At 74.3% G+C, this 56775-nt stretch carries 52 protein-coding genes and 4 tRNA genes; 38 read left to right on the top strand and 18 right to left on the bottom strand.

The window, feature by feature from the left end:
* The first annotated feature begins 612 nt into the window (after positions 1-612).
* Both C229_RS32385 and C229_RS0124620 read left to right on the top strand, forming a co-directional pair.
* The gene (locus tag C229_RS32385) at positions 613-909 is read left to right on the top strand and encodes a CD225/dispanin family protein (RefSeq protein ID WP_018657782.1); all 297 of its coding nucleotides are present in this window, start codon (positions 613-615) and stop codon (positions 907-909) included.
* A gap of 19 nt (positions 910-928) precedes the next feature.
* Positions 929-1393, top strand: a complete 465-nt coding sequence (locus C229_RS0124620) for a DUF2752 domain-containing protein (protein WP_081640024.1) — start codon at positions 929-931, stop codon at positions 1391-1393.
* A 42-nt stretch (positions 1394-1435) separates the two neighbouring features.
* Here the strand turns inward: C229_RS0124620 and C229_RS0124625 are convergent, their stop codons facing one another.
* Positions 1436-1930: a metallophosphoesterase family protein gene (locus C229_RS0124625; RefSeq protein WP_018657784.1), complete on the bottom strand. Its 495-nt coding sequence runs from the start codon at positions 1928-1930 to the stop codon at positions 1436-1438.
* A 102-nt stretch (positions 1931-2032) separates the two neighbouring features.
* Between C229_RS0124625 and C229_RS35900 the strand changes: the two genes are divergently transcribed.
* Both C229_RS35900 and C229_RS0124635 read left to right on the top strand, forming a co-directional pair.
* Positions 2033-2152, top strand: coding sequence for an LPFR motif small protein (locus C229_RS35900; protein WP_018657785.1), 120 nt, complete (start codon positions 2033-2035; stop codon positions 2150-2152).
* Between the two features lie 135 nt (positions 2153-2287).
* Positions 2288-3145, top strand: coding sequence for an alpha/beta hydrolase (locus tag C229_RS0124635; RefSeq protein ID WP_018657786.1), 858 nt, complete (start codon positions 2288-2290; stop codon positions 3143-3145).
* Positions 3146-3200: 55 nt separating this feature from the next.
* Here the strand turns inward: C229_RS0124635 and C229_RS0124640 are convergent.
* Both C229_RS0124640 and C229_RS0124645 read right to left on the bottom strand, forming a co-directional pair.
* Positions 3201-3275, bottom strand: a tRNA-Val gene (locus tag C229_RS0124640).
* Positions 3276-3411: 136 nt separating this feature from the next.
* On the bottom strand, positions 3412-3870 hold the full coding sequence (locus tag C229_RS0124645; RefSeq protein ID WP_018657787.1) for a PGPGW domain-containing protein: 459 nt from the start codon (positions 3868-3870) through the stop codon (positions 3412-3414).
* A gap of 320 nt (positions 3871-4190) precedes the next feature.
* Here C229_RS0124645 and C229_RS0124650 point away from each other — a divergent pair, with 320 nt between their 5' ends.
* Positions 4191-4610 (top strand): SsgA family sporulation/cell division regulator, encoded by a 420-nt coding sequence (locus tag C229_RS0124650; protein WP_018657788.1) that lies wholly within the window; start codon positions 4191-4193, stop codon positions 4608-4610.
* A 12-nt stretch (positions 4611-4622) separates the two neighbouring features.
* Here C229_RS0124650 and sthA read toward each other — a convergent pair whose 3' ends face one another.
* Entirely contained in the window at positions 4623-6032 is a 1410-nt protein-coding gene (gene sthA, locus C229_RS0124655; protein WP_018657789.1) for a Si-specific NAD(P)(+) transhydrogenase, read from the bottom strand.
* A 111-nt stretch (positions 6033-6143) separates the two neighbouring features.
* On the opposite strand from sthA, the gene ppgK reads away from it, so the two are divergent.
* Positions 6144-6881, top strand: a complete 738-nt coding sequence (gene ppgK, locus C229_RS0124660) for a polyphosphate--glucose phosphotransferase (RefSeq protein ID WP_018657790.1) — start codon at positions 6144-6146, stop codon at positions 6879-6881.
* On the opposite strand, the gene C229_RS0124665 is transcribed toward ppgK, so the two are convergent.
* Entirely contained in the window at positions 6882-7718 is an 837-nt protein-coding gene (locus C229_RS0124665) for an aminotransferase class IV (RefSeq protein WP_018657791.1), read from the bottom strand.
* On the bottom strand, positions 7669-8691 hold the full coding sequence (locus tag C229_RS0124670; protein ID WP_018657792.1) for a chorismate-binding protein: 1023 nt from the start codon (positions 8689-8691) through the stop codon (positions 7669-7671). Before C229_RS0124670 ends, C229_RS0124665 begins: the two co-directional genes overlap by 50 nt.
* Positions 8692-8883: 192 nt before the next feature.
* Between C229_RS0124670 and C229_RS0124675 the strand changes: the two genes are divergently transcribed.
* The 3 genes from C229_RS0124675 (at position 8884) to C229_RS0124685 (ending at position 9169) form a co-directional block, all read left to right on the top strand.
* Positions 8884-8955, top strand: a tRNA-Gly gene (locus C229_RS0124675).
* A 40-nt stretch (positions 8956-8995) separates the two neighbouring features.
* Positions 8996-9066: transfer RNA gene (locus tag C229_RS0124680), tRNA-Cys, on the top strand.
* A 28-nt stretch (positions 9067-9094) separates the two neighbouring features.
* Positions 9095-9169, top strand: a tRNA-Val gene (locus tag C229_RS0124685).
* A gap of 93 nt (positions 9170-9262) precedes the next feature.
* Here C229_RS0124685 and C229_RS0124690 read toward each other — a convergent pair.
* Positions 9263-10894, bottom strand: a complete 1632-nt coding sequence (locus C229_RS0124690; protein WP_240487385.1) for an MFS transporter — start codon at positions 10892-10894, stop codon at positions 9263-9265.
* Positions 10895-10973: 79 nt separating this feature from the next.
* Between C229_RS0124690 and C229_RS0124695 the strand changes: the two genes are divergently transcribed.
* Both C229_RS0124695 and C229_RS0124700 read left to right on the top strand, forming a co-directional pair.
* A complete protein-coding gene (locus C229_RS0124695; RefSeq protein ID WP_018657794.1) occupies positions 10974-11447 on the top strand; it encodes a MarR family winged helix-turn-helix transcriptional regulator in 474 nt (157 codons plus the stop codon).
* A gap of 133 nt (positions 11448-11580) precedes the next feature.
* Entirely contained in the window at positions 11581-13857 is a 2277-nt protein-coding gene (locus tag C229_RS0124700) for an ATP-binding cassette domain-containing protein (protein ID WP_018657795.1), read from the top strand.
* A gap of 239 nt (positions 13858-14096) precedes the next feature.
* Here the strand turns inward: C229_RS0124700 and C229_RS0124705 are convergent, their stop codons facing one another.
* Positions 14097-15467 carry an FAD-dependent oxidoreductase gene (locus tag C229_RS0124705; protein ID WP_018657796.1) on the bottom strand — a complete coding sequence of 457 codons (1371 nt, stop codon included), beginning with the start codon at positions 15465-15467 and terminating at the stop codon, positions 14097-14099.
* 105 nt (positions 15468-15572) lie between these two features.
* Here C229_RS0124705 and C229_RS31740 point away from each other — a divergent pair, with 105 nt between their 5' ends.
* The 7 genes from C229_RS31740 (at position 15573) to C229_RS0124740 (ending at position 26487) form a co-directional block, all read left to right on the top strand.
* Positions 15573-16118: a CGNR zinc finger domain-containing protein gene (locus C229_RS31740; RefSeq protein WP_018657797.1), complete on the top strand. Its 546-nt coding sequence runs from the start codon at positions 15573-15575 to the stop codon at positions 16116-16118.
* 120 nt (positions 16119-16238) lie between these two features.
* Positions 16239-17579 (top strand): FUSC family protein, encoded by a 1341-nt coding sequence (locus C229_RS0124715; protein WP_018657798.1) that lies wholly within the window; start codon positions 16239-16241, stop codon positions 17577-17579.
* Positions 17580-17609: 30 nt separating this feature from the next.
* Complete coding sequence (locus tag C229_RS0124720) at positions 17610-18611, top strand: aldose epimerase family protein (RefSeq protein WP_018657799.1); 1002 nt, start codon at positions 17610-17612, stop codon at positions 18609-18611.
* A gap of 230 nt (positions 18612-18841) precedes the next feature.
* On the top strand, positions 18842-19510 hold the full coding sequence (locus C229_RS0124725) for a hypothetical protein (protein ID WP_240487386.1): 669 nt from the start codon (positions 18842-18844) through the stop codon (positions 19508-19510).
* Positions 19507-21018, top strand: a complete 1512-nt coding sequence (locus tag C229_RS0124730; protein ID WP_018657801.1) for a DNA polymerase Y family protein — start codon at positions 19507-19509, stop codon at positions 21016-21018. Before C229_RS0124725 ends, C229_RS0124730 begins: the two co-directional genes overlap by 4 nt.
* A gap of 11 nt (positions 21019-21029) precedes the next feature.
* On the top strand, positions 21030-24296 hold the full coding sequence (locus tag C229_RS0124735) for an error-prone DNA polymerase (protein WP_018657802.1): 3267 nt from the start codon (positions 21030-21032) through the stop codon (positions 24294-24296).
* 136 nt (positions 24297-24432) lie between these two features.
* Positions 24433-26487 (top strand): protein kinase domain-containing protein, encoded by a 2055-nt coding sequence (locus tag C229_RS0124740; RefSeq protein WP_155885033.1) that lies wholly within the window; start codon positions 24433-24435, stop codon positions 26485-26487.
* Here the strand turns inward: C229_RS0124740 and C229_RS0124745 are convergent, their stop codons facing one another.
* Positions 26488-27417: a Ppx/GppA family phosphatase gene (locus C229_RS0124745; RefSeq protein ID WP_018657804.1), complete on the bottom strand. Its 930-nt coding sequence runs from the start codon at positions 27415-27417 to the stop codon at positions 26488-26490.
* A 306-nt stretch (positions 27418-27723) separates the two neighbouring features.
* On the opposite strand from C229_RS0124745, the gene C229_RS0124750 reads away from it, so the two are divergent.
* The 4 genes from C229_RS0124750 to C229_RS0124765 are packed head-to-tail and all read left to right on the top strand — an operon-like array spanning position 27724 to position 31181.
* Positions 27724-28776 carry an ABC transporter substrate-binding protein gene (locus tag C229_RS0124750; protein WP_018657805.1) on the top strand — a complete coding sequence of 351 codons (1053 nt, stop codon included), beginning with the start codon at positions 27724-27726 and terminating at the stop codon, positions 28774-28776.
* On the top strand, positions 28769-29590 hold the full coding sequence (locus C229_RS0124755; protein ID WP_018657806.1) for an ABC transporter ATP-binding protein: 822 nt from the start codon (positions 28769-28771) through the stop codon (positions 29588-29590). The genes C229_RS0124750 and C229_RS0124755 overlap by 8 nt, the downstream gene beginning before the upstream one ends.
* Complete coding sequence (locus C229_RS0124760; RefSeq protein WP_018657807.1) at positions 29587-30360, top strand: ABC transporter permease; 774 nt, start codon at positions 29587-29589, stop codon at positions 30358-30360. Before C229_RS0124755 ends, C229_RS0124760 begins: the two co-directional genes overlap by 4 nt.
* Positions 30357-31181, top strand: a complete 825-nt coding sequence (locus tag C229_RS0124765; protein WP_051109123.1) for an ABC transporter permease — start codon at positions 30357-30359, stop codon at positions 31179-31181. The genes C229_RS0124760 and C229_RS0124765 overlap by 4 nt, the downstream gene beginning before the upstream one ends.
* A gap of 28 nt (positions 31182-31209) precedes the next feature.
* On the opposite strand, the gene C229_RS0124770 is transcribed toward C229_RS0124765, so the two are convergent.
* Positions 31210-31659, bottom strand: coding sequence for a winged helix-turn-helix transcriptional regulator (locus C229_RS0124770; RefSeq protein WP_018657809.1), 450 nt, complete (start codon positions 31657-31659; stop codon positions 31210-31212).
* Positions 31660-31678: 19 nt separating this feature from the next.
* Entirely contained in the window at positions 31679-32842 is a 1164-nt protein-coding gene (locus C229_RS0124775; RefSeq protein WP_018657810.1) for a thiolase family protein, read from the bottom strand.
* 127 nt (positions 32843-32969) lie between these two features.
* On the opposite strand from C229_RS0124775, the gene C229_RS31745 reads away from it, so the two are divergent.
* Together C229_RS31745 and C229_RS0124785 are read left to right on the top strand one after the other, a co-directional pair.
* A complete protein-coding gene (locus C229_RS31745) occupies positions 32970-33392 on the top strand; it encodes a PH domain-containing protein (protein WP_018657811.1) in 423 nt (140 codons plus the stop codon).
* Between the two features lie 47 nt (positions 33393-33439).
* Entirely contained in the window at positions 33440-33946 is a 507-nt protein-coding gene (locus tag C229_RS0124785; RefSeq protein WP_018657812.1) for a DedA family protein, read from the top strand.
* On the opposite strand, the gene C229_RS0124790 is transcribed toward C229_RS0124785, so the two are convergent.
* Positions 33913-34779 (bottom strand): ribokinase, encoded by an 867-nt coding sequence (locus C229_RS0124790; RefSeq protein ID WP_018657813.1) that lies wholly within the window; start codon positions 34777-34779, stop codon positions 33913-33915. The genes C229_RS0124785 and C229_RS0124790 overlap by 34 nt on opposite strands.
* A gap of 77 nt (positions 34780-34856) precedes the next feature.
* Here C229_RS0124790 and C229_RS31750 point away from each other — a divergent pair, with 77 nt between their 5' ends.
* From C229_RS31750 to C229_RS0124820, 6 genes are all read left to right on the top strand, one after another.
* The gene (locus tag C229_RS31750) at positions 34857-35282 is read left to right on the top strand and encodes a hypothetical protein (protein ID WP_155885034.1); all 426 of its coding nucleotides are present in this window, start codon (positions 34857-34859) and stop codon (positions 35280-35282) included.
* Between the two features lie 71 nt (positions 35283-35353).
* On the top strand, positions 35354-35971 hold the full coding sequence (locus tag C229_RS0124800; protein WP_018657815.1) for a histidine phosphatase family protein: 618 nt from the start codon (positions 35354-35356) through the stop codon (positions 35969-35971).
* 47 nt (positions 35972-36018) lie between these two features.
* A complete protein-coding gene (locus tag C229_RS33195; RefSeq protein ID WP_018657816.1) occupies positions 36019-36690 on the top strand; it encodes a fused DSP-PTPase phosphatase/NAD kinase-like protein in 672 nt (223 codons plus the stop codon).
* Positions 36691-36866: 176 nt separating this feature from the next.
* Positions 36867-39776 (top strand): helix-turn-helix transcriptional regulator, encoded by a 2910-nt coding sequence (locus tag C229_RS0124810; protein WP_018657817.1) that lies wholly within the window; start codon positions 36867-36869, stop codon positions 39774-39776.
* A 163-nt stretch (positions 39777-39939) separates the two neighbouring features.
* Positions 39940-41049 (top strand): alpha/beta fold hydrolase, encoded by a 1110-nt coding sequence (locus C229_RS31760; RefSeq protein ID WP_018657818.1) that lies wholly within the window; start codon positions 39940-39942, stop codon positions 41047-41049.
* A complete protein-coding gene (locus C229_RS0124820) occupies positions 41049-43433 on the top strand; it encodes a GMC oxidoreductase (protein WP_018657819.1) in 2385 nt (794 codons plus the stop codon). The genes C229_RS31760 and C229_RS0124820 overlap by 1 nt, the downstream gene beginning before the upstream one ends.
* Positions 43434-43514: 81 nt before the next feature.
* Here the strand turns inward: C229_RS0124820 and C229_RS0124825 are convergent, their stop codons facing one another.
* On the bottom strand, positions 43515-44399 hold the full coding sequence (locus C229_RS0124825; protein ID WP_018657820.1) for a DUF4429 domain-containing protein: 885 nt from the start codon (positions 44397-44399) through the stop codon (positions 43515-43517).
* A 29-nt stretch (positions 44400-44428) separates the two neighbouring features.
* Complete coding sequence (locus tag C229_RS31765; protein WP_018657821.1) at positions 44429-45055, bottom strand: nucleotidyl cyclase domain-containing protein; 627 nt, start codon at positions 45053-45055, stop codon at positions 44429-44431.
* 249 nt (positions 45056-45304) lie between these two features.
* Here C229_RS31765 and C229_RS0124835 point away from each other — a divergent pair, with 249 nt between their 5' ends.
* Genes C229_RS0124835 through C229_RS0124850 form a run of 4 tightly spaced genes read left to right on the top strand, consistent with a single transcriptional unit; the run spans position 45305 to position 47991 of the window.
* The gene (locus C229_RS0124835; RefSeq protein WP_018657822.1) at positions 45305-45841 is read left to right on the top strand and encodes a sigma-70 family RNA polymerase sigma factor; all 537 of its coding nucleotides are present in this window, start codon (positions 45305-45307) and stop codon (positions 45839-45841) included.
* Positions 45838-46488: an anti-sigma factor family protein gene (locus tag C229_RS0124840; RefSeq protein WP_018657823.1), complete on the top strand. Its 651-nt coding sequence runs from the start codon at positions 45838-45840 to the stop codon at positions 46486-46488. Before C229_RS0124835 ends, C229_RS0124840 begins: the two co-directional genes overlap by 4 nt.
* Before the next feature lie 35 nt (positions 46489-46523).
* Positions 46524-47210 (top strand): hypothetical protein, encoded by a 687-nt coding sequence (locus C229_RS0124845; protein WP_018657824.1) that lies wholly within the window; start codon positions 46524-46526, stop codon positions 47208-47210.
* A 25-nt stretch (positions 47211-47235) separates the two neighbouring features.
* Entirely contained in the window at positions 47236-47991 is a 756-nt protein-coding gene (locus C229_RS0124850) for a TetR/AcrR family transcriptional regulator (protein ID WP_018657825.1), read from the top strand.
* Here C229_RS0124850 and C229_RS0124855 read toward each other — a convergent pair.
* Positions 47978-50602: an ATP-dependent RNA helicase gene (locus C229_RS0124855; RefSeq protein WP_018657826.1), complete on the bottom strand. Its 2625-nt coding sequence runs from the start codon at positions 50600-50602 to the stop codon at positions 47978-47980. The genes C229_RS0124850 and C229_RS0124855 overlap by 14 nt on opposite strands.
* 302 nt (positions 50603-50904) lie before the next feature.
* On the opposite strand from C229_RS0124855, the gene C229_RS0124860 reads away from it, so the two are divergent.
* Positions 50905-51666, top strand: a complete 762-nt coding sequence (locus C229_RS0124860; RefSeq protein WP_169513870.1) for an NERD domain-containing protein — start codon at positions 50905-50907, stop codon at positions 51664-51666.
* Positions 51667-51712: 46 nt separating this feature from the next.
* Here the strand turns inward: C229_RS0124860 and C229_RS0124865 are convergent, their stop codons facing one another.
* Together C229_RS0124865 and C229_RS0124870 are read right to left on the bottom strand one after the other, a co-directional pair.
* A complete protein-coding gene (locus C229_RS0124865) occupies positions 51713-52129 on the bottom strand; it encodes a hypothetical protein (protein ID WP_018657828.1) in 417 nt (138 codons plus the stop codon).
* Positions 52122-52487, bottom strand: coding sequence for a hypothetical protein (locus tag C229_RS0124870; protein WP_018657829.1), 366 nt, complete (start codon positions 52485-52487; stop codon positions 52122-52124). Before C229_RS0124870 ends, C229_RS0124865 begins: the two co-directional genes overlap by 8 nt.
* A 64-nt stretch (positions 52488-52551) precedes the next feature.
* Between C229_RS0124870 and C229_RS0124875 the strand changes: the two genes are divergently transcribed.
* Positions 52552-53250: a histidine phosphatase family protein gene (locus C229_RS0124875; protein ID WP_018657830.1), complete on the top strand. Its 699-nt coding sequence runs from the start codon at positions 52552-52554 to the stop codon at positions 53248-53250.
* Positions 53251-53289: 39 nt separating this feature from the next.
* Here the strand turns inward: C229_RS0124875 and C229_RS0124880 are convergent, their stop codons facing one another.
* On the bottom strand, positions 53290-54762 hold the full coding sequence (locus tag C229_RS0124880; protein WP_018657831.1) for a GAF domain-containing protein: 1473 nt from the start codon (positions 54760-54762) through the stop codon (positions 53290-53292).
* Positions 54763-55190: 428 nt separating this feature from the next.
* Between C229_RS0124880 and C229_RS34510 the strand changes: the two genes are divergently transcribed.
* Together C229_RS34510 and C229_RS34755 are read left to right on the top strand one after the other, a co-directional pair.
* Complete coding sequence (locus tag C229_RS34510; protein ID WP_018657833.1) at positions 55191-55742, top strand: hypothetical protein; 552 nt, start codon at positions 55191-55193, stop codon at positions 55740-55742.
* A 294-nt stretch (positions 55743-56036) separates the two neighbouring features.
* Positions 56037-56723, top strand: coding sequence for a hypothetical protein (locus tag C229_RS34755; protein WP_169513869.1), 687 nt, complete (start codon positions 56037-56039; stop codon positions 56721-56723).
* Positions 56724-56775: the final 52 nt, after the last annotated feature.

Consider the following 56775-nt stretch of genomic DNA (forward strand, 5'->3'; position numbering starts at 1 on the left):
CACCAGATCCCGCCCGATTGTCAAACCGAACGAATTCCCGCACCACAGCAGACAGCCCACAACCATCCAGACGCGACAAAGCCACGCCAACGAATTGATCATGGAGGGTTCCCCCGGGCCGGCCACCGCACACGCGCAGCGTCCTGCATCCCATTGGGGACGAAGAGACAACATACGCCACCGCGCGCGCCGCGTCAAGTCGTGCCCGGCCTCCCGTCGCCGAGCACGGCGCCACAGGCAGCCCGCACGCCACGGCCGTCACCGTGCTCACCGCGCGGATGAACGAGCGGGTGAACGAACGGTGCAGCTCGAAGGGCCATCACGGGACCATCTTCGGCGGCGCGCACACCGGCCCGGCACGACGGCCGCACCGGTTTCGACGTGTCGATGACCACGGTCACAGGTGTTTCGCAGGCCGTGCGACCGTCCAGCGCCGCTACCAAAGAGTGTTCGTACTGTTTCTTCCTCGCGTGGAAGCTGAATCCGTCCCATGGGAAGGTGTTCCCCACGATGTCCGGAACTCCCGGCCATCCGTCCGTTAGACGCGGGACGCGGCTTCCGACGGCAACCGCCCGAGCCACCACGTCCCCGCACCGTTCCCGGAGGTTCTCCTTGAGCAACTACCCCCCGCCGCCCCCGCCGCAGGGCGGCGCCGGTGTGCCGCAGTCGGCTCCCCCGCCGAACTACCTCGTGTGGGCGATCGTCACCACGGTGCTGTGCTGCCTCCCCGCCGGTATCGCCTCGATCGTCTTCGCGACGCAGGTGAACTCCAAGTGGCAGGCCGGCGACCAGGCGGGCGCCCTGAAGGCGTCCAAGAACGCCAAGACGTGGGCCATCGTCTCCGGCGTGCTCGGCATCATCGCGATCATCTTCGCGATCATCGTGAACGTCGCCGCGGCCAGCGCCTGATCGGGCCGGTGATCGTTCCATGAGGACCGGGCCCTCGGCGTCCGTACACGACGCGCCCCCGACGAACGGCTCCCCGCGCAGCGGGAACCGGCTGGTCCGGGTGCTGCCGCCGCTCGGCGTGGCCGCGCTGGCCATGGCGGGGGTCGTGTTCGTGGGCGTCGTCGACCCGAACGAGGCCGGGCACTATCCGACGTGCCCGTTCCTCTCCCTCACCGGGTATCAGTGCCCCGGCTGCGGGGCGCTGCGCACCTTCCACGCGCTGGCGCACGGCGATCTCGGGACGGCGTTCACGCTGAACGTGTTCGTGCTCGCGATGCTGCCGGTGCTGGCGTTCTTCTGGGTGCGGTGGACGGTCGCGCGCGCCCGCGACCGCCCCACCCGGACGAAGGCGGGCGATCCCCGCCTCATCTGGCTGCTGTTCGTACTGGTCATGCTGTTCTGGCTGGTGCGCAACCTGCCGTTCGGCGCCTTCCTGGCGGCCTGAACTCCGGACGCCCGGCCTCGCGGCCGGGCGTCCGGGAGCCGTTCAGTCGGTGACCGGGACGATCCGGACGTCGCGCAGGTGACCGTCCTCGATGTCGAGCAGGCCGAGGGTGCCGTGGGGCTGGCGACGGCGGTCGGTCGGTGAGCCCGGGTTGAAGATGCGGACGTGCTCGCCGGTGACGTCCATGGGAATGTGCGAGTGGCCGTAGACGACGAGCGCCGCGCGCGGAAACCAGCGGTGCAGGCGTTCGGGACGGCCGTCGGCGCGTCCGGCGTCGTGGATCATCGCGACGGGCAGTCCGGCGAGGTCGAGTTCGAGCCGTTCGGGGGCGCCCCAGGCGGCGACGTCCGGGCCGTCGTTGTTGCCGCGGACGGCGTGCACGGGCGCGAAGGCGGCGAGGTCGTCCAGGACGCCAGCGGTGCAGACGTCGCCCGCGTGCAGGATCACGTCGGCGTCGCGCAGGTGGCCGGCGACGCGCGGCGGCGTGGCCTTCCAGAAGCGCGGCGCGTGCGTGTCGGACAGGACGACGACTCTCATCATGCTTCCCTGCTGCCCGTTGGACCGGGCGACGAACCGGCGACGTTTGACCTGATACCAGCGGGAAGACCGGTGTTGTCCCTATCAGTGAGGAGCAAGACCATGGGTCGCATCTCCGCGGCGGTGAACTCGATCGTCTCCACCATCGTCAACGTCATCACGCTGCCCTTCCGCGTACTCGGCAAGCTGCTGGGCGGCCGTCGCCGCCGCCGCAACCCCTGACGCGCCCACCCGCGACCCGCTCCACGCGCGGCCCCCCCTGACGCGGGGCCGCGCGGTCGCGTCTCCGGGGTGGGCCGCGGGCGTCCGGCTCGTCTACGCTCGCCAGCACTGGCCAGGCGTTCCCGAGGAGTCGCGATGTTCACGTTCACCAGCACCGACGGCGTCGAGGTGCACGTCCATGTGTGGGAGCCCTCGGGCGAACCGCGCGGAATCGTGCAGATCGCGCACGGGATGGGCGAGCACGCCGCCCGGTACGCGCACCTCGCCGGGACGCTGAACGACCACGGCTACGTGGTGTACGCGTCGGACCATCGCGGGCACGGCCGGACGATGAAGGGCGATCCCGGCACGCTGGGCGTGGGCGGGTGGGACCTGCTCGTCGCCGACATGGTCGCGCTGTCGGAGCTGGCCCGCGAGCGGCATCCCGGGCTCCCGCTCGTCCTGGTGGCGCACAGCCTGGGCTCGTTCGCCGCCCAGCAGTACGTCCTCGACCACGCGGATCTGCTCGCGGGCCTGGTCCTCTCCGGGACGACGGCCGTGGACGGCCTGTTGGCGCAGTTCGTCGCCTCCCTCACCGAGAACCCCGACGCCGACGTGCTCGCGCTGTTCAACGAGCCGTTCGTCCCGGCGCGCACCGAGGCCGACTGGCTCAGCCGCGACGAGGCCCAGGTGGACGCCTACGTCGCCGACCCGTGGTGCGGCTTCAGCCTCGATGACCAGGCGATGGGCGAACTGTTCACCGCGGCCCCGCGCCTGGCCGACCCCTCGCCGGTTCCGGCGGACCTGCCCGTCTACGTGGTCGTCGGCACCGCCGACCCGCTGAACGCGAACCTCACGCTGAGCGACCTGCTCGTCCAGCGCTACCGCGACGCGGGCCTGACCGACGTCACCTACACGACGTACAAGGAAGCCCGCCACGAGGTCTTCAACGAGACCAACCGCGACGAGGTCGAGTCCGACCTGCTGACCTGGATCACCCGAGTGACCACCTGACGGGCGGAACGCGAAGAGGGCCCCGGACGAATCCGGGGCCCTCTTCGCTGTGTCGTGGTGGGCGATACTGGGTTCGAACCAGTGACCTCTTCGGTGTGAACGAAGCGCTCTCCCACTGAGCTAATCGCCCGAGGTGGTGCTCGGGTCGGCGTGGTGCTTGCCGACGGGAAGACTCTAGCGCATCGGCGCGGGGGTTCGCGCCAGGGTTTCGGGTGCGGGGGCGCGCGGCGGTGGGCCGTCCGGGCGCGCCCCCGGCCGAGGGGGCGTCAGGCCCAGGGGGTCCAGTCGGCGACGTTCCACGGGAGGCGGAAGTCGTAGACGACCAGGTAGGCGATGACGAGGGCGCCGACGAGGATGCCGCCGATCACCGCCAGGATGGTGTTGCGACGCTTCTTGCGGGGGTCGAGCGCCTTCTCCTTCGCTCGGTCGGCCGCCGCCTTGGCGCGGTGCAGGGCGCGGCGCGCCCAGGCGAACTCCGTGCCGAGGATGGCCAGGCCGACGACGATGCCGAGCAGGCCGGGGCCTGGCGTCACCATCATGATCAGGCCCCCGGTGAGGACCGTGATGCCGACCGTGAAGACGCCGATGCGCCATGTCGTGTTCAGCAGGGCGTTGCGCCGGATCACTTCGCGGATGCGACTGAGGCGGCTGAAGCGGCCTGCTCGGATGTCGACCTTCGCCGGGGGCCCCGCCGGCGGAAGGTCGTCGTGTTGGTTGATCGCCACGTTTTTACCTTATGCGAGAGAAAGCGCTGTGCCTGGGTTCCGCCGCCCACTCCTCGCGAACGAACGAGGACCCTCGATCGTCACACAGGGAGGAGGGCTCCGTACCGGGAAGCCGACGACGCACCGGGCTGGATGTCCGCTTTTGTGCAGGTCAGGGGGCACTTTTGAACCTGTGAGATAGATCACACAGAGCCAGGGAGACGGAATGTTCCCACAAGTTGGCTCCGTTACGCGTCACAGAACGAGGGGACATCCGTGAGAGGAGAGGTTCCCACCGGAACACCCGCGCGACTGCCGGGCCCGACGTCTGAAGGATGGCCATGAACAGCAGTACCACCGTGTCGGCCGAGCTGGGCCTGCGTCTCGTCGTACCCGACCGCTCCTCCGTCCCGCTGCTCGCGGGGCTGGAGTACGCCGCCGACGACCCCTACGCCATCCGCATGGCGTTCTACGTGGGCGACGACGAGCCGGTGGAGTGGATCTTCGCCCGTGAGCTGCTGACCGTCGGCATCGTCCGCCGCGTCGGCGACGGCGACGTGGAGGTCTGGCCCGCCGGCCCCGAGGACGACGACACGCTGAACCTCGCCCTCTCCTCGCCGTTCGGCGACGCCCTGTTCGAGGTGCCGCTGTCGGCGCTCGCCGAGTTCCTGCACCGCACCTACCGGGCCGTCCCGGCCGGGCAGGAGTCGGAGTTCATCGACATCGACAACGAGCTGGAGAACCTGCTCTGGTCGTCGTGATCCCCGTCCGCGTCAGTCGGTGAGCCGCGCGATGTGGCGCATCTTGTTCATCGCGTCCAGCGCCGCCACCTTGTAGGACTCCGCCAGCGTCGGATAGTTGAACACCGCGTTCACCAGGTAGTCGACGGTGCCGCCGAGCCCCATCACGGTCTGCCCGATGTGCACCAGTTCGGTCGCACCCGTGCCGAAGACGTGGACGCCCAGCAGGGAACGGTCCTCCGGTGAGACCAGCAGTTTGAGCATGCCGTAGGAGTCCCCGATGATCTGCCCGCGAGCCAGCTCGCGGTAGCGGGACACGCCCACCTCGAAGGGCACCTTGGCCTCGGTGAGGTCGTCCTCGGTGCGTCCCACGAAGCTGATCTCGGGGATCGTGTAGATGCCGATCGGCTGGAGTTCCAGGATGCCGGGCACGGGTTCGCCGCACGCGTGGTGGGCGGCGAGCCGCCCCTGTTCCATGGACGTCGCCGCCAGCGACGGGAAGCCGATGACGTCGCCGACGGCGTAGATGTGCTCGACGTCGGTGCGGAAGTGGTCGTCCACCTTGATGCGGCCGCGCCGGTCGGCGGCGAGGCCGGCGGCGTCGAGCCCGAGGTCGTCGGTCTGGCCCTGCCGCCCGGCGGAGTACATGACGGTGTCGGCGGGGATGCGCTTGCCGCTCTCCAGAACGGTGACGGCGCCGCGCGGGTGCTGCTCGACGGCGGCGACCGCCTCCCGGAACCGGAAGGTGACGGCGAGGTCGCGCAGATGGTACTTGAGCGCCTCGACGATCTCCAGGTCGGCGAACTCGAGCATCCGTTCGCGGCGCTCGACGACGGTGACCTTGGTGCCGAGGGCGGCGAACATCGACGCGTACTCGATGCCGATCACCCCGGCGCCGACGACGACCATCGTCTCGGGGATGCGTTCGAGGTTGATGATGCCGTCGGAGTCGATGACGGTGCGGTCGTCGAACTGGACGGTGCCGGGCCGGGCGGGCCGGGTGCCGGTCGCGATGACGATCTTGTCGGCGGTGTACTTCTGCTCGCGTTCGCCGTCCTCGCCGCCGCTGACGCCGACGGTGTGCGGGTCGAGGAACCGGCCGGTGCCGGTCAGGACGGTGACGTGGTTGCGGGCGAGCTGGCTGCGGATCACGTCGATCTCGCGGCCGATGACGTGCTGGGTGCGCATGCCGAGGTCGGCGACCGTGATGTCGTCCTTGACCCGGTAGCTCTGCCCGTACAGTTCCCGCTGGTTGAGGCCCGTCAGGTAGAGGACGGCCTCGCGCAGCGTCTTGGACGGGATCGTTCCCGTGTTGATGCAGACGCCGCCGAGCATGGTGCGGCTGTCGACGATGGCGGCACGGCGGCCGAGTTTGGCCGCGGCGATGGCGGCGCGGCGGCCGCCCGGACCCGATCCGAGTACGAGCACGTCGAAATCGTTCACGCGTCCCAGTCTCGCAATCCCGCGCGCCCGTTGTAAGGCTTCGCGGCGGTATTCCCCGAGCCGTTACACGGGGCGCTGTTGAAGACGTCTTGGACGGGAAGGAACCCCCGCATGAGCGTGCTGGGCATCGACATCGGCGGATCGGGCGTCAAGGGCGCCCCGGTCGACCTGTCCACCGGAGAGTTCGCCACGGAGCGGCTGCGCATCGAGACGCCCGATCCGGCCGAGCCGGAGGCGGTCGCGGCGGTGCTCGCCGAGATCACCGGGAGTTTCGGCGGCGCGGGGCCGGTCGGCGTGACGTTCCCCGGCGTCGTCGTGGACGGCGTCACGCGGACGGCCGTCAACCTGCACGAGCACTGGATCGGGCTGGACGCGGCGGCGCTGTTCAGCGACGCCGCCGGGCGTCCGGTCACGGTCATCAACGACGCCGACGCGGCGGGCCTGGCCGAGGTGCGCTTCGGCGCGGCCCGCGACGTGCGGGGAACGGTGATCGTGCTGACGCTCGGCACGGGCATCGGCAGCGCGCTGTTCACCGACGGCAACCTGCTGCCCAACACCGAGCTGGGCCATCTGGAGCTGCACGGCCACGACGCCGAGACGCGGGCGGCGTCCCGGGTCCGCGAGGAGCACGACCTGTCGTGGGAGAAGTGGGCGCACCGGCTCAGCACCTATCTCCGGCACGTGGAGATGCTCTTCTCCCCCGCCCTGTTCGTGCTGGGCGGGGGCGTCAGCAAGAAGTCCGAGAAGTTCGTCCCGCTGCTGAGCGGCGTGCGGGCGCCGGTCGTGCCCGCCGCGCTGCACAACAACGCGGGCATCGTCGGCGCGGCGATGACGGCCGAACGGCTCTGATCAGGGGTCGAGCCGCTCGGCGGCGCGGGCCGCGAACGTCTGCATCGCCTTGGCGGTGACCGGGCCCGGCGCGGCGGGCAGGGCGACGCCGTCGACGAGCGCGATCGGCATGACGTCGCGGGTGGTGGACGTCAGGAACGCCTCCTCGGCGTCGCGCAGCGCCTCCAGCGGGACGCTCTCCTCCTCGCCGCCGCACCACTCCAGCGTCAGCTCGCGGGTGACGCCCGCCAGGCAGCCCGAGGTCAGCGGCGGCGTCACGAGCCGGCCGCCGCGCACCAGGAACACGTTGGTGCCGGTGCCCTCGCACAGTTCCCCGACGGTGTTGCCGAAGATCGCCTCGCCGCCGCCGTGCCTCTTGGCGTGGGCGAGGGCGAGCGCGTTGTCGGCGTAGGACGTGGTCTTCAGGCCGCTCAGCGCGCCGCGCTCGTTGCGCGGCCACGGCACGATGACGACGGACGACGTCGGCGGGAACGGCGGCTGCTCGGCGACGATCACCGACACGGTCGGCCCGGCGTCGCCGCGGTCGGAGCCGAGCGGGCCGGGGCCGCTGGTGTAGGTGATGCGGATGCGGGCCAGCGCGTACGGGGGCGAGGCCGCCAGGGTCTCCTGGACGCCGCGTGCGATGGCGTCCTGGTCGGGTTCGGGCAGGCCGAGTCCGGCGGCGGACCGCGCCAGCCGGCGCAGGTGCCGGGTCAGCGCGAACGGCTCCCCCGCGATCGCCTTGACCGTCTCGAAGACGCCGTCGCCGACGAGGACGCCGTGGTCGAAGACCGAGACGCGCGCGTTCTCAGGGGCGAGCAGTTCGCCGTTGAGCCAGACCTTGCCCTGCTCCGTCACCGGATGCCACCTCCAACAGCCGAGCCGCCTTCAGCTCGGTCTCCCGCCATTCCCGGTGTGGATCGGACCCCCAGGTGATGCCCGCGCCGGTACCGAAGCGCAGCAGGCCGTCCTGGGCCCAGAAGGTGCGGATGCCGACCGCGAGGGCTCCGCGCCCGGAGTCCGCGTCCACCCAGCCGATGGCCCCACAGTACGGCCCCCGGGGCACCGGTTCGAGTTCCGCGAGCAGTGTCAGCGCGCTGGACTTGGGCGCCCCGGTGACCGAGCCGGGCGGGAACGTCGCGGCGAGCAGGGCGGGCCAGCCCTGTCCCGCATCGAGGCGGGCGCGGACGGTCGAGACGAGGTGGACGAGGCCGGGGTGCTCCTCGACCCCGCACAGCTCGGGGACGGTGACCGAGCCGGGGGCGGCGACGCGGCCGAGGTCGTTGCGGACCAGATCGACGATCATCACGTTCTCGGCGCGGTCCTTGGGGAGCAGGTCGGCGGCGGTGCGTCCGGTGCCCTTGATCGGGCGGGACTCCACGACGTCGCCGTCGCGGCTCAGGTACAGCTCCGGGGAGGCGGACGCGATCGCGAGGCCGGGCAGCCGCAGCGTCGCCGCGTAGGGGGCGGGGTTGCCGCGCCGCAGCCGGGCGCCGAGGCCGGCGATGTCGGCGCCGGACGGCAGGGCGGTGGTGAGGACGCGGCACAGGTTGGCCTGGTAGACGACGCCGTCGGCGATGGCGGCGCGGATGCGGTGGACGCCTTGCACGTAGGCGTCCTCGTCGAGCGAGGTCGTCCAGGCGCCCGGGGCGCGCCACGGGCCGTCCGGGTGCGGGGCGGGGCGCACGTCGGTGAAGCGGGCGCAGGTGACCCGGCCCTCGTAGGTGACGACGACGGCCCACCAGCCGTGCGTCTCCAGGGCGGCCGGGTCGTCGGTGACCTCGGCCAGCCCGGTCGCCAGCATGCCCCCGGCGTAGGCGAACTCCCGCATGGTGCCCAGTCTGCCGCGCGTCCGGCCGGGCCACGCCGGACGGGCACCGATCGGTGCCGTGACCTGCGTGAACGCCGGACGGTGCCGTCCGTGCGCGAATCCGGTTTGGGGAACGCGCGAGAACGCGCTAGTGTTTTCCATGTCGCCGCGAGGGACCGCCCCGGAAGGGGAGAACGGAACCGGGCAGCGCACGCGGAAGTGGCTCAGGGGTAGAGCATCACCTTGCCAAGGTGAGGGTCGCGGGTTCGAATCCCGTCTTCCGCTCTGAGGGGCCTTTTGGTTGTTGCCGCATGAGGTCTCACTCGGTGGAGTGGCCGAGAGGCGAGGCAACGGCCTGCAAAGCCGTGTACACGGGTTCAAATCCCGTCTCCACCTCAACGCCGTCTTCCCCGGAAGTACGCGCGGGCGATTAGCTCAGTGGGAGAGCGCTACCTTGACACGGTAGAGGTCACTGGTTCAATCCCAGTATCGCCCACCATCTTCGATGGCAGACCCTGTTCCTCGGCCGAGGAACAGGGTCTTTTCGTTGTGCCGCTCCCCTGGGGCCCGGCGGCGCCGGGCCCCAGGGCCGTCAGACGGTGGCGGGAGTGGCCGGTGCGTCCTCGGTAGTCGGGGACGCCGGGCGGGACGGGATGAGCAGGGTGGCGACGAGGCCGAGGACGATCAGTCCCGCGGCGAGGTAGCCGCCGTAGGCGATGCCCTCGGTCATCGCCGAGCGGGCCGCCTCGGCGGCGGACGCCGTCCGCGGGTCGGCGGCCAGGGCGCCGATGGCCGCTCCGGCGCTGTCGGTGACGGCGCCGGTGATCTGGTCGGCCTGCTCGGCGGGCAGCCCCGCGCCGGTGAGGCGTTCACCCAGCCGGGAGCCGAGCGTCGTGAAGAACACCGTGGTGAGCAGGGCGATGCCGAGGGCGGAGCCGAGCTGGCGGAAGGCGCTCTGAATGCCGGAGCCCTGACCGGCGCTGGTGTCGGGGACGTCCGCGAGGACCACGTTGGTGACCTGGGCGGTGGCGAAGCCGACGCCGATGCCGTAGACGAACAGGACGCCCGAGACCGACCACCACGAACTGTCAGTGGTGGCGATCAGGCCGAGTCCGGCGAGGCCCACGGCCTCCAGGACCAGGCCGATCCGCAGCATGCCGAGCGGCGAGATCTTCCCGGCCATCCCGAAGCTCGCGCCGCTGGCGAAGAAGCTGCCGACCGCCACCGGGACCAGGGCCAGCCCGGCCTGGAGCGCGCTGTAGCCGAGCGTGAACTGGAGCCACAGCGGCAGTGCGGCGACGATGCCGAACTCGCCGAGCGCGATGATCAGCGTGGCGATGTTGCCGCCCCGGAACGAGGGCAGCGCGAACAGGCGCACGTCCATCAGGGGTTCCGCGCGGCGCCCGCCCCGGCTCAGCACCGCCTGCCTGCGGACGAACCCGGCGAGCGCGACGGCCGCCAGGAGCAGCGCGACCAGGACGGGCGACACTCCCCCGTCCCAGGAGAACCCGCCGATCTCCAGCGGGCGGACGACGGTGACCCAGCCGTAGGTGCGGCCCTCGACGAGGCCGAACGCCAGCAGCCCGAGCCCGAGGACCGACAGGACGGCGCCGAGCACGTCGACGCGTCCGGCGGTGCGCGGCGAGGGGGCGAGGAACAGCGCGACGCCCACGCAGATCACCACGGTGAGCGGGATGTTGATGCCGAAGGCCCAGCGCCAGGAGGCGTGCTCGGAGAGCCAGCCGCCGAGCAGCGGGCCGAGCGCGGCGGCGGCGCCGATCGTCGAGCCCCAGACGGCGAACGCCTGGCCGCGCGCCTTGCCGGTGAACGTCGCGTTCAGCAGGGCGAGCGACGTCGGCAGGATCATCGCCGCGCCCGCGCCCTGGAGGAAGCGCGCGGCGATGAGCAGGCCGCCGTTGGGCGCGAGCCCCGCCAGGACGCTCGTCACGCCGAAGAGGACGACGCCGGCGAGGAAGATCCGGCGGGCGCCGACCAGGTCGGCGCACCGTCCGGCCAGCAGGAGCAGCGCCGCGAAGACGATCGCGTAGGACTCCTGGATCCACTGCGCCTGAACGGACGTGACGCCCAGATCCTCGATGATCGAGGGGACGATCACGTTGACGATCGTGGTGTCCACCACGATCAGTGCCACACCCAGTGCGATGGCGACCAGGCCGAGCCATCGGCGGGCGGACGGCGAGAGGGCCATCCCAGATACCTCCATGGTGAAGTTATTTTATGATGAAGTTAGTTCGGACGGCGGTAGGTTGTCAAAGCGATCGGGCGACGGGAGGACGGCCGGAATGGAAGCGGGCGACGCGGAGACCCAGCGCGACCGGCTGATGGAGGCGCTGCGCGCCTACGGGGGCACCTACGCCGAGTTCAGCCGCCGGTTCGCGGCGTGGCTCGGCCTGCACTCCACCGACGCCGTCGCGCTCGTGGAACTGCTGACCGCCGAGGAACGCGGCACGCCGTTGTCGCCCGCGCGGCTCAGCGAGCGCATCTCGCTGTCGTCGGGCGCCACGACGGCGCTGCTCAACCGGCTCGAACAGGCCGGGCACATCGTGCGGAGCCGCGAGCACACCGACCGGCGCGTCGTCACGCTGCGCAGCAGCGCCGAGGTGCAGGCGCTCGCCGAGGAGTTCTTCGACCCGCTCGCCGACCGTCTCGACGCGATGATGGCGCAGTACCCGCCCGAACTGCTCCAGCGCTTCGAGGCGTTCCTGGACCACCTGCGCACGACCATGGACGAGCACCTCGACGAGCTGGGCGCCTGACCCCGCCCGCGCGGTCGCGGACAGGTTCTGTCACACCCGGATGGAAGAGTGGCCGGTACGGGGTTTCGGCGACGGCACGGCGCCGCGCGGGGTCCGGGGTCACGAACGTTCGTTCTAGCGAGGAGTGCTCGAAATGGTTGCCGAGTCCGGCCGTCCGGCCGCAGACGCCCATGACGTGATCCAGGTGCGGGGGGCGCGGGAGAACAACCTGACGGACGTCTCGCTCGACCTGCCCAAGCGGCGGCTCACCGTGTTCACCGGCGTCTCGGGGTCGGGCAAGTCGTCGCTGGTGTTCGGGACGATCGCCGCCGAGGCGCAGCGGCTGATCAACGAGACGTACACGGCGTTCATCCAGTCGTTCATGCCGAGCCTGGGGCGGCCCGACGTGGACGCGCTGCACAACCTGAGCGCCGCGATCGTGGTGGACCAGGAGCGCATGGGCGCGAACTCGCGGTCCACGGTCGGCACCGCCACCGACGCCTACACGATGCTGCGGATCATCTTCAGCCGGCTCGGGCAGCCGCACATCGGCACGTCCACCGCGTTCAGCTTCAACAGCGCCGAGGGCATGTGCACCGAGTGCGAGGGGCTCGGCCAGGTCTCCAAGATCGACATCGACCAGCTCGTCGACCGCGACCTGTCGCTGAACGAGGGCGCGATCACCGTGCCGCAGTTCGCCGTCGACTCCTGGTACTGGCAGGTCATCGCGCACTCGGGGTTCTTCGACCCGGACAAGAGGCTGCGCGACTACTCCGCCGAGGAGTGGGAGACGTTCCTGCACAAGCCCCTCACGAAGGTGAAGGTCGGGTCGAACAACCTCAGCTACGAGGGCCTGGTGGTGAAGGTCCAGCGGATCTACCTCTCCAAGGACCGCGACACCATGCAGGGCCACATCCGCGCCTTCGTCGACCGGGCCGTCGTGTTCGCCGAGTGCCCGGTCTGCGGCGGGACGCGGCTCAGCCAGGCGGCGCTGTCGTCCCGGATCGGCGACGTCAACATCGCGCAGTGCTCGGCGATGCAGATCAACGAGCTGGCCGCGTTCGTGCGCGGCATCGAGGACGCGTCCGTCGCCCCGCTGCTGGCCACGCTGCGCGAGACGCTCGACTCGCTGGTGGAGATCGGCCTCGGCTACCTCAGCCTCGACCGGACGTCGGCGTCGCTGTCGGGCGGTGAGGCGCAGCGCGTGAAGATGGTCCGGCACCTGGGGTCCAGCCTCACCGACGTCACCTACGTGTTCGACGAGCCGACGATCGGCCTGCACCCGCACGACATCCAGCGGATGAACGAGCTGCTGCTGCGGCTGCGCGACAAGGGCAACACCGTGCTGGTGGTCGAGCACAAGCCGGAGGTCATCGCCATCGCCGACCACGTGGTCGACCTCGGCCCCGGCGCGGGCACCGCGGGCGGGCGGCTGTGCTACTCCGGCGACGTCGCGGGGCTGCGCGCGTCCGGCACCCTCACCGGACGGCATCTCGGGCACCGGGTCGGGCTGCGGGAGAAGGTCCGCGAGCCGAACGGGCACATCGCCATCACCGGGGCGAACCTGCACAACCTCAAGGACGTGTCGGTCGACGTGCCGCTCGGCGTGCTCGCGGTCGTGACGGGCGTCGCCGGGTCGGGCAAGAGCTCGCTGATCCACGGCTACCTGTCCGGGCGCGACGGCGTCGTTGTCGCCGACCAGTCCCCCATCCGAGGGTCGCGGCGCAGTAACCCGGCGACCTACACCGGGCTGCTGAACCCGATCCGGACGGCGTTCGCCAAGGCCAACGGCGTCAAGGCGGCGCTGTTCAGCGCGAACTCGGCGGGCGCCTGCCCGAACTGCAACGGGCTCGGGCTCGTCTACACCGACCTGGCGATGATGGCGGGCGTCGCGTCGGTGTGCGAGCAGTGCGAGGGCAAGCGGTTCACGCCCGAGGTCCTCGGCTACACGCTGAACGGCAAGAACATCAGCGACGTGCTGGGCATGTCGATGGCGGAGGCGCGGGAGTTCTTCGGCTCCGGGCAGGCCCGCGCCATCCTCGACCGGCTCAACGACGTCGGCCTCGGCTACCTGCGGCTGGGGCAACCGCTGAACACCCTGTCGGGCGGTGAGCGGCAGCGGATCAAGCTGGCGATCCACATGGCGGAGAAGTCGTCCACCTACGTGCTGGACGAGCCGACGACCGGCCTGCACATGGCCGACGTCGACCAGCTTCTCGGCCTGCTCGACCGGCTCGTCGACGACGGCAACTCGGTCATCGTGATCGAGCACCACCAGGCCGTCATGGCGCACGCCGACTGGATCATCGACATCGGCCCCGGCGGCGGCCACGACGGCGGCGAGGTCATCTTCACCGGCCCGCCCGCCGACCTGATCGCCGACGCCGACACCCTCACGGCCCGCCACCTGCGCGAGTACGTCGACGCGTGAACCGGCCACTCCAGAGCCCCCGCCACGAGCACACCGACACATGACACCAGGCCGCCCACCGACCCCTCGGCGGGCGGCCACCGCCCGGCCGATCCGAAGCCGCCCGACGTGCCGAAAACTCGCCACTCGTTCCCGGGCGACCTACCGCCCGCCAAGCCGAAGGCACCGACACACCCGGGGCGCCGTGGCGGAGACGGGCCGTTCCGGCTTGCGCTCCACTGACGTCGGCGTGCGGGGTGTCAGGGGGTGCGCATGTCGGATTCGACTAGTTCGGCGGCCTTGCGGGCGGTGATGAGGACGGGATCCCAGACGGGCGAGAAGGGTGGGGCGTAGCCGAGGTCGAGGGCGGTCATCTGCTCGACGGTCATGCCGTTCCAGAGGGCGATGGCGAGGGCGTCGATGCGTTTGGCGGCGTTCTCCTCGCCGACGATCTGGGCGCCGAGGAGGCGGCCGCTGCGGCGCTCCACGACGAGCTTGGTGTGCATGGTCTTGGCGTCGGGGTGGTAGCCCGCGCGGGTGGTGGACTCCACGGTCGCGCTGAGCGTCACGAAACCGGCGGCCTCGGCCTCGCGCTCGTTCAGGCCGGTCCGGGCGACCTCCGCCGAGCAGATCTTGGAGATCGCGGTGCCGAGGACGCCGGGGAACGTCGCGTAGCCGCCGCCGATCGTGATGCCCGCGACGCGGCCCTGCTTGTTGGCGTGGGTGCCGAGCGCGATCGCGACGGGCTCGCCGGAGATGAGGTGCCGGGTCTCGACGCAGTCGCCCGCCGCCCACACGCCCTCGGTGCGGGTGCGCATCCGCCGGTCGGTGACGATGCCGCCGGTGGGGCCGGTGGCGATGCCCGCCGCGGCGGCCAGACCCGAGTTGGGCTTGACGCCGAGGCCGAGCACGACGAGGTCGGCGGGCAGCACCGACGACTCGGTGCGCACGGCCGTGACGCGGCCGTTCTCGGTGTCGAACCCCTCGACCTTCTCGCCTAGGCGCAGCGTGACGCCGATGTCGCGGATCGCGTCGGCGATGATCGCCCCCATGTCGGGGTCGAGCGTGCTCATGGGCTGCTCGGCGGCGTCGACGAGCGTGACGTCCAGGCCCCGGACGACCAGCGCCTCGGCCATCTCCAGCCCGATGTAACCGCCGCCGACGACCACGGCGCGGGCGGGCTCGCCGTCCTCCAGTGCGCGGCGCAGCCGGATGCCGTCGGCGAGGACCTGCACGCCGTGGACGCCGGCGGCGTCCGCGCCGGGCAGCTCGGGCCGGATCGGGACGGCGCCCGTCGCCACGACGAGCCGGTCGAACCCCTCCCACCGCTCGCCGTCCTCGGTGCGGACCCGCACCCGCCCCCCGGCGGTGTCGATCTCGACGGCCTCGTGGCCGACGTGCACGCCGATGTCGCGTTCGGCGAACTCGGCGGGGGTGCGGGCCACCAGGTCGGCGGCCGACGCGACGGTGCCGCTCACGTAGTAGGGGATGCCGCACGCGGAGTACGAGACGTCGTGCCCGCGTTCCAGCACGTCGATGACCAGGTCGTCCGGTTTGCGCAGCCGCCGCGCCTGCGACGCGGCGCTCATGCCCGCCGCGTCCCCGCCGATGACCAGCAGCCGTTCCGCCATGTCGGCGCCACCCCCGTGATGTCCGTTGCGTCGAGCGTAGCGGGACGCGGCGCGGTCTCGGTGATACTGGGCGGGTTCGCGAGGGCGGAGAGGACGGGCGACGCGATGCCGGGTTCGGGGCAGGAGACGGGGTACCGCAGCGCGGGCCTCGCCGCCGCCGTCGCGCTCGTCAACGCCGTCGTGGACGGCGCCGACGGTGCCGACGCCCTGGCCGGGCTGCTGCGCGACCACGGGTTCGCGTGGCGGGAGTTCGACGCGGCCGAGCACGCCGCCGGGCTGCGGGAGTGGGGCCGGACGCTGCGGTCGTTCTTCGCGCTCACCGACGTGGCCGCCGCCGTCGCGCTGCTCAACGGCCTGCTGCTCGCCGCGCCGCTGCGCCCCCACCTGACCGACCACGACGGCGGCGGCCTGCACCTGCACTTCGCTCCCCCGGCGGCGGACCTGCCCGAACGGGTGCGGGCGGCCACGGTGATGCGGCTGGCGGAGCTGGTCTGCGCGCACGGGCTGGACCGCACCGGCGTCTGCGCGGCGGGCGGGTGCGAGCGCGTGTACGCCGACGCGTCGCGGTCGGGGCGGCGGCGGTTCTGCTCGGAGGCGTGCGCCAACCGCACGAACGTGGCCGCGTTCCGCGCGCGGCGCCGCACTCGCTGAGGTTTTGTCCGCTGTTTGCCCGCAGTCGAAATTTCGACGGGTCCGCATCGGCTTGAGTGAGAGTGCAGTGCCCGGTTTCGTCTGGGCCGTCCCGATCCACTCCTGGAGCCACTGACCACCGTGTCGACCCGTCTCGCCCGTGAACCGTTCGGTGTCGCCTCCGAGAGGCAGTCCACCGCCCTCCGCATCGCCCGCCTCGTCCTGACGGCGACGGCGGCGTACGTGCTGGCCGACATGCTGCGCGAGGGCGGCCCGGCGCCGCTGCTGGCGCCGCTGACGGCGCTGCTCGTCGTCCAGTACTCGCTGTACGAGACGATCAAGTCGGGCATCGGCCGCATCCTGGCGGTGACGTCGGGGGTGCTGGTCGCCGTCCTGTTCGGGCACACGGTGGGTTTCTCCTGGTGGAGCCTGTCGCTGACGATCCTCGCCGCGCTGGTCATCGGCACCGTGCTGCGGCTCGGCGACCACCTCCTGGAGGTCCCGATCTCCGCGATGCTGATCTTCGCGCTGGGCGCGGCCAGCGGCGGCGCCGCCGCCGACCGCGTGCTGGAGACGCTGATCGGCGCCGGGACGGGCCTGGCCGTGACGGTGCTGGTGCCGTCCGTGCGCATCCGTCCCGCGCAGGACGCGGTGGAAAACCTGGGCGGCCGGCTGGCCACGCTCGTCGGGACGATGTCGGGCACGCTGAACAACGGCATCGAGCCGGACAGCACCTCGCACTGGCGGTCGTCCACCGAGCAGCTCTTCCGCGACATCAGCCGCACCGACGAGGCGCTGGGCGAGGCCGAGCAGAGCGTCCGGCTGAACCCGCGCGCGCTGCGCGTCGTGGACGCCGGTGTCGCGTTGCGCAACGGGGTGGAGACGCTGGAGCACTTCGCGGTGTCGCTGCGCGGCCTGACCCGGGCGTTGAACGACGTCGCCCACCTGGCGCCCGAGGCCCGCGTGCTGCAACGCCCCGAGATCAGCGATCCGCTGGCCTCGACGCTCGCCGAGGTCGCCACCAGCGTCGCGATCTACGCGCGGCTGGCCCGCTCGGACGTGGCCCGCGACGCGGTCCCGGCCGAGCTGGAGGCCGAGCTGGCGGCGTCGATCGCGGCGGCGGCGCGGCACCGCGACGTGGTCGCCGAGCGGCTGCGCGAGGCGGCGGCCGGGGACGTGAGCTGGCCGCTGTACGGGGAGATCCTGTCCCACCTCGACCGGCTCATCGACGACGTGCGGGTCGAGCATCGGACGCGGGCGCGCGAGGTGTGGCGGCGCGAGCGCGGTGCCGCCCGGCACCTGCCCGAGCGTCCGGCGCAGGTGGTGAACCGGGCCGGTGACCAGTTGCGCCGCGCGGCGCGGGCCGCGGCCGACGCCGCCGAGCAGAACGCGTCGGCCGCCGAGGTCGGCGCGACGCCCTACCGGCCGCGCACGACGGCGCATTCGCATCATCCGCCCGAGCGCGCGCGGGGCGGGCACTAGACTCATGATCTTGACCCGCTGGAGGCGACGATGGGCATCACCGCGCAACCGTTCGGCACGCTCCCGGACGGCACCGGCGTGCAGCGGTACCTGCTGACGGACGGTGATGTGCGCGTGCGCGTCCTCACCTACGGCGGCATCGTGCAGAGCGCGGACGTCCCCGGCCGCGACGGCCGCACCGCGAACGTGGTGCTGGGGTTCGGGTCGCTGGACGACTACGTCCGCCACAACGCCGACCCGCACTTCGGCGGGCTCATCGGCCGGTTCGCCAACCGGATCGCGGGGGCGCGTTTCATGCTGGACGGCGTGGAGCACCGGCTTCCGGCCAACGACGGCGGCAACACGCTGCACGGCGGCCCGGAGGGCTTCGACCGGCGGGTGTGGGCGGCGGAGTCGGACGGCTCGGCGCTGCGCCTGACGTACGTCAGCGCCGACGGCGAGGAGGGCTTCCCGGGCCGCCTCACCGCGACCGTCACCTACACGCTGGCGGACGGCGCGCTCACGCTGGACTACACGGCGGTGACCGACGCCCCGACGGTCGTGAACCTGACGAGCCACACGTACGTGAACCTGGCCGGTGAGGGCGCGGGCGACGTGCGCGGCCACGTGCTGCGGGTGGCGGCGTCCCGGTACGTGCCGGTGGACGACGCGGGCCTGCCGACCGGCGGCACGGCCCCGGTGGCGGGCGGCCCGTTCGACCTGACCGCGGCCCGCCCGATCGGCCCGCACGTCTACGACCACACCTTCGTCCTGGACGACGGCCCGGGCCCGGCGGTGCACGTCTCCGACCCGGGCAGCGGGCGCACCCTCGACGTCACCACAACCCAGCCGGGCGTACAGGTCTACACCGGCAACTTCCTGGACGGTTCACTGACGGGCACCGGCGGCGTCCGCTACGCCAAGCACGCGGGCCTGGCCCTGGAGACCCAGCACTTCCCGGACTCCCCGCACCACCCCGACTTCCCGTCCACGACCCTGCGCCCAGGCGAGACCTACCGCTCCACGACGACGTTCACCTTCGGGGTCGCCTGACGCCACCCGCTCGCCCCGGTGACCGCTCGATCGCGGCGCCGGGGCGTGCGCGTTACCGGACAGAATTTTTTCGCGTCGAGCGGCGGGCACGGAAGCCCGGCCGCACGCCTCTTTCCGGGCTCTAGCTCCACCTTCCGGACTTCCACCCCAGTATGCAACCTGTGGTGTGACCTGGTCTAACGTGGTACAAATCGAACCTCTGTTCGAGGAGTGCGGTGGAGGGAGGGGGCGTGGGGGAGGTCGTTCGGGTGGACGGCGGGACGGTCTTCGCGCTGCCCTCGGCCGCCTCGCTGAAGGGTCGGGTTCCGGTGCTGCCCGCGTTGCGGGAGGTCGTTCCCGGTGGGGGGTTGTGGCCCGGGTCGGCGGTCGGGGTGGCGGGGCCGGGGGCCGGGTCGCTGGGGCTGGCGCTCGTCGCGGGGGTCGTGCGGCACGGCGGGACGGACGAGTCCGGCGGCTGGTGCGGGGTGGTCGGGATGCCGGAGTTCGGGGTCGTCGCGGCGGCCGGGATGGGCGCCGCGCCCGAACGGCTGCTGCTGGTGGACGAACCCGGCGAGCGGTGGCCGGACGTCGTCGCCGCGCTCGTCGAGGCCGTGGACCTGGTGCTGGTCCGTCCGCCCGAGGCCCCGGGGCCGCCGGTGGTGCGGCGGCTGTCGGCGCTGGCCCGCAAGCACGGCTGCGTGCTGGTCGTCCCCGACGTGGCGTGGCCCGGCACCCGGCTGCGCCTGCGCGTCGAGGAGGCGCACTGGGAGGGCGTCGGCGCGGGCCACGGCGTGCTGCGGGCGCGCCGGGCGCGGGTGTCGGCCGACGGACGGGGCGGCGCCTGGCTGTGGCTGCCCGGCCCGGACGGCCGGGTCGCCCCCGTGACGCCGCACCGCCGCCGGCTGGAGGTCGTCGCGTGAGGGTCCTCGTCGTGTGGTGCCCGGACTGGCCCGCGACGGCCCTCGGCATCGACGCCGCCGTCCCCGGCTCCGTGCTCGCGGCCGGGAAGGTCGCCGCCTGCACCGCCGCCGCGCGGGCGCAGGGGGTGCGGCGCGGACAGCGGGTCCGCGACGCGCAGCGCCGCTGCCCCGACCTGGTCGTCGCCGACCGCGACCCCGACGCCGAGGGGCGGCTGTTCGAGCGGGTCGCCGAGGCCGTCGCCGAGCTGATCCCGAAGGTGGAGGTCGTCCGGCCGGGGATGTGCGCGGTGCCCGCCCGGGGCCCGTCCCGGTTCTACGGCGGCGAGGAGTCGCTGCGGCTGCACGTTCAGGACGCCGTCGTGGAGGCCGGGTTCGACTGCGGCGCGGGCGTCGCCGACGGGCTGTTCGCGGCCGAACTGGCGGCGCGCCGCGACGGCGGCGTCATCGTCCCGCCGGGCGGGACGGCGCCGTTCCTGGCGCCCTATCCGCTGGCGGTGCTGGAGCGGCCCGAGCTGGCCGGGCTGCTGGCCCGGCTGGGCGTGCGGACGCTCGGTGACTTCGCGGCGCTGCCCGCCGGGCACGTCGCGGGCCGGTTCGGCGCGGACGGCGCGCGGGCGCACCGGCTGGCGCGCGGCGAGGAGCCGCGCCCGGTGGCGCCGGGCGCGGCGGGCGGCGACCTGGCCGTCCGGGCCGCGTTCGACCCGCCCGCCGAGCGGTCCGAGCAGGTGGTGTTCACCGCCAAGCGGCTCGCGGGCGACCTGCACGCGGGGCTCGCGGCGGGCGGGCTGACGTGCGTGCGGCTCGCGGTGGAGGTCGGGTTCGTCGACGGGCGGGTGCTGCACCGGCTGTGGCGGCACGACGGGGGGCTGTCGGCGCAGGCCGTCGCCGAGCGGGTCCGCTGGCAGCTCGCCGCGTGGCGTCCCCCGGCGGAGGACGCCGTGTGGGGCGGGGTGGCGTGGCTGGAGCTGACGCCCGACCAGGTCGTTCCCGACACCGGGCGGCAGGAGTCGCTGTGGGGCCGGTCCGGCGTCACCGACCGCGTCGCCCGCGCCGCCGACCGCATCCAGGCGCTGCTCGGGCACCGGGGCGTCACCCGCCCGTTCATGGTCGGCGGGCGCGATCCCGGCGAGCAGGTGGTGCGGGTGCCGGTCGGTGACCTGCCGCCGCACGACCTGCCGGACGGGCCGTGGCCCGGCCGGGTGCCCGCTCCGGCCCCGGCGGTGGTGCCCGCCGCCGCGCCGCGCGCCGACGTCGTGGACGCCCGGGGCCGCGCGGTGCGGGTGTCGGCGCGGTGCGAGGTGTCCTCGCCGCCCGCGCGGATCACCGTGCCGGGCGGGGACGCCGAGCGGGTGGCGGCGTGGAGCGGTCCATGGCCGGTGGCGGAGCGCTGGTGGGACCCGGCGCGGGCGCGGCGCCGCGCCCGGTTCCAGGTGGTCACCGACCGGGGCCGCGCCTACCTGCTGGCGGTGGAGGACGGCGACTGGCGGATCGAGGCGGTCTATGACTGAGAGGAACGACGATGGGGTGGTTCAACCCGGCCGTGCCCTGGAGTGAGTACGAACGCAACCTCACCTGGGGCAACCCCCGTCCGCCCGCGCCGCCGCCGCCCGTGCGGCGCGAGGTGCGCAGGCCCGCCCCTCCCCCGTCCGGCCCGGCGTGGGCGGAGCTGCACTGCCACTCCTCGTTCAGCTTCCTGGACGGGGCCAGCGACCCGTCCGCGCTGGTCGCAGAAGCGGCGCGGCGCGGCGTCGAGGCGATGGCGATCACCGACCACGACGGCATGTACGGGGCGGTGCGGTTCGCCGAGGCCGCCAGGGGCACCGGCGTCGCGACGCTGTTCGGCGCCGAGCTGTCGCTGGACCGACCCGGCCCCCGCGCGGGCTCGCCCGACCCGGAGGGCCGTCACCTGCTGGTGCTGGCCCGCGACGCCGAGGGGTACGGGCGGCTGTGCTCGGCGATCACGGCGGCGCAGCTCGCGGGCGGGGAGAAGGGCCGTCCGCACTACGACCTGGAGGCCCTGGCGGCGGCGCACGACGGGCACTGGGCGGTGCTGACCGGCTGCCGCAAGGGGCCGGTCCCGGCGGCGCTGGAGTCCGGCGGCGCGGCGGCCGAACTCGACCGGATGATCGGCATGTTCGGGCGCGGCAACGTGTTCGTGGAGCTGATCGACCACGCCCTGCCCGGCGACGACCCCCGCAACGACGCGCTGTTCGCGCTCGCGGAGCGGGCCGGGGTGGGGGTCGTGGCGTCCAACAACGTGCACTTCGCGGCGCCCGGCCCGGACGCGCGGCTCGCCGAGACGCTGGCGGCCGTCCGCGCCCGCCGCAGCCTGGACGCGATGGTCGGGCGGCTGCCCGCCAGCGGCACGGCGCACGTGCGCGACGGCGCGGAGATGGCGGCGCGGCTGGCCCGGTTCCCCGGCGTGCGGGAGCGGACCGTCGAGCTGGCCCGCGCGTGCGCGTTCGACTTCGACGTGGTCGCGCCGCGGCTGCCGGACTGGCCCGTCGAGAACGGGCACACCGAGGCGAGCTGGCTGCGGCATCTGACGGCCGAGGGGGCCCGCAAGCGGTACGGGCCGCCCGAACGGGAGCGGGTCAACGGGGCGTACGCCCAGATCGCCCGAGAACTGGACATCATCGAGGGGCTCGGCTTTCCCGGCTACTTCCTGATCGTGCACGACATCGTGACGTTCTGCGAGCAGGAGAACATCCTGTGCCAGGGCCGGGGATCGGCGGCGAACTCGGCGGTCTGCTACGCGCTCGGCATCACCGGCGTGGACGCCGTCCGCCACGGCCTGCTGTTCGAGCGGTTCCTGTCCCCGGGCCGCGACGGGCCGCCCGATATCGACCTGGACATCGAGCACCGCCGCCGCGAAGAGGTCATCCAGCACGTCTACGACAAGTACGGACGCGAGTGCACCGCGCAGGTCGCCAACGTCATCAGCTACCGGCCGCGCATGGCCGTCCGCGACGCGGCCCGCGCCCTCGGCCACTCCCCCGGGCAGCAGGACGCCTGGTCGCGCGGCGTCGACTCGCGCGAACCCGTCGGCTCCAACGCCGAGGTGCCCGCTCCCGTCCGGGCGCTGGCCGAGCGGATGCTGCGGCTGCCGCGCCACCTCGGCATCCACTCCGGCGGCATGGTCATCGCCGACCGGCCCGTCGGGGAGGTCTGCCCGATCGAGTGGGCGTCCATGCCGGGGCGCAGCGTCCTCCAGTGGGACAAGGACGACTGCGCGGCGGCGGGCCTGGTCAAGTTCGACCTGCTCGGCCTCGGCATGCTCGCCGCGCTGCACGACGCGTTCGACCTCGTCGCCGCGCACCACGGCCACCGCTACGACCTCCAGAACATCCCGCCCGACGACCCGCTGGTGTACGAGATGCTCGCCGACGCCGACACCGTCGGGGTGTTCCAGGTCGAGTCGCGGGCGCAGATGGCGACGCTGCCCCGGCTGCGTCCCCGCGCGTTCTACGACCTGGTGGTGGAGGTCGCGCTGATCCGGCCCGGCCCGATCCAGGGCGGCTCCGTCCACCCCTACCTGCGGCGCCGCAAGGGGCTGGAGCCGACGACGTGCCCGCATCCGCTGATGGAGGCGGCGCTGGCGCGCACGCTGGGCGTCCCGCTGTTCCAGGAGCAGATGATGGAACTGGCGATCTCCTGCGCGGGCTTCACCCCGGCCGAGGCCGACGAGCTGCGGCAGGCGATGGGCGCCAAGCGGGCGCCCGAGCGGGTCGAGCGGCTGCGCGGGCGGCTGCTGACCGGCATGGCCGAACGCGGCATCCCCGACGACGTGGCCGAGGACGTCTACCAGAAGATCCTCGGCTTCACCGGGTTCGGGTTCCCCGAGTCGCACGCGCAGAGCTTCGCGCACCTGGTGTACGCGTCGTCGTACGTCAAGCGGCACTATCCGGCGGCGTTCACGGCGGCGCTGATCCGCAACCAGCCGATGGGGTTCTACAACACGATGTCGCTGCTGGAGGACGTCAAGCGGCACGGCATCGAGGTGCGGGGCGTGGACGTCAACGCCAGCGCGGCGCACCCGACGCTGGAGGAGCCCGTCGCGCCGCTCGTCGCGCACCGGCACGCGCCGTGCGAGCCGCAGCCCGCGCTGCGCGCCGGGCTGATCGGCGTCCGCGACCTCGGCGACGACGCCGCCGAGGCGATCGCGGCGGGCCGTCCCTACGCGAGCATGGAGGACCTGGCGCGGCGAGTGCCGCTGTCGGCGGCGGCGCTGGAGTCGCTGGCGACGGCGGGCGCGTTCGGCTGCTTCGGGCTGGACCGGCGGGCCGCGCTGTGGGCGGCGGGCGCGCTGGCCGGGACGCGGCCGGGGCAGTTCGAGGGCGTCACGCCGGGCGCGGTCGCGCCGCCGCTGCCCGCGATGACGCCGGCGGAGGAGACGCTGGCCGACCTGTGGTCCACCGGGGTCGCGGCCACGCATCCCATGACGCACGTGCGCGCGGCACTGGAGGAGATGGGCGCGCTGACCGCGACCGGCCTGGCGGCGGTGCCCGGTGACCGCAACGTCGTCGTGGCCGGGCTCGTCACGCACCGGCAGCGGCCGGGGACGGCCGGCGGCGTGGTGTTCCTGTCGCTGGAGGACGAGACCGGCGTCGTCAACGTCGTCTGCACCAAGGCGGTGTTCGAGCGGTTCCGCGTCCTGGCGGTCGACTCCCAGGCGCTCCTGGTCAACGGGCGCCTGGAACGCGCCGACGGCGTCAGCCACGTCCGCGCGACGCGGCTGCGGCGGCTGCCGGTGCCGGGCCGCCTGAAGTCCCGCGACTTCCACTGATCTTCCCCGCCGTGACCGGCGGATTTGATAGTTCCTTTAATGTTTTCCGAACCTGGTGCCTCCCGCGCGCCTCTGACACCCTGAAGACGGAACGGGCCGCCCGCGCGGGCGGCCCCGGCGAGAGGTGACGACGTCGATGGACAGCCCGCGCACGGCCGGTCCCCCCGCCGGTGAGCTGCGGCCCGGCGACCCCGGCCGGATCGGTCCCTACCGCATCGAGGCCCGGATCGGCGAGGGCGGCATGGGCGCGGTCTACCGGGGCCGGGCGCAGGACGGCACGCCCGTCGCGGTCAAGGTGGTCCGTCCCGACCTCGCCGGGAACGACGCGTTCCTGTCCCGCTTCCACGACGAGGCCCGCAACGCCGAGCGCGTCGCGTCGTTCTGCACCGCGCAGGTGCTCGCGCACGGCAACGACCAGGGCCTGGCCTACCTGGCCACCGAGTACATCGAGGGCCCCTCGCTGCTCGACCAGATCAACGCGTCCGGGCCGCTGACGCCCGGGATGCTGCACGGCGTGGCAGTCGGCGTCGCGGCGGCGCTCGTCGCGATCCACGCGGCCGGGCTCGTGCACCGCGACCTCAAGCCCAGCAACGTGCTGCTGTCGATCTCCGGGCCGCGCGTCATCGACTTCGGCATCGCGCGGGCGATGGACGAGGCCAGCGTGCACACCCGCACCGGGCAGGTCGTCGGCACCCCCGGCTACATCGCGCCCGAGCAGGTCGCCGGGCAGGACGTCACCCCCGCCGTGGACGTGTTCGCCTGGGGCTGCCTGGTCGCCTACGCCGCCAACGGCCGCAACCCGTTCGGCACCGGGTCGCTGCACGTCCTCATCGGGCGGGCGCTGCACGGCGAACCCGAGCTGGGCGCGCTCACCGAGCCGATGGCGGGGCTGGTGCGGCGCGCGCTCACCAAGGACCCGGCGGGCCGTCCGTCCGCGCGGGAACTGCTGCTGGCGCTCGTCGGCGGCGGGGGCGCGGAGGCGGCGGTGAACACCTCGCTGGACGCGTCCTGGTCACCGACGCTGCTGGAGGCCCCGGCCGCCCCGGTCCCGGCGACCGAACCCCCCGCCCCAGGCGACGCACCGACCCGCGCGGCCTCCTCGCACACGGCGCCACCCGCCCCGGGGGACACGCCGAACCGCGTGGGCTCGCCGCAGCCGCTCGCGCCCGAGCGGCAGGACGCGTCCGCCCGGTTCGCGGCGGGGTCTCCCACCCGGTACGCCCCCTCGCCCGAGGCGCCCACGCGCGCGAGCGACGCGCGGCGCGGCCGGTCGCGGGGCCTGCTCGCCGGGACGGCGGCGCTCGCCGCCGCGGCCGTCACGGCGGGAGCGGTGTGGGCGCTGTGGCCCGAGGACGGCAAGGGCCCGGCGGGCATGCCCACCGACACGATGGCGGTCCGCATCGACACCGCGCCCGGCTGGCCGAGCGCCTGCCACGCCGACATCGGCACCTACACGCCCGGCGACGCCGCGCCCAAGCCGCTGCTCACCGGCCCGACCTGCGACGTCCTGCCCGAATGGTCCCCGGACGGCGACCGCATCGCGTTCACCCGCAAACTCGGCCGCGACGGCGAGGCGTGGGTCATGAACAAGGACGGCGGCGGCGCCCGCAAGGTCGTCGGCGGGCTGGCGGGCGGCAGCCGGGTGGCGTGGTCGCCGGACGGCGGGCGGCTCGCCTTCGTCGGGCGCCGCGACGGCGTCCAGCAGCTCTTCACCGTGCCGGTCGCGGGCGGCACCCCGACCGTGCTGACCAACGACGACTCCAAGAAGGACGACCCGGTCTGGTCGGAGAACGGCCTGGCGTTCTGGAGCGACCGCGAGGGCACCCGGCAGATCTTCGTCCTGGACCCGGCGTCCCCGGCCGACTGGCGGCAGGTCACCCGCGCCGACGTCGACGCGGGCGACCCGGAGTGGTCACCGAACGGGCGGCAGATCGCCTACACGCGGGGACGGTCGCCCGACAGCGACATCTGGGTGGTGGACGCCGACGGACGCAACGACCGGCGGCTCACCCGCGACCCGCAGAACGAGAGCGACGCCGCCTGGTCGCGCGACGGCTCATGGCTCACGTTCGTGCGCGGGCCGTGGGAGGAGCCGCGCGTCTACGCCGTCCGCGAGGACGGCACCGGCGAGCGGCCGGTCACCCCGGACGGGCACGTCATCGCGCATCCCGCCTGGGGGCCGGTGGCGTGATCAGCCGCCGAGGGTGTCGAGCCGCCGCAGGATGACGCCCTCGCGCAGCGCCCACGGGCAGACCTCCAGCTCGTCGAGGCCGAACAGGTCCATCGCGGCGTCCGCGACGATCGCGCCGGCAGGGAGCTGCGGCGCCCGCGACTCCGACACGCCGGGCAGCGAGGCACGTTCGGCCGGGTCGAGTTCAGCGAGTTTGGGCGCCCACTCCAGCAGGTCGGCGTGGCGCAGCACCCGCTGCGCGAAGGGGCCCTCGGAGGTGGCGGCGGCACCGGCGATGCGGGCGAGCTGCTTGAACGTCTTGGACGTGGCGACGGCGTGGTCGGGCGGCCCGTAGCGGGTGATCTCCCCGGCGTGCCGGGCGATCTCGGCGCGGACGTGCTTGCGCAGCGCGCGGATCTCCTCGGGCGGGGCGGGGTCGGCCGTGAGCATGGCGCGGGTGAGGCGGCTGGCGCCCAGCGGCAGCGAGACGGCGACGTCGGGTTCCTCGTCGATCCCGGCGGCGATCTCCAGGGAGCCGCCGCCGATGTCGACGACGAGCAGCCGCCCGGTGGACCAGCCGAACCAGCGCCGGACGGCGAGGAACGTCATGCGGGCCTCGTCCGGGCCGGACAGCACGGCGATGTCGACGCCGGTGTCGGCGCGGACGCGCGCCAGCACCTCCTCGCCGTTGACGGCGTCGCGGACGGCCGAGGTGGCGAACGCGACGAGGTTCTCCACGCCCTTGTCCTCGGCGACCTGGAGGGCCTCGACGACGAACGCGTGCAGCAGTCCCTCGCCCTCGGCGGAGAGCCGGTCGCCGTCCTCCAGGTGGGCGGCGAGCCGCAGTTCCGCCTTGTGGGAGAACGCCGGCAGCGGGCGGGCGCCGCGGTGGGCGTCGACCACCAGCAGGTGCACCGAGTTGGAGCCCACGTCCAGCACGCCGAGTCGCATGGCGGGAACGCTACCGAATCCGCTGGGGTGACCGGTCCACGGTCCCCGCTTTACCCGGTGCGGAGGCTCGGGAACCCTGGCGCAGCACAGGACGCGGGCGCGCGCCATCGGAGGAACGCACAGTCCGGCGCGCGGCGCGGCGGTGGCGTTTGTGCGGGCGCTCCTACGGCGTGGCGCCGGTAACAAGCCGGAAAAAATCCCGGCATCCCTCGGCAACGTCCCGTCCCTACGTTCGGCGCAGGCCGGTCGGTCGCGGCACTTCCGGACGCGTCCGGCACCGGCGCTGAAACGCTAGATCGGAGACCCATGAGCCAGCTCGACCGCCGTACCCTCCTCCGCCGCGGCCTCCAGGCCGGCGGCCTCCTGCTCGCCGCGCCCGTCCTGGCGGCCTGCGGGGACGACGAACCCTCCGGCGGCGGGTCGGGCTCGGGCCTCGGCACGCTCGGCATCCGGCTCGCGTGGATCAAGAACGTGGAGTTCGGCGGGGAGTTCATGGCCGACTCGCGCGGCTACTTCAAGGCCGAGGGCTTCTCCAAGGTCGACCTCATCACCGGCGGGCCGAACGCGACGCCCGCCGAGACCGACGTCGTCACCGGCAAGGCGTTCGCCGGGCTGTCCTCCCCCGACCGCGTCGGCGCGGCCGTCCTCAAGGGCGCCCCCCTGAAGATCATCGGCGCGCACTACCAGAAGAACCCGTTCTCGATCACCTCGATGGCCGACAAGCCGATCCGGACGCCGCAGGACATGGTCGGCAAGAAGATCGGCGTGCAGGCCACCAACGAGGCCGTCTGGGACGCCTTCCTCAAGTCCGCCAAGATCGACCCGAAGTCGATCACGAAGGTGCCCGTCCAGTTCGACCCGCTGCCGCTCACGACCGGCACCGTCGACGGCTGGATGAGCTACGTCACCAACGAGCCGAACGTGCTGCGCCTCAAGGGCCACAAGGTCGAGACGATGCTCTTCGCCGAGCAGGGGTACCCGCTCGTCGGCGAGGCGATCTTCGTGACGACCGAGGCGCTGAAGAAGGACCGCGCCAAGGTCAAGGGCATGCTGCGCGGCCAGATCAAGGGCTGGAAGGACTGCATCAAGGAGCCCGAGGCCGCCGCCAAGCTCGCCGTCGAGGTCTACGGCAAGGGCCTCGGGCTGGAGATGGAGGAGCAGGTCCTGCACGCCAAGACGCAGAACGACCTGATCCTCACCGAGGACACCAAGAAGAACGGGCTCTTCACGCTCAGCCCTGACCTGCTGCGCCGCAACATCGAGACGCTGGCCGTCGCGGGCGTGAACGTCACCGCCGAGCGGCTCTTCGACCTGTCCGTCCTGGAAGAGATCTACAAGGAGGACGCCTCCCTTGTCTGACGTCACCTCCGCGGAGCCCGCCGCGCCGGTCACCGCCGCCCCCGCGGGCGACGGCATCCGGCTCGCGGGGCTGCGCAAGGAGTTCCGTCTCGGCCGGCGCACGATCACCGCCCTGGACGACGTCGACCTGCGCACCCCGCAGGGCTCGTTCCTGTCGCTGCTGGGCCCGTCGGGCTGCGGCAAGTCCACCGTGCTGCGCATCCTGGCCGGGCTGGAGAAGCCGACGGCCGGGGAGGCGCTGCTGCACGGCGAGTCGCCCGAGGTGGCGCGGCGCGGCCACCACCTCGGCATCGCCTTCCAGGACGCGGCGCTGCTGCCGTGGCGGACCGTCACCGCGAACATCCGGCTGCCGCTGGAGGTCGCGGGGATCAGGCCGTCGGCGGAGCAGATCCAGGACCTCGTCCGGCTCGTCGGGCTGGAGGGGTTCGAGAAGGCGCGTCCCGCGCAGCTCTCGGGCGGGATGCGGCAGCGCGTCGCGATCGCCCGGTCCCTGGTGGTCGAGCCCCGGGTACTGCTGCTGGACGAGCCGTTCGGCGCCCTGGACGACCTGACCCGCCAGCGCCTCAACCTGGAGCTCCAGCGGATCTGGTCCGAGCGGGCCACCACGACGCTGATGGTCACGCACGGCATCGCCGAGGCGGTGTTCCTGTCGGACGTCGTCGCGGTGATGAGCGCGCGGCCGGGCCGCATCCTGGCGCTGGTCGAGATCGACCTGCCGCGTCCGCGCACCCCCGAGATGCTGCGCACGCCGGAGTTCCACGCCCTCCAGGACCGGCTGTCGGAGATGCTCTTCGGCCAGGAGGAGGACGCGTGACGGGGCGGGTGCCCCGCTGGGTCAGCCCCGTCGCCGGTCTGGCCGGGGTGCTGGCGCTGTGGGAGCTGCTGGCGCTGACGGTGTTCGCGAGCGGGCAGGCGGTCCCGACGCCGCACGGCGTGGCCGCGTCGCTGCTGGACGACGGCTGGGGCTTCTACGGCCCGCACCTGCGCGGCACGGGCAGCGAGGCGCTGCGCGGGTTCCTGTGGGGCAACGCGATCGCGTTCGGCATGGCGCTGCTGGTCGTCCTGGTGCCGCCGCTGGAACGCGTCGTCACCCAGCTCGCGGTGGCCAGCTACTGCCTGCCGATCATCGCGGTCGGCCCGATCCTCACCGTCGTGTTCGACGGGGACACCCCGATGGTGGCGCTGTCGGCGCTGTCGGTGGTGTTCACGACGCTGATCGGGGTGCTGGCGGGGCTGCGCGCCGCCGACCGGGCCAGCCTGGACCTGGTCGCGGCCTACGGCGGCGGCCGGTGGGCGATGCTGCGGCGCGTCCGGCTGACGGCGGCGCTGCCGTCGGCGTTCACCGCGTTGAAGATCGCCGCCCCGGCGGCGGTGCTCGGCGCGATCATCGGTGAGTTCATGGGGCGCGTCCCGGAAGGGCTGGGCCTGGCGATGATCGTGGCGCAGCAGCAGCTCGCGGTGGAGCGGACGTGGGGCGTCGCGCTGGTCTCCGGCGCCCTGGCCGGTGCCGGGTACGCGGTCATCGCGCTGGTGGCGCGGTTCGCGACGCCGTGGGCGCGGACGGCCGGGGAGGCGGGCCGATGAGCGCGGTGCAGGGGGCGCGGGCCAGTCTCGGACCCGGGCTGCGGCGGCTCGGCACGACGCTGCTGTCGCTCGTGCTGTCGCTGGCGCTGGTCGGCGTCGGCTGGACGGTGTTCCTGGAGGTGCTGAACGTCAGCGAGCTGGTGGCCAAGAGCCCCGGCGACGTGTGGGCGTACCTGTTCACCGTCCCAGAGGCCGCCGCGAATCGGGAGACGATCCTGTCCGGGCTGGCGGTGACGCTGAGGGACGCGGGCGTCGGGCTCGTCGCGGGCCTGCTCGCCGCGGCGGCGGTCGCGATGTCGTTCGTGCTGTGGCGGACGGCCGAGCGGTCGCTGATGCCGATCGCGATGGTGGTGCGGTCGGTGCCGCTGGTGGCGATGACGCCGGTGATCACGCTGGCGTTCGGGCGGGACCTGCTCGCCACGACCGTCATCAGCGGGATCGTGGTGTTCTTCCCGGCGCTGGTGAACCTGGTGTTCGGGCTGCGGTCGGCGTCGCCGCAGGCGGCCGACCTCGTCGCGGCCTACGGCGGGTCGGCGTGGACGGCGATGCGCAAGGTCCAGATCCCGAGCGCGCTGCCGTCGTTCTTCGCCGCCGCGCGCATCGCGGCGCCCGGCTCGCTGATCGGCGCGCTGCTGGCCGAGTGGCTGGCGACGGGCCGGGGCCTCGGCTACGCGATGCTCACGTCGGGCAGCAACTTCCGCTACGACGAGCTGTGGGCGAGCGTGGTCGCGGTGACGCTGGCGTCGCTGGCCGTCTACGCGCTGGTCGGCGTGCTGGAGGCGGCGGTGCTGTCCCGGTACGCGCCGCGCGAGAGCCGTTGAGGGCCGGGGACGCGCGGCGTCCCCGGCCTCACTCGTGCGGGATCAGCCCTCGGCCGGACGCGTCCCGGATGCCTTCGCGGGCGGGTTCGCCGCAGTGCGCGCAGACGACGCGCGGCTCCAGCCGCTCACCGCACGCGTGCGTGAACGTCATCGGCGGATCGGCCGGGTTGAGGTGCCGGTCGCCCCAGCGCATCAGCGGGAGCAGCACGTCGCACAGCTCCCAGCCCGCCTCGGTCAGGTGGTACTCGTACCGGGGCGGGTGCTCGCTGTAGCGTTCGCGCCGCACGACGCCCGCCGCCTCCAGCTTGCGCAGCCGCACGGTGAGGATGTCGCGGGACGCCCCGGTGTTGCGGGCGATCTGGTCGAACCGGTGGAACCGGTGGCTCAGTTCCCGCACGGCGAGCAGCGTCCACCGCTCGCCGACGATCTCCAGCGCGTCGGCGACCGAGCACGCGCGGGGCAGGGCGGTCTTGGCCATGGGTTCCATTCAACCGGACTCAGAGGCGTTCGATGATGGTCGCGTTGGCCAGGCCGCCCGCCTCGCACATGGTCTGGAGGCCGTAGCGGGCGCCGGTGTCCTCCAGGGCGTGCAGGAGGGTGGTCATGAGGCGGGCGCCGCTGCCGCCGAGCGGGTGGCCGATGGCGATGGCGCCGCCGCGCACGTTGAGGCGGTCGGCGGGCACGCCGGTCTCCCGCTGCCAGGCCAGGACGACCGACGCGAACGCCTCGTTCACCTCGAACAGCCCGATGTCGTCCAGCGTCAGGTTCGCCTTGGCGAGGACCTTGCGGGTCGCGGGGACGATCGCGGTGAGCATGAGCAGCGGGTCGTCCCCGGCGACGGCGAAGGAGTGGAAGCGGGCGCGGGGGCGCAGGCCGAGCCGCTTCGCCGTCGCGGCCTCCATGACGAGCAGGGCGGCGGCGCCGTCGTTGATCGGGGAGGCGTTCCCGGCGGTGACCGTCCAGCCGATCTCGGGGAAGCGCTCCTCGACGAGCGCGTCGTAGTAGGCGGGCTTGAGCCCGGCGAGGACGCCGGGCGTGGTGCCGGGACGGATCGTCTCGTCCCGCTGTCCCGGCCAGGCGGCCTCGCGGTCGAACGCGCCCGCGTCCCACGCGGCGGCGGCGCGGCGGTGCGACTCGGTGGCGAAGGCGTCCTGCTCCGCGCGGGAGATCTTCCAGCGGGCGGCGATCAGCTCGGCGCCGATGCCCTGGCCGACGAGACCGCCGGGGTAGCGGGCGGCGACGGCGGGGCCGAACGGGTCGCTGCCGGGCAGCACGGCCGCGCCCATCGGCACGCGCGACATCGACTCGACGCCGCAGGCGATCGCGATGTCGTAGGCGCCGCTGATGACGCCCTGCGCGGCGATGTGGGCGGCCTGCTGGGACGAGCCGCACTGCCGGTCGACCGTCATCGCGGGCACGCTCTCGGGGAACCCGGCGGCCAGGACCGCGTTGCGGGTGAGGTTGAGCGCCTGGTCGCCGGCCTGGGTGACGACGCCGCCGACGACGTCGTCGACGAGGGCGGGGTCGATCCCGGCGCGCTCCACGAGCGCGGTCAGCGTCCGCGCCAGCAGGTCGACGGGGTGGTCGTCGTGCAGGGCGCCGTTCGGCTTGCCCTTGGCGACGGGGGTGCGGACGGCTTCGACGAGCACGGCGTCGCGCATGGCGGCCTCCTCGGTTGGATTCTCCAACTAACTGCCTCTCATTATGCGCCGTCAGTTGGAAATCACAACTCACCGGCTCCGTGGGGGCCGTCACAGCCGGTCGCGCCGGGCGGCTACCGTGGCGGGCATGGAGACGCGGAGCTGGCGGGTGCCGCCATGGCACATCGGGCTGAAACTGGCCGCCGCCGCGCTGTTCGTCGCGCTCGCCGTCCTGGCCGACGACGCGCGCGGCTCCCTGCTCACCGGCGTCGCCGCGCTCGGCTTCGCGGGCGTCGCCGTCCGCGACCTGCTCGCCCCCGTCCGGCTCGCCGCCGACGCCGAGGGCGTCACCGTCGTGTCCGGGTTCGTCGGGCACGTCCGGATTCCCTGGGCCCAGATCCGGGAGATCCGGGTGGACGACCGGCGCCGTCTCCTCGTCCGCTCGCGCCTGCTGGAACTGCGCACCGAGGACGACCTGCACCTGCTCAGCGCCTACGACCTCGGCACCGACCCGGCCGAGGTCGAGACCGACCTGACCCGCCTCCGCGACGGACTCGCACCGGGCACCTGACCGGCGGGGTTCCGGCGGGAAGTTAGGTACGCCTAACATCGAGTGTCATGCGCGACGGATTCCTGGGCATGCCGGTGTGGCTCGTCGTCGTCCTCGCCGTGCTCGTCATCGTCGTGCGCGGGCAGGTCTACTACTGGATCGGGCGCGGCACCGGGCCGCGCGTCTACGCCTCGCGCCTCGGGCGCCGCGTCGGCGCGGACCGGCTGCGGCGGGTCGAGGGGGTGGTCGCGCGGCGCGGCGTGCTCGCGGTCGTCGGCGCGCACTGGGTCGCGGGACTGCGGCACGCGATCCCGGTCTGCGCGGGCGTCGCCCGGATGCCGTTCGGCCGGTACACGTTCGCGACCGTGGTCGGCGCGGCGCTGTGGACGCCGCCGTGGATCGTCGGCGGGTACGCCGTCGTCTGGGGCTGGCTGCGCGTCTTCGGCCGGTCCCCGCTCGCCGTCGCGGGGCTGGCCGCCGCCGTGGTCGCGGCGCTCGCGCTCGTGCTCGTGCTGCGCCGCCGCCGGACGCGCGCGCCCGTTCAGGCGGGCAGCGCGTCGCCCGAACGCGGATAGGAGCCCTGCGCGCCGTCCGCGCGGACGGCCGCCGCCCCGACGCGCACCGCGAACCGGGCGGCGGCGGCGAGCGCGTCCCCGCGCGCGAGCCGCAGGCACAGCGCGCCGGTGAACGCGTCGCCCGCGCCCGTGGTGTCGCGGACGTCCACCCGGGGCGCGGGCACGCGCACCTCGCCGGACGCGTCGGCGACGACCGCGCCGTCCCCGCCGAGCGTCAGCACGACCGACCGCGCGCCCCGCGCCAGCAGTCCCCCGGCCTCGGCGGGCCCGCCGAGCAGGTGCCGCGCCTCGTGCTCGTTGACGACGAGCGGATCGGCGAGCGCGAGCAGTTCGTCCGGCACGCCGGCGGCGGGCGCGAGGTTGAGCACGGCGCGGCGCGCGAGCCGCGCGGCGGCGAGCACGGTGGCGACCGGCACCTCCAGTTGCAGCGCGACGACGGCGGCCCCGGCGACGACGTCCCGCGCGGCGACGACGTCGTCCGGCGTGAGCCGCGCGTTCGCGCCCGGCGCGACCACGATCCCGTTCTCGCCGCCGGGCCCGACGGTGATGAACGCGACCCCGCTCGCACCGGACACGCCCGGGGGCGCGGCGAACCGCACGCCCTCGGCGTCCAGCGCGTCGCGCAGGAAACGGCCGTGGGCGTCGTCGCCGACCCGTCCGACGAGCGCGACCCGGCCGCCGAGCCGCGCCGCCGCGACGGCCTGGTTGGCGCCCTTCCCGCCCGGATGCAGCGTGTAGTCCGATCCGAGCACGGTCTCCCCCGGTCCCGGCCACCGCTCCACCCGGACCACCAGATCGGCGTTCACCGATCCCACGACGACCACGTCATCCATGACGGCATCGTGCCACGTCGGGACGGTCGGTCACGTCCCGGCGACGGTTCGTCACCGGCGCGGGCTAGGGTGACCCCATGCCGAGACTCCCGGTGCTCCGCGCGCTCACCCTCGCCGTGCTGGCGCCGCTGCTGACGACCTGCGCGGCGGGTCCGTCGGCGCGCGCCGACGTGCGCGGGGACGCGCCGTTCACCCTCGCCCCGGGCACGTCGGTGCGCCACGCCGACTCCGGCCTCGACGTGGAGTTCGTGCGGGTCACCGCCGACAGCCGCTGCCCGGCGGACGTGCAGTGCGTCTGGCAGGGGGACGCCACGGTGCGCGTGGAGACGCGCGAGACCGACGCGGTCACCGCGCACGAGCTGCACACCGCCGGACGGCCCGCGTCGGCCGTGGTGGGGGCGTTCCGGTTGCGGCTCGTCGCGCTCTCGCCCGAGCGCCGGAGCGGCGCCGCCGTCGAGCCCCGCGACTACCGGGTCACGTTGCGGATGGAACGATCCGGCTGAATGCCCGGTGCGGGAGCGCATCCGCTGCGACAATGCTCGCGGGCAGGACGAAACTCGGGGTTACGGGGCGTATGGGTACGACACTCTTCCTCGCGCGGCACGGGCAGACCGTCTGGCACGCCGAGAACCGGTACGCCGGAGTCAGCGACATCGCGCTCACCGACACCGGGCGGCGGCAGGCCGAACGGCTCGGCGCCTGGGCGGCCGACGCGAAACTGGAGGCCGTCTGGTGCTCACCGCTGCAACGGGCGCGTGAGACGGCGGCGCCCGCCGCGCGGGCCGTCGGGCGGCCCGCCACCGTCGCCGCCGACCTCGCCGAGGTCGACTTCGGCTCCGCCGAGGGCCGCACGCTCGCCGAACTGCCCGCCGAGATCGCCGCCGCGTTCCGCGCCGACCCGGTCACCGGCGCCTTCGACGGCGCCGAGGACCCGCTGCGCGCCGCCGCGCGCGGCGTGCGGGCGCTGCGCCGCGTCGCCGCCGAGCACGCCGAGGGCCGCGTCCTCGTCGTCGCCCACAACACGCTGCTGCGGCTGACGCTCTGCGCGCTGCTCGGCATCCCCGCCGCCCGCTACCGGACGGTGTTCCCCCGGATCGACAACTGCGCGGTGACCCAGGTGCGGATCAGCGGCACGGACACGGCCCTGCTCGCGCTGAACGTCCCGGCGGACGCCACGTCCCCTGGAACGTGACCGCCGGGGACGGCCCGGGCCGGTCGCCGCGCGGTTAGGGTCGCCTCATGCCCGTTCCGCCGCCGCGCGTCCTCGCCGGAGCGGCCGGCGCCTACGGGCTGACCTGGCTGCTGGTGAGCGCCGCGATCCTGGCCGCGAGCGCGGCGGCGCGCGTCCGCCGTCCCGCCGGGAGGCTGCCGGGGGTGCGCAACGTCGTCCGCGTCGATGCCCGGCTGTGGCGCGGTGCGGCGCCGACGCCCGAGGGGTATCGCGCACTGGCGGCGCGGGGCGTGCGCACCGTCGTCGACCTGCGCGCCGAGCGGCTTCCCGGCGAGACCTGGGAACGGCCCGCCCGCGCCGGGCTCCGGCTGGTCAGACTTCCCGTCCGCGACGGTCAGGCGCCCGCGCCGGAGCAGGTCGCGCGGTTCCTCGACGTCGTGGCCCGGTCGGACGGGCCGGTGTTCGTGCACTGCGGCGCGGGCGTCGGCCGCACCGGCTCGATGGTCGCCGCCTACCTCGTCGGCGGCGGACACGCGGGCGCCGCCGCCGCGACCCGGGCCGCGCTCGCGGTCGGCCCGCCGTCGCTCGAACAGATCGCGTTCATGGCGGCGCTGCGCGGGGAGCGCGTGCGCCGTCCGCATCCGGCCCTCGTCGCGCTCAGCCGCGCGGCCGACGCGCCGCGCCGCGCGCGGGCCCGGCTGCGCGCCCGGCCCGCCGTCGTACCCCGGGCGCCGGGGTGACGGTGAGGGGACCTTTCCGCTGCGAACGGTTGACACGCGTCACCGCGGCCCCGCTTGATGGAACAGCGGAAGTCCTGTTCCGCCCGTCCTCGCGTCGGTAAGGTGATCCAGATACTCAACGTAGCGTCAATAGCCGCCCCGGCGTGCCCGCCGCCCGTCAGACCTGGGGAGTGAACGTGGAGGGTCGGACGGACCCGTCGCCGCGCGATCTGCCCGGTCACCTTCCGCTCGTCGGCCGGGGTGCGGCGCTCCGCGAGTTCGAGACCGTGCTGGACGCCGTCGCGGACGGCGCGCCCCGGTTCACCGCGCTCGTCGGCGAGCCCGGCGCGGGCAAGTCCCGGCTGCTCGCCGAGCTGGCCGAGGGCGCCGCCGCCCGCAAGCTCACCGTCCTCACCGGCCGCGCCGCCGAGTTCGAGCAGGAGATGCCTTTCGGCGCCGTCGTCGACGCCCTGGACGACCACCTGGAGGACGGCGTCCCGGGCCTGTCCCCGAGCGTCACGCGGCTGCTCGGCGCGGTGTTCCCCGCGCTGGCCGCGCTCGACGCGCCCGCCGCCGCGCCCGCCACGCCCGTCGCCCGCTATCCGGTGCACCGCGCGGTGCGGACGCTGCTGGAGCACGTCGCCGCCGACGGCGGCCTGGTGCTGGTCCTGGACGACGTCCACTGGTCCGACGACGCCACCGTCGAACTGCTCGACCACCTCGTCCGGCATCCGCCGCGCGGCCCGGTGATGATCGCGCTGGCGTACCGTCCCGCGCAGGCGTCGCCCCGGCTGGCCGCGCTGGTCGAGGCGACGGTCAGCAATCCGGCCGGGCACCGCGTCCCGGTCGGCCCGCTGTCGGAGTCCGACGTCGTGGAACTGCTCGGCCCGTGGCTGCCGTCCGCCCGCTGCGCCGAGCTGCACGCGATGAGTGGCGGCAACCCCTTCTACCTGGAGGCGCTGGCGCGCGGCCCCGTCCCGCTGACGCCCGGCGCGCCCGACGGCGACCTCCCGCAGGCCGTCCAGGCGGCGCTGCTGCTGGAGCTGAGCGGCCTGTCCGCCGACGCGCTGCTGGTCGCGCAGGGCGCCGCCGTCGCCGCCGACGAGTTCTCCCCGCAGCTCGCCGCCGCCGCGGCCGACGTGTCGGACGCGCGGACGCTGGCGGCGCTGGACGAGCTGGTCGCCCGCGACCTCGTCCGCGCGACCGGCGGCCGGTTCCGGTTCCGGCACCCGCTGGTGCGGCACGCGGTGTACGGGTCGGCGGCGGCGGGCTGGCGGCTGGCCGCGCACGGCCGGATCGCCGCGTTCCTCGCGACGATCGGCGCCCCGCCCGTGCAGCGCGCGCGGCATCTGGAACGCGCGGGGGCGCCCGGCGACCCCGACGCCGTCGCGACGCTCGTCCGCGCGGCGCGGGCGTTCACCGGGCACGCCCCGGCGACGGCCGCGCGCTGGCTGACGGCGGCGCTGCGGCTGGTCCCCGAGGACCCGGCCGCCGCGCCGGTCGACGGCCTGCCGTCCCGGCTCGACCTGCTGATGGAGCTGGCCGAGGCGCAGTCGGTCGCCGGGCACCTCACCGAGGGCCGCGAGACGGCCCGCACCGCGCTGCGGCTGCTGCCGCCCGACGCCTACGACGAACGGGCCCGCACCGCCCGGTTCTGCGCGCTCATCGAGCGGCTGCTGGGCCGCCCGCACGAGGCGCGCACGCTGCTGCTGGACGAGCTGCGCCGGCTGCCCGACCCCCGCTCCCCCGTCGCGGTGCCGCTGCGGCTGCGGCTCGTCGCCGAGAACCTGTTCCGCGGCGACCACAAGGCCGGGCTGGCGATGCTGGACGCGATGGAGGAGGCCACCGACGCGCGCTGGACGCCGGGCGCGCGGATGGCCGTGGCGGTGCTGCGGCCGATGGCCTCGCACATCGCGGGCCGCACGGCCGAGGCGGTGCGCTACCTGGAGGCCGCCGACCGGATCGTCACCGAGGCGCCCGACGACCGGCTCGCCGAATGGCTCGACACGATCGCGTGGATGTGCTGGAGCGAGCAGATGATGGGCCGGTTCGAGTCGGCCCGGCGGCACTTCGAGCGCGCGGTGACGGTGGCGCGCTCGACCGGCCAGACCTACATCCTCGGCAGCCTGCTGTCGGGGCTCGCGCAGACCTACACGGTGCTCGGCAGGCTCCCCGACGCGGTCGCCGCCGCCGACGAGGCGACGGAGAACGCCCGGCTGCTCGGCGCCGCGCAGCAGCTCACGATGGGACTGATCCAGCAGTCGCTGGCGTGCGGATGGTCGGGGGACGCGGCGGGCGCGCTGCGGCTGGCCGAGGAGGCCGAGACGATCTCGGCGCGCTCGGGCGAGTGGCAGGGCACGCACGCCACCTACGCGCGGGGACGCGCGCTGCTGCATCTGGGCCGCACCGAGGAGGGCGTCAAGGCGATCGTGGAGGCGTGCTCGGGGTTCGAGCCGCCCGCGATGCTCGACCCGACGACGCTGGTGGCGTCCTGCGAGGTGCTGGCCGGGGTGGACGCGGCGGCGAACCGGAACGCGGAGGCCGCCGTGCACGCGGCCCGCGCCGAACGCCTGGCCCGTCCCGACCTCGGCTACCAGCTCGCGCTGAGCGGCCTGGCGCGGGCGCACGCGCTGACGGCGCCCGACCCGGCGGCCGCGGCGGCCGTCGCGCGCGGCGCCGCCGAGCAGTTCGCCGCCTGCGGCGCCCGGCTCGACGCGGGCCGCGCCCACCTGGCGGCGGGCACGGCGGCCGGCCGGGCCGGGGACGCCGAGGCGGCCCGCGCCGACCTGCACCGCGCCGACGGCATCTTCACCGCGTGCGGGGCGCCGGTCTTCCAGGCCCGCGCCGCCGAGCGGCTCGGCCGCACCGCCGGTGCCGGTTCGCGGCGGCGCGACGGCGGCGCGCACGGGCTGTCGCCGCGCGAGTCGCAGGTCGCGGCACTGGTGGCCGAGGGGCTCACCAACCAGCAGATCGCGGACACGCTGTTCATCAGCGTCCGCACCGTCGAGACGCACCTGTCGAACACCTTCGGCAAACTCGGCGTCACCTCGCGGGTCTCGCTCGTCCGCGCGCTGTCCGACCTCGACCGGCCCCGCGACGAGGGCTGAACGCCGTCCGTTCCACGTGCGTCGTAGGGGTGGGGAACGTCCCACCGCATCGCCGCACGCCACCTACGTAGCCGGATCGCCCGGAGAACTCAGGGTTTACCACGATGGTGCCCGTCCCGCCGGACCGGCATCGTGGGTGCCGTCAGTCCTGGAGGTACCCGTCATGACACGTCGCATCGCGCGCTACACCCACACGGGTGTCCACGACGCCGCGGTCTCCGTGCATCCGTTCTCGACCGCCGACGGCCTCGGCCTCACGCTCACGCGGTTCCACCGCGCCGACAGCGACGACGTCGTGTTGCTGCTGCACGGGCTGCCCGCCTCCAGCGACATGTTCATCATGCCCGAGCACGGCAACCTGGTGAACTTCCTGCACGACCACGGGTACGGCGACGTGTGGGCGCTCGACTTCCGGATGAGCAACCGGCTGCCCTACAACGGCGAGTCCACCGACTTCAGCCTCGACGACGTCGCGCTGTACGACCACCCGGCCGCCCTCACCGAGCTGCGCCGCCACGTCGGCGACCGGCGCGTCCACGTGATCGCGCAGTGCCTGGGGTCGGTGTCGTTCTTCATGAGCATGGCGGCGGGCCTGGTGGACGACATCGCGAGCGTGACGTGCAACAGCGTCTCGCTCGTGCTGCGGGTGCCGTCGTGGTCGCGGCTCAAGCTGCGGTTCGGCCCGCCCGTCGTCGAGTACGGGTTCGGCCTGCCGGTGCTGAACGCCTACGGCGACGCGGCCCGGTTCCCCGGCCGCAACTGGATGATCTCCCGGCTGGTGTCGATGGGGCACCGCGAGTGCGCCAGCCGCGACTGCCACATGGTCAGCTTCATGTGGGGCAGCGGCCGTCCCGCGATGTTCTACGACCACGACAGTCTCGCCCCGGAGACGCACGAGCGCTGGGCCGACCTGTTCCCGGTCGCGGGCCTGTCGTACTACCGGCACATCCGCCGGATGGTCGGGGCCGGGCACGCGGTGAAGCACCGCCGTACCGACGAGTACGCGACGCTGCCCGACGACTACCTGGCGGCGGCGGGCGACCGGTTGCCGCCCTGCCTGTTCCTCACCGGGGCCGACAACCGGGTCTTCCTCGACTCCAACATCGTCGCGCACCGCGTCCTGGACGCGCGCACCCCGGGACGGCACGAGCTGCGGGTCCTGGACCGGTACTCGCACGTCGACCCGATCGTCGGGCGGCACGCCGACCGCGACGTCTTCCCGCACATGCTCGCCCACCTGCGGGCGCACGGCCGCGACCGGCAGGTGGCGTGATGGAGCACGTGGACGCCGTCGTCGTCGGGTCCGGGTTCGGCGGCTCGGTCGCCGCCTACCGGCTCGCCGAGGCGGGCCGCTCGGTGGTCGTGCTGGAACGCGGCCGGGCGTATCCGCCGGGCAGCTTCCCGCGCTCCCCGAGCCAGATGGGCCGGGCGTTCTGGGACCCCGACGAGCGCCTGTACGGGATGTTCGACGTGTGGCGGTTCAAGGGCTGCGACTCGATCGTCTCCAGCGGCCTGGGCGGCGGCTCGCTGATCTACGCCAACGTCATGCTGCGCAAGGACGAGCGCTGGTTCGTGCACGAGCAGGAACTCCCCGGCGGCGGCTACGAGTCGTGGCCGGTGACGCGCGCCGACCTCGACCCGCACTACGACGAGGTCGAGCGGATGCTCGGCGTCACGACGTTCCCGTTCGACCGTCCGGGCTACGCCGACACCCCGAAGACGCACGCGATGCAGGACGCGGCGGCGCAGCTCGGCCTGGACTGGAGCCTGGCGCCGCTCGCGGTGAGCTTCGCGGGCGGACCGGGCGAGGGCCCGGCCCGGGGCCTGCCGATCGCCGACCCGGTCTTCGGCAACCTGCACCGCGAGCGGCGGCGCACGTGCACGCTGTGCGGCGAGTGCAACGTCGGGTGCAACGAGGGCGCCAAGAACAGCCTCGACCACACCTACCTGTCGGCCGCCGCCCACCACGGCGCCGACCTGCGCACGCTGCACGAGGTCAAGCAGGTCCGGCCGCGCCCGGGCGGCGGATACGAGGTCGACTTCGCCCGCCACGACCCGGACGACCCCAAGGCGCCCCCGGCGCGCGGGACGCTGTCGTGCGACCGGCTCGTCCTGGCGGCCGGCACCTACGGCACGACGTTCCTGCTGCTGCGGTCGCGCGCGGCGTTCCCCGGCATCGGCGCCGCGCTCGGCACCCGCTTCTGCGGCAACGGCGACCTGCTGACGTTCCTGCGCAAGGCCAAGGACCGCGACAGCGTCCGCCCGCTGGACGCCAGCCGCGGCCCGGTGATCACCAGTGCGATCCGGCTGCCGGACGAGCTGGACGACGCGCCGTCCGGCCCGCCCGGCGCGCGCGGCGCCTACATCCAGGACGGCGGCTACCCGGGGTTCGTCGACTGGATGGTGCAGCCGCTGGACGTGTCCGAGCAGGTCGAGCGCGCCGTCCGGTTCCTGTGGGACCGTTTCACGAACTTCTTCGCCGACGCGCCCGACACGAACCTGTCGGCGGAGCTGGCCGAGCTGGTCGGCGACGGCGCGCTGTCGGTCAGCTCGCTGCCGCTGCTCGGCATGGGCCGCGACACCGCCGACGGGCGGCTGACCCTCAAGGGCGGGCGGCTCACCGCCGACTGGTCGTCGGACACCAGCCGGGCGCACTTCGAGCGGCTGCGCCGCACGATGGGCCGCATCGCCGACGTGCTCGGCGCCGAGTACTCCGACAACCCCCTCTGGTTCCGCAAGCGGGTCGTCACCGTGCACCCGCTCGGCGGCGCGCCGATGGCCGACCATCCGGGCCGGGGCGTCTGCGACGGCCACGGCGAGGTGTTCGGCCATCCCGGCCTGTTCATTGCCGACGGCGCCGCGATGCCGGGGCCCGTCGGCCCGAACCCCTCGCTGACCATCGCCGCGTTCGCGGACCGGATGAGCGACCGGATGCTCGACACCACGCCCACGGCCACGGGGGCCGAGCCGGTCCGGCGGACCGGCACGTCCGGCGGGGTGCGCGCGGACGGCACGTACGCGCCGGTTCCGGCGGTGCCCCCGGGGGACGGGGAGTCCGGCACCGGGACCGGCCGTACGTCGCTGTCCTTCACCGAGGAGATGTCGGGCCATCTCACGCCGGGCGCCGTCGATCCGGAGGCGGGACGGCAGGGGGCGGAGCGGCGCCCGGCCCGGTTCCGGCTGACGATCACGGCGGCGGACGTGTTCGCGTTCCTCGCCGAGCCCGACCACACCGCGTCCGCGACCGGCTGGGCCGACCTCGGCGACGGGCGGCGGCTCGCGGTGGAACGGGCCGCGTTCAACCTGTTCGCCCCGGCGGGCGCCGAGGACCACCGCGAGATGCGGTACCGGCTGTTCCTGACCGACGCCGGACGGCCGGTGACGCTGACGGGCCGCAAGCGCGTGCGGCCGGGGCCGCCGTCGCGGATCTGGTCCGACACCTCGACGCTCTACACCTGGCTCTTCGACGGCCACGTCGAGGAGGACGAGGCGGCGGACGTGCTCGCCGCCGGCGTCCTGACCATCAAGCTGCCCGACTTCGCGCGCCAGCTCACGACGTTCCGGACCACGGGCCCGGACGGCGCGAAGGCGCTCATCGAGTTCGGCCGGTTCTTCGCCGGCCAGCTCTGGGAGGTGTACGGCCCCGACCTCCGCTGATCATCGGGGCCCCTCGGACGGCGTGGAGCGAGAGAACTGCGGGGTGCTCTCGCTCCACGCCCTTCTCCCTGCCCCGGGGTCTCATCCCGGTGCGTCCCCGGTGAGGCGGCGCAGCAGGGCCTGCTTGGCGGTGGCGAACTCGTCCTCGGTGAGCACGCCGGTGTCGCGGAGTTCGCCCAGCTCCCGGAGGCGGCGCAGGATCGCGTCGGTGGCGTCGGGGGCGGGCTCGGGCGCGGCGGGCGCCTCGATCTCCTTGGGCGGACCGGACGGATGCGGCAGCCGCGCGGCGACGGCGGCGCCCAGCAGGACCATCGTCCCGCCCTCCTTGACCATGCCCCAGGAGACGCAGCGCGGGTCCTTCTCGGCGGACTGCGGCGGGTTCCGGTCGCCGCGCAGCCACACCCGCAGGTAGCCGTAGCCCATGCCGGACTGCGGCGCCCACTCCACCGAGGCGATCTCGTCCAGCGCGAACCGCTGGGCGCCCGCGTCGGACTTGACGTCCTCGGCCAGCCAGTTCCACTGGAAGGTGACGTGCTGCCCGTCGAACGACGCGGTGCCGTCTCCGGCGGCGGCCGTGATCGGGACGCCGGGCCCCGTCAGCAGGTACCGGTCGGCGGGGCCGTCGGGGACCTCCCAGACGGTGCGGAAGTTGCGGACCTCGTCGGCGAAGTACTCCCCCGCACCGGAACGGTCCCTGGGGACGTCCAGCGCGTACGGGTCGGCGTCGCCGGTGAGGCGGCCCGCGACGACGTGGCTGAGCGGGTCGGCGCCGTCGCGGGTGCGCAGCCGCATCCGGCCGCCGCGCTTGGCGGGCTCGTAGGCGACGCCCGCGATGGCGCGGACGGGCACGACGACCTCGCCGAGCGCCTTGCGCAGCTTGTGGACGCTCCGGTCGCTTCCCGGCACGATCCGCAGCACTTCACCGTCGAACGTCCAGGAACCCGACTTGGTAGAGATCTCCGCCATGCTCCCGATCGTACGGTGACCTGCGCCGCTCAGCTCCGGGCCGCGAGCGCCGGGCGGCCCGGAGCGCCGTCCAGGCTGCCCGTGCGGATGTGGCCGCGGAAGACGGCGCCCTTGGCCTGCACGCGGACCGGCGTGAACTCGGCCGGCGACAACGCGCAGAAGCCGGTGCGCACGACGTCGTCGAACAGCGAGTCCGACACGACGTAGGCGACGTCGCGGGCGGGATCGTCGCGCAGCAGGGCGCGCAGCGGCGCGGCGTCCAGCAGCCGCTGGACGACGATCGGCGCGTCGCCCGCCGGGCCGAACGGGCCCGCCGTCAGCGTGCCGTGGTGCAGCGCGACGCGCACCCGCAGCGGCGTGCCGACGCCGGTGTTGAGCGCGCCCAGCTCCTCCTCCAGCGCGAGCACGAAGTCGCCCGCGACCGGCGCCGGGTCGACGCCCTCGGGCAGCGTGGCCAGCTCGCCGTCGCCGCCGACCTGCTTGTCCCACAGCGCGCGATCCGTGCCGGCGGCGCGGGCGGCCGTGTCGAGCGCCGCGCAGAGCTGCCGCTGCGCGCTGAGCTGGTCGCGTGTGCTGCGCTTGCTGTAACCCTGGATGTCCACCGCCAGCATGAGGCGGTAGAGCAGCGGCTGGTCGTCCGAAACCGTCCCGTTCACTCGCGATCGCCCTTCGGTCGGGGAGCGGCCGGAGCCCGATGCTCCCGCTCGCGCCACCACCGGAACGAGCGTGCTCTCCCGAAACGATCGACCCTTCGACGTCCGCCCGGCCGCACCCGCCCCGAGAGTAAGCCAAACGTGGCGAACAAGTCAGCCGGTTTACTGCGGGCGACGGCGCGGCCACGGCTGAACCGACCCGTCCCGCACGCCGTACTCCTCCCCGACGCCCGCCCAGCGGAGGAGCCCCCGATGACCGTCGTGCCGGTTCCGCGCGACCCCGTCGACGACAGGGTCAGCGCGCCCGCCCTGTACCGCGCCTACGGGCGGTCGCTGCTCACGCTCACGCTGCGGCTCACCGGCGGTGACCGGCACTGGGCCGAGGACGTCGTCCAGGAGACCATGATCCGCGCCTGGCGCAGCGCCGACCGGCTCGACCCCGACGCACCCTCGCTGCTGCCGTGGCTCGCCACCGTCGCCCGCCGCATCGTCATCGACGACCGGCGACGGCGCAGCGCCCGGCCGCGCGAGACCGGCGACGGGCCGCTGGCCGGCCTGCGCGCCCCCGACGGGATGGAGGACCTGTTGCGCTCCGTCGTCGTGTCCGAGGCCCTGCGGGCGCTGTCGCCCGCGCACCGGGAGATCCTGGACGAGACGTTCTTCCGCGACCGTTCGGTCACCGAGGCCGCCGCGTCGCTCGGCATCCCCGTCGGGACCGTGAAGTCCCGCGTCTACTACGCGCTGCGCGCCCTGCGGGCCGCCCTGGAGGACAAGGGCGTGACCCCGTGACCGGGGACGTCGCGCACACCGATGTCGGCGCCTACGCGCTCGGTCTGCTGGACGGCCCGCAGCGGCGGGCGTTCGACGCGCACCTGACCGCCTGCCCGCCCTGCCGCGAGGAACTGGCCGCCCTGCGCGGCATCGCCGCCGCCCTCCAGGGGCTCGGGCCGCCCCCGGCGCCCGGCCGCGCCCGGCACGCCGCGCCACGGCGCGGACGCGGACGCGTCCTGCTCGGCGCGGCGGCGGGCGTCGCGCTGCTGGCGACGGCGCTGGCCACCGGCGCGGCGCTCGGCGACGCCCCGCCCGACACGGGCACCGCCGCGCTGTTCCGGGAGGCGCGGACGGTCGCGGCCACCGACCCGGCGTCCGGCGTCGCGGGGGCCGTGGCGGTGCGCGGGCGGGCGTGGGGCAGCCGCGTCGGGCTGCGGCTCACCCGGGCGACCGGCCCGGTCGACTGCGAACTCGTCGCGATCGACCGCGTCGGGCGCGCGCACGCCGTCGCGGGCTGGTCGGTGCCCGCCGCCGGATACGGGCGGCCCGGCTCGCCCCGGCCGCTGCTGCTGGAGGGCGGGACCGCGCTGGACCCCGGGCGGATCGCGCGGTTCGAGATCCGCCGCAGCGACGACGGCCGCCCGCTGCTCACCCTGCCCGCGTGACCGGTGCCGGGCGCCGGTCGCCTAGGCTGAACGGCGTGAGCCCGACCCAGCCCCGCCTGATGCTGCCCGCCCTCCGCGACGTGTACGCCACGCTCGTCCGCGAGGCCGAGGAGCTGCCCGGTCTGCCGCACGCGCTCCAGGCCGAGGTGTGGACGTCGGCGCGGCTCGGCGGGCTGGAGGCCGCCGCCCCGCACGCCGGAGGGCGGCTCGCCGCGCTCGGCGACCTCATGACCTGCCTGCGCGCCGCCGGGACGCCCGGCGCCCGGGTGTTCCTGCGGACGCTGGCCGCCATCGGGCCCGACAAGGGCCGCGCCATCGCGGGCAAGGCCGCCGCGCAGATGGCGGACGTGCCGCTGCCCGCGTGGGCGGGCGACCTCGGTGACGTCACCGCCGGGCTCGTCTGGCTCATCCAGGAGGGCCCGCTCGACGGCGACCGCCTCGTCTGTGAGTTCCGCTACCCCGAGGGCCGCTCCCCGCACGCGGTCGCCGTCCGGCTCAGCTACGGCGACATCCCGTCCGAGGTCGTCATCGTCGGTGACGTGCCCGCGCTGATGACGGCCGCCCGCCAGGCGATGCAGGCCGAGCTGTGCGTCGTCCAGCCGTACTCGGCGGCGGCGGTCGGCCCGCGCCTGCGCACGGCGCTGGAGCCGTCCGTCACCCTCCCCGAGGACGTGTACCCGGCCGTCACGCTCGCCCGTCAGCGCCTGGCGCTGCTGCCCTGACCGCCGCCGCGCGAGGACGGACACCGTGACGACCGAGTACAGCGGCACCGGCGATCCCGCGCGCACGCTGCGGCTCCTGTGGAACGCGGCGCCGCCTCCCCGGCGCGGGCCCAAGCCGCGCTTCACCGTCCGCGAGATCGTCGGGCGGGCCGTGGGCGTCGCCGACGGCGAGGGCCTGGAGGCGCTGTCGATCCGGCGGGTCGCCGACGAGCTGGGCGTCTCCCCCATGTCGCTCTACACCTACGTGCCGGGCAAGGCCGAGCTGATCGACCTCATGCTCGACCGCGCCTACGGCGAACTGGAACCACCGCCGGACGGCGCGTCATGGCGCGCGGCGCTGACGCACGTCGCGTCCGGATCGTGGCGGCTCTACCACCGGCATCCCTGGCTGCTCCAGGTCGTCACCGCCCGGCCGCCGCTCGGCCCGCACGCGCTCGCCCGCTACGAGAACGCGCTGCGCGCCGTCGAGGGGCTCGGCCTCACCGACGTCGAGATGGACTCGGTCGTCGCGCTCGTCGAGGGCTTCGCGGCCAGCGCCGCGCGCACGTCCGTGGACGCCGCGCAGGCCGAGCGCCGCACGGGGCTCACCGACCGGCAGTGGTGGGACGCGACCGGCCCCGTCCTCGCCACGGTGGTCGACCCGGGCCGCTACCCGCTCGCCGCCCGCGTCGGCTCGGCGGCGGGCGAGGAGCACCAGGCGCCCGCCGACCCCGGCCACGCCTTCGCGTTCGGCCTCGACCGCATCCTGGACGGCGTGGAGGCGCTGATCACCTCCCGCTGAGACGGCGGCCCGTGTGCCGGGTCGGCTCGGCGGTGGCCGGGTCCTCGGGCCAGGGGTGCTTGGGGTAGCGTCCGCGCAGCTCGGCGCGGACGGCGCGGTAGCCCTCGCCCCAGAACGACGCCAAGTCGGCGGTGACGGCCGCCGGACGGCCCGCCGGGGACAGCAGGTGCACGACCAGCGGCACCCGTCCGCGCGCCAGCGCCGGGGCCGCGCGCCAGCCGAACAGCTCCTGGAGCTTCACGGCCAGGACGGGCCGCTCGCCCGAGTAGTCCACCCGGACGTTCGACCCGGACGGAACCCGGACGCGTTCGGGCGCGACGTCGTCCAGTTCGGCCGCGCACTCCCACGGGAGCAGGCCGCGCAGCGCCGCGGTGACGTCGATGCGGCGCAGCCCGGCCCGGTCGCGCGCCCCGGCGGCCCGCGCCCAGTCCCGCGCGTGCGCGAGCAGCGCGGCGTCACCGACGTCGGGCCACGGCTCGCCCAGCGCGGCACGGCAGAACGTCAACCGTTCCCGCAGCGCGGACGCGGCGGCCGTCCAGTGCAACAGGGCGAGCCCTTCCGCGCGCAGCCCGGCGGCGAGGGCGGCGGCCACCCGTTCGGCGTCGGGCGAGCGCAGGGGGCGGGCGGTCAGCTCGATGGCGCCGAGCCGGTCGACGCGGCGGGCGACGACGTCACCGTCCCGCCAGACGACCTCGTCCGTCTCCTCCCGCAGTGCGCTCGCGGCCCACTCCGCGATCTCACCGTCGATGACCACGCCTTGCCGCACCCGCGCCGACGCGGCTCCGGCGGGCCGGTCCGCCACCGCGACCGCCACCCACTCCGCCCGGGCCCCCGCCAGCGCGGAGCCTTCCCCGAGCCCGGCCCCGGTCCCGGAAGCCATGAGATACCCTCCGGCCCGCCGCCGCGCCACCCGCTCCGGAAACGCCAGCGCCACGACGAGCCCGGCCACCGCGTCATCGCCCAGCCTGTCCCCGGCCGCCCGGCCATCCGCGCCGGTCACCGAACCCGGCGCACCGCCCGCGCACGCCGCAGAACCCGCCACGTCGCGCGGAGCGATCACGTGATCGGCCACCCCGGCGCTGGGAGCCGGTGCGGCGGTGAGGGCGCGTTCGAGGCGGCGGGCCTCGTCGCGCCAGCGGGCGGCGTGGCCGTCCGCTCTCCGGCCTCCGTGAAGAGTGCGCCACAGGGCGGTGAGGTCGTCGACGGCTCCCGGCGGCGGGGGTTCGGAGAGCAGCGCCACGACCTGCGCCGCCGGGCGGGCGCCGACGCGGGCGGCGCCGTCCAGGGCGGCGCGGGCCAGGCGGGGGTGGACGCCGAGGTCGGCCAGCGCGCGGCCCCGGCCGGTCACCCGGCCGTCCGGGCCGGTCGCGCCCAGCGCGGCGAGGGTCGCGCGGGCGGCGGTGAGCGCGGCGGGCGGCGGCGGGTCGGGCAGGGCGAGGCCGGACGCGTCCGGATCGCCCCAGCAGGCGGCCTGCAACGCGAACGCCGTCAGGTCGGCCAGTTCGATCTCCGGGCGGGGACGGGCCGGGCGGCGGGCGTGCTCGGCCTCGGTCCAGCAGCGGTACACCGTGCCGGGCGCCTCGCGTCCGGCACGGCCCGCGCGCTGCTCGGCGGCGGCCCGCGACGCCGCGACCGTCGTCAGCGCGCCGAGGCCGCGCGCGTGGTCGGTGCGGGGCTCGCGCGCCAGACCGGCGTCCACGACGACCCGTACGCCCGGCACGGTCAGGCTCGACTCGGCGACCGACGTCGCCAGCACCACCCGGCGCCGCTCCCCCGGCGCCAGTACCGCCTCCTGCACCGCGGGCGGAGCGCCGCCGTGCACCTGGAGGATCTCGGCGGCTCCGGCCAGCGCCCGCGCCACCCGGCCGATCTCCGCGACGCCCGGCAGGAAGCACAGCACGTCGCCGTCCCGCTCGGCCAGCGCGCGTCGCACGGTGTCCGCGACGTGGCCGAGCAGGGCCGGATCGACGCGCAGCCCGTGCGGCGGCGCGGGCGGACGGCCCGGCGGCGCCCACACCACCCGCACCGGATGCAGCGCGGCGGCGGTCTCCACGACGGGCGCGGGCGGCCCGTCGCCGCCCAGCAGCCGCGCCCACGGCCCGGTGTCGGCCGTCGCGGACGCCGCGACCAGCCGCAGCCCGGGACGCAGCACGGCGCGGACGTCGAGCAGGAACGCCAGCGCGGTGTCGGCGTCCAGGTGCCGCTCATGGCACTCGTCCAGCAGGACGGCACCGACGCCGGGCAGCTCGGGGTCTTCGCGGAGGAGGCGCAGCAGCACGCCCGTCGTCATCACCTGGACGTGCGTCCCGGCCCGGTGCTCGCCGCGCACCGTGAGGCCGACGCACTCCCCGACGCGCTCGCCCAGCAGCCACGCCATCCGGCGGGCGGCGGCGCGGGCGGCGAGGCGGCGCGGCTCGACCACCACGACCGTCCCGTCCGGCGCGGCGCCGTCCGGGGTGAGCCCGGCCAGGGCGAGCGGGACGTAGGTGGTCTTCCCGGTGCCGGGCGGGGCGGACAGCACGGCGGCGCCGGAGGCGGCGAGCGCGGCCGTCAGCCCGGGGACCGCCGCGCGTACCGGGAGGTCGGCGGCGCGGGCGCGATCGGGACGCATGGCCCCAGTCTGGCGCGCGGCCGTCCGTGCCCGCGCCGGGACAGTGTGACAAACGCCACCCCCGATAGCCGGGTGATAGTTGCACCGCCGCTTTCATCATTTTCGGCGCACCGCACTAAAAGAAACGCCAAGACAGGACAAGCGCAGGTCGGGCCGGGCCACTCCAGGCCATACCATGCGGAAATAGCCACGTCGACGCGTTGCTTTGCCGCCTGTCTTTACTCACCCCTGGTGGGATGACGCAATGGGCGGGGTATCGCCATAATCGGAGTCGTCGGCGCAGGTGCGAGGAGGAACGCACGATGTTCGGAAGCTCCATCTATCTCCGGGACCGGGCCGCCTTCACCGGCGGCACCCCGCAGGCCGTATACGCGGAGTTGTGGCAGCGTGACCGGCGTAGCAGAATCCGCACCCGTGCAATTTTCGCGGGCCTGACGTTGCTCTTGTGCGGACTGCTCGTCAACCCCGTTTTCGGCATCGTCGCCGCGCTCGTGGTGGCGTCTCTCGACTTCTTCTTCCACTGGTACGGATATCAGCGTTCCAGCGTCTGGCGGCGCGGGCTGCGCGGCGACCAGCGCACCAACCGGCTGCTCCGGCACACCCTGGAACGGCGCGGTCACCGCACGCTGCACGCCCGCATGGTGCCGGGCCACGGCGTCGTCGACCAGATCGTCATCGGCCCCGGCGGCGTCTGGCTGCTGCACAACGACGCCTGGCATCCCGAGACCGAGATCGAGAAGCACGGCGGCAAGATCTTCATCGACGGGCGCACCCCGTCCAAGCTCATCGGCGGCACGCACGACACCGCCAAGGAGATCGCCCGCGTCCTCAGCGCGCACGCCGGGCGGGACGTCTCCGTCACGCCGGTGATGATCGTGCACGGCGGGCAGATCAAGCACACGCCGTTCGTCGCCGACGGCATCGTGTTCACCACGCCGCTGCGGCTGCCGCGGTGGATACGGCGCAACCCCACCGCCGACCTGTCGTCCGACGACGTCGAGAACCTGCTCCGCGTCGCCGTGCACCGGCTGCCCATCGGCGGCCGCACCATGACGGCGGCCTGAGCCGGACGTCCCGGGGGTTCCCGCGCGGGTTCCCCCGGGCCCGCGTTCACCCGTCCCGGCGCGCGGCCCGCATCGTGTGCCGCAGCCAGAGCAGGCCCGCGACGGGAAGCACCAGCGGAATGAACCCGTAGCCGCGGCCGAACTGCGACCAGACCGTCGCGTCGGGAAAGGCGGCCGGGTCGGCCAGGCTCAGCGTCCCGACGATCAGCACCCCGGCCAGCTCGACGCCGCACGCCGCCAGCGCCACGCGCCGCCACACCGGCCCGTCGACGGCCAGCGCCACCGTCGCCAGCACGTACACCACGGCGGCGAAGGCCGACAGCAGGTACGCGACGGGCGCCTCCTCGAAGCGGGTCGCGATCTGCACGCCCGCCCGCGCCCCGGCCGCCAGCGCGAAGATCCCGTAGACGGCGACGAGGAGCCGTCCCGGCCCGCCGCCCGTCGTCCGCGCCGTCTCAGCCAACGGTGCCGTCCCAGATCTGGTTCATGCGGACGACCATCACCGCGACCGCCAGCCCCGCCACGACGATCACCGTGGGGCCCCACCGGGTGCGTTCCAGCAGCCCCCACGCGGCCCCGGCGAGCGGGACGAGCAGCACACCGAGCAGATAGCCGACGAACGTCGCGCCGTCCTCCGGCCCGCCGTCACCCGACAGCTTCACGAACCCGACGACGACCTGCACGATCAGCAGCACCTCCAGCGCGCCCAGCGCGACGAGGTCGGCCACGCCCATCGGGCGGTTCCGGAACGCGGTGACGGCACTGACCAGCGCGGCCAGCAGCGCCACCACGATGATCGAGGTGGACAGGACGGTCGTCATGGACCCCGAGAGTACTACCGCCTGTAGAGGACGACGGCCCGGCCGGGCATGGCAGCATGAGGGCGTGAACGCGTTCGCATCCCTCACCCTGGCCCGGCACGGCGAGAGCACCGGCAACGTCGCCCACCACACGGCCTCCGCCGCCGACGCGCACGAGGCCGGGATCGCCGAACGCGACGCCGACATCCCCCTGTCGGACCTGGGCCGCGCCCAGGCCGCCGCGCTCGGCGCCCGGCTCGCCGCGCTGCCCGCCGCCGAGCACCCCACGCTCGCGATCACGTCCCCCTACCTGCGGGCCCGCGAGACGCTGCGCATCGCCCTGGACCACCTGCCCGACCCGCCGCCGCACCGCGTCGACGAACGCCTCCGCGACCGCGACCAGGGCGCCTGGGAGGGCCTCACCGTCCACGGCATCCGCAGCCGCTACCCCGAGGAGTCAGCGCGCCTCCGCCGCGTCGGCAAGTTCTACTTCCGGCCGCCCGGCGGCGAATCCTGGTGCGACCTGGCGTTGCGGCTCCGCTCGTTCTACCGCGATCTCGCCGACGACGCCCCGGGCGAGCACGTCCTCGTCACCGCCCACGACGCCATCATCGTGATGAGCCGCTACGTGGTGGAAGACCTCACCGAGGCCGAGATCCTCCAGATCGAGAAGACCCCCGTCGTCAACGCCTCCGTCAGCCACTGGCAGAACCGAAACGGCCACCTCACCCGCACCACCTACAACGACCACTCCCACCTGTCCACCCACCTCACCGCCCACTGACCGGAGCCCACCCAGACGAGGTGACCGACCCACCGCCCTTTACACCCGCCCGCGCACCTCACTTCCCGCCGACTTCGCGGGGCGGCGGGGATCGCTCGGCGGGAGCAGGGCGGAGAGGCGGCGCAGCGCCTCGGCGTCCGTGGCGCCCGGGAGGGTGCGGGTGTAGGTCCACAGGGGTTCGGGGTCGGGGTGGCGCAGGAGGCGGTCGCGGAGGCGGACCGTCAGGTCGTCGCGTTCCGCGCGGAGCACCGGCGACTCCGACGCCGGCAGCAGCTCGCCCGTCCACAGCCGGGCCGCGCCCGCGACGTCCCCGTCGCCGAGCAGGCGGCGCACCGCGAGGAAGTCGGCGTCCACGTCGCCGTGCAGCCGGTAGGGCTTGGCGCCGATGATCGGGCCGAACCGCGCGCGGAGGCGGTGGATCTCCGCGCGGACCGTCGTGGAGCTGCCGTCGTCGCCGTACAGGTAGCGCGCCAGGCGCTCGCCGGTGAGGCCGCGCGGGTGCAGCGCGAGCAGCGCCAGGATCTCCGCGTGCCGCAGCGACAGCGGGACGCGGACGCCGCCCAGCCGCGCCCAGGGCTGTTCGTCGCCCAGCAGTCCGAGCGCCAGCAGCGGACGGTGCTCTCCCCGTCCCGTGGGACGCAGCAGGTACACCTCACCGACCGGTTCGGCCACGGCGTGACGCCCGTCGGGCAGCAGGACGTGGGCGCCGGACACGGGGACGGCGAGCCGGTGACCCCGCCACCGGTCGGGTTCGGCGACCAGGACCCGGCCGGTCGCGGTGACGAGCAGGCCGTCCTCGCCGCGCAGCTCGCGCAGGTGCCGGCCGTAGGTCTCGCGCAGCCGCTCGTCGCGGCGCCGCATCCGCGATTCCAGGGCCGTCTCGGCGAGCCGCGCCACCGCGCGCACGAGCCGGACCGTGGACGGGTGCAGCCGGTCGACGGTGTCGCTGATGTCGAGGCAGCCGATGACGTCCCCGGTGTCGGCGTCGGTGACCGGCGCGGACGCGCACGACCACCGGTGCAGCGCCCGCACCCGGTGTTCCGCGGCGTACACGTACTCGGGGCGGCCGGTGGCGAGGGCCGTCCCGATCCCGTTGGTGCCGATCGACGCCTCCGACCAGCAGAACCCGGCCGCGAGCCCGACCCGGTCGGCCACGGCGCGGATGCGCCGCGGGCCCTCGGCCCACAGGGCGTGCCCGGCGGCGTCGGTGACGACCATGTACTGGTCGGCGTCGGCCGCCCCGCCGCGCAGCAGGTCCCGCACCATGGGCAGCAGCGGTTCCAGCGGGTGCGCGGCGCGGGACTCGGCGAGGCGGTCGGCGTCGAGCGCCTCCGGCGCGGACGGGACGTCCACGTCGACGCCGTGCGCGCCGGAACGCCGCCAGGACGCGGCGATCGTGGCGCGGAGCGCGTCCTGCCGGTCGTGCGCGTCCGCGAGCAGCGTCAGCAGGTCGCGCGGTTCGGCGCAGACGTGCGGCGGCGGGCGCCGGTCGGCGTTCGTTCCGCTGTCCATGGCGTCCCCCGCGCGCTCGGCTCTTCCGTAAGGATCGGGGCGCACCTCGTCGCGCGCAACCGGTTCGGGAGAACCGATCTACCTCCTCTTTGCCACCGGTCGTGACGGACTCGTCGCAACGTGCGTGCAACGTGACGGTGCCTACCGTGCGGATGCACGCTCCACGCGACCGTGGGGGTTTGGGGGGCGGTGCGCGCCAGGGGAGGGCGTCTCGACATGCTGTGCCTGAACTGCAACCGGGTCCGCCCGGCGTTGACACGCGCGGACTACACCGCCGAGCGTGCGCGGCTGATCACGCTGCACGGACTGTGCGTCTGCGCGCCGCCGAAACGACCCGACGACAGTCGCCGTTAATGAGCCGTTTCGAAGTAGTTCGCCTAGAATTAGGTAGGTAGCCCACGTCACGACTCCCCGCGCGAAGGAGCATCATGACCGTGTTTCCGGGCCTCCTCCTCCGGGTCGCGTCCGAGTCCGAACGCCACGTACGCGACGGACTGGAACGCCTCGGACGACTGACCCGCGAACACGGCCCCGGCGCGGAGGCGCGGCGGTCACTGGCCCTCTACGACGAGCGGCTCCGCCGCCTGGAGAGCGCGCTGACCCGCCAGGACGCGGGCCTGCGCTCGCTGCGCGCCGACCTGGACCTCATCGTCACCGACCTGAACGAGCGCCTGCTGCCGCGCCTCGACGAACGCATGGACGACACCGAACGCGACGTCGCCGCCATCACCACCGACCTGCTCCGCACGGGCCGCGCGGCGGGCGACCACACGTCCCGCCTGGACGCCCTCGACCGCCGCGTCTCCGACCTGCGCACCCGCCTGGCGGGCCTGGACCAGCGCGCCTCCCTCTGGCGCGAACTCCAAGCCACCCTCGCCCGCCTCGGCGACGACGTCGACACCCTCCGCGCAACCCTCCCACTCCCCCCACCCCAACCTCTCCCCCTCCCCCACGCAACCCCCGAACCCACCACCACCTAACCCACCCCGACCACCAGCACCAGCACACACCGCCAACACCGGTCACAACGGCACCATCCCAACGACGGCGCCAACCCCAACACCGACTGCCAACAACGAAGTCCGCGACACCAGTAACAACAGCAAAGCCAACCCGGCGACAACGACAGAGCCAACGACGACGCCGCAAACAACAGCGGCAACAGCCCAGCACCAACGAACGACACCAACCGCGCCAGCCAGCAACGGCAGCGCGCCAACCCACGCGCCATGGCGCGGTTCTGCGGCAAGGCCGTCGGCTGGACCGTCCACGAGGTGACCGACGATCTGTCGTCGACGACCGAACCCGTTCCGATGCCTCCGGCAGCCGCGCCAGCAACAACAGCACCGGCACCGGGCAGCGACAACCCGGCGACAACGGCAGAGCCAGCGCCGACGCGACAACGGCAGCGAGCAACAGCCGCGCCAGCCCAGCGGCAGCACCTAGCTAGCGACAGCAGCAGCGCCAGCGGGCAGCAACAGCCCGGTGACAACCGCAGAGCCAGCACCGACGCGACGGCCGCGGCAGCAGCGGCGACAACGGCAACAGCGCCAGCGGCGGCACGGCGGCAGCAGCGGCAGCAGCGGCAGCAGCGGCAGCAGCGGCAGCAGCGGCGGCGGCGGCGGCAGCGGCGGCAGCGGCAGCGGCGGCAGCGGCAGCGGCAGCGGCAGCGGCGGCAGCGGCAGCGGCAGCGGCAGCGGCGGCAGCGGCAGCGGCAGCGGCAGAAGGAGAAGCAGAAGCAGAAGCAGCAGTGGCTACCAGTAGCGGCGGAGGCAAAAGCAGCGAGCAACACGTGCGATGGCGGTGGCGGCTGGGGTCGGGGATGGAGTTTCGTTCAGTTCGGCTATGGGCGGGTGCGGTTGGTGGGGCTGGCCGTTGATGTGGTGTGGTTACTGTGTCGTGGCGTCGGGCGGTGGCCGCTGGTGTGGCCGTATCGGCGGATGGTGCGGGTTTCGGTGTGAGCTGCGGCGGTCGGGACCGCGCGTGCCCGGGGAGGGCGCGTCGCGTCGCGAA

The sequence above is a fragment of the Actinomadura flavalba DSM 45200 genome, from assembly GCF_000374305.1.
Classification (GTDB): domain Bacteria; phylum Actinomycetota; class Actinomycetes; order Streptosporangiales; family Streptosporangiaceae; genus Spirillospora; species Spirillospora flavalba.

Excerpts from the sequence above, each read along its gene's own strand:
- C229_RS0124695 (WP_018657794.1), top strand. The coding sequence starts at position 10,974 with ATGGAAGCGGGCGACGCGGAGACCCAGCGCGACCGGCTGATGGAGGCG.
- C229_RS0124880 (WP_018657831.1), bottom strand. The coding sequence starts at position 54,762 with ATGGACAGCGGAACGAACGCCGACCGGCGCCCGCCGCCGCACGTCTGC.
- C229_RS0124750 (WP_018657805.1), top strand. The coding sequence starts at position 27,724 with ATGAGCCAGCTCGACCGCCGTACCCTCCTCCGCCGCGGCCTCCAGGCC.
- C229_RS31750 (WP_155885034.1), top strand. The coding sequence starts at position 34,857 with ATGCCGAGACTCCCGGTGCTCCGCGCGCTCACCCTCGCCGTGCTGGCG.
- ppgK (WP_018657790.1), top strand. The coding sequence starts at position 6,144 with ATGAGCGTGCTGGGCATCGACATCGGCGGATCGGGCGTCAAGGGCGCC.
- C229_RS31745 (WP_018657811.1), top strand. The coding sequence starts at position 32,970 with ATGGAGACGCGGAGCTGGCGGGTGCCGCCATGGCACATCGGGCTGAAA.
- C229_RS0124735 (WP_018657802.1), top strand. The coding sequence starts at position 21,030 with ATGGGGTGGTTCAACCCGGCCGTGCCCTGGAGTGAGTACGAACGCAAC.
- C229_RS0124700 (WP_018657795.1), top strand. The coding sequence starts at position 11,581 with ATGGTTGCCGAGTCCGGCCGTCCGGCCGCAGACGCCCATGACGTGATC.
- C229_RS0124690 (WP_240487385.1), bottom strand. The coding sequence starts at position 10,894 with ATGGAGGTATCTGGGATGGCCCTCTCGCCGTCCGCCCGCCGATGGCTC.
- C229_RS0124860 (WP_169513870.1), top strand. The coding sequence starts at position 50,905 with ATGTTCGGAAGCTCCATCTATCTCCGGGACCGGGCCGCCTTCACCGGC.
- C229_RS0124620 (WP_081640024.1), top strand. The coding sequence starts at position 929 with ATGAGGACCGGGCCCTCGGCGTCCGTACACGACGCGCCCCCGACGAAC.
- C229_RS0124775 (WP_018657810.1), bottom strand. The coding sequence starts at position 32,842 with ATGCGCGACGCCGTGCTCGTCGAAGCCGTCCGCACCCCCGTCGCCAAG.
- C229_RS0124825 (WP_018657820.1), bottom strand. The coding sequence starts at position 44,399 with ATGGCGGAGATCTCTACCAAGTCGGGTTCCTGGACGTTCGACGGTGAA.
- C229_RS0124870 (WP_018657829.1), bottom strand. The coding sequence starts at position 52,487 with ATGACGACCGTCCTGTCCACCTCGATCATCGTGGTGGCGCTGCTGGCC.
- C229_RS0124765 (WP_051109123.1), top strand. The coding sequence starts at position 30,357 with ATGAGCGCGGTGCAGGGGGCGCGGGCCAGTCTCGGACCCGGGCTGCGG.
- C229_RS0124740 (WP_155885033.1), top strand. The coding sequence starts at position 24,433 with ATGGACAGCCCGCGCACGGCCGGTCCCCCCGCCGGTGAGCTGCGGCCC.
- C229_RS0124835 (WP_018657822.1), top strand. The coding sequence starts at position 45,305 with ATGACCGTCGTGCCGGTTCCGCGCGACCCCGTCGACGACAGGGTCAGC.
- C229_RS0124800 (WP_018657815.1), top strand. The coding sequence starts at position 35,354 with ATGGGTACGACACTCTTCCTCGCGCGGCACGGGCAGACCGTCTGGCAC.
- C229_RS31740 (WP_018657797.1), top strand. The coding sequence starts at position 15,573 with ATGCCGGGTTCGGGGCAGGAGACGGGGTACCGCAGCGCGGGCCTCGCC.
- C229_RS0124720 (WP_018657799.1), top strand. The coding sequence starts at position 17,610 with ATGGGCATCACCGCGCAACCGTTCGGCACGCTCCCGGACGGCACCGGC.
- C229_RS0124670 (WP_018657792.1), bottom strand. The coding sequence starts at position 8,691 with ATGCGGGAGTTCGCCTACGCCGGGGGCATGCTGGCGACCGGGCTGGCC.
- C229_RS0124635 (WP_018657786.1), top strand. The coding sequence starts at position 2,288 with ATGTTCACGTTCACCAGCACCGACGGCGTCGAGGTGCACGTCCATGTG.
- C229_RS0124705 (WP_018657796.1), bottom strand. The coding sequence starts at position 15,467 with ATGGCGGAACGGCTGCTGGTCATCGGCGGGGACGCGGCGGGCATGAGC.
- C229_RS0124770 (WP_018657809.1), bottom strand. The coding sequence starts at position 31,659 with ATGGCCAAGACCGCCCTGCCCCGCGCGTGCTCGGTCGCCGACGCGCTG.
- C229_RS31760 (WP_018657818.1), top strand. The coding sequence starts at position 39,940 with ATGACACGTCGCATCGCGCGCTACACCCACACGGGTGTCCACGACGCC.
- C229_RS0124855 (WP_018657826.1), bottom strand. The coding sequence starts at position 50,602 with ATGCGTCCCGATCGCGCCCGCGCCGCCGACCTCCCGGTACGCGCGGCG.
- C229_RS35900 (WP_018657785.1), top strand. The coding sequence starts at position 2,033 with ATGGGTCGCATCTCCGCGGCGGTGAACTCGATCGTCTCCACCATCGTC.
- C229_RS0124785 (WP_018657812.1), top strand. The coding sequence starts at position 33,440 with ATGCGCGACGGATTCCTGGGCATGCCGGTGTGGCTCGTCGTCGTCCTC.
- C229_RS34510 (WP_018657833.1), top strand. The coding sequence starts at position 55,191 with ATGACCGTGTTTCCGGGCCTCCTCCTCCGGGTCGCGTCCGAGTCCGAA.
- C229_RS0124650 (WP_018657788.1), top strand. The coding sequence starts at position 4,191 with ATGAACAGCAGTACCACCGTGTCGGCCGAGCTGGGCCTGCGTCTCGTC.
- C229_RS33195 (WP_018657816.1), top strand. The coding sequence starts at position 36,019 with ATGCCCGTTCCGCCGCCGCGCGTCCTCGCCGGAGCGGCCGGCGCCTAC.
- C229_RS0124790 (WP_018657813.1), bottom strand. The coding sequence starts at position 34,779 with ATGGATGACGTGGTCGTCGTGGGATCGGTGAACGCCGATCTGGTGGTC.
- C229_RS0124820 (WP_018657819.1), top strand. The coding sequence starts at position 41,049 with ATGGAGCACGTGGACGCCGTCGTCGTCGGGTCCGGGTTCGGCGGCTCG.
- C229_RS0124745 (WP_018657804.1), bottom strand. The coding sequence starts at position 27,417 with ATGCGACTCGGCGTGCTGGACGTGGGCTCCAACTCGGTGCACCTGCTG.
- C229_RS0124625 (WP_018657784.1), bottom strand. The coding sequence starts at position 1,930 with ATGAGAGTCGTCGTCCTGTCCGACACGCACGCGCCGCGCTTCTGGAAG.